The following is a 54,975-nucleotide window of genomic DNA, read 5'->3' as shown; positions in this document are numbered from 1 at the left end:
TTGCCGCTGCCGACATTTCTGGCCGAATGCGCGACGCCCGCCGGAATGAACAACGACTGACCGGTTTGCAGCGTCACGGGTGCTTGTCCGCCCAGCCGGTACTCGATCGTGCCGCTGAGCACATGGGCGATTTCCTCGCCGGGGTGCATGTGTGCGGGGGCGAACGCGTGCTCATCAAAGTCCACGCGGACTTGCAGCGTTTCGTAGCCGTTCGCGGCCAGGCTGTGGTGGACCAGATCAGTCCGGGATACGCCGCCGCTTTGCGCAGATACGTTGTGTGTACCCAGGGCGCCCGCGATTGCGAGCAAGGCTGTGGCCATTCGGTTCGGTTGCATGCGCACTCCTGAGAGCAAGGATGGATGACGAGGAACGGTGTTGCTCGCCTCGTTTCCAGCATTGAGCGCCCGCGATGTATCCCGACGGTTTCACGATGCCGCCGATTTGTATTGCTCTGTAGCAATGGGCCGCTGTGGACGGGGTTTTGTATGCGCATGTATCCGGCCGCCGCCTCGGTACATGCCCAGACAAAACGGGCTGATCGACGCTACGTGCGCGATACGTCAGACGTCTTCAATGCATTCCGTGGCAGCGACGGCGAGTCAATACACGGCTCCGGCCTGCCGCGCCATCCCAACCCAACCCACTGTTCAAAGGAAGACGATCATGACCCGCAATCTTGCCAAGACCCTTGCTGTTGTTGCACTTGCTGTGGCCGCTGCCGCCGCGCAAGCCGCCTCGTCTGTCGGTGCACGTGACCCGTACACCGAAGGTGCCCGCGCCGTGCAAAGCGCCGTCGATGCGTATACGGAAGGCGCTCGCGCCACCGACATCTACACCGACGGCGCCCGCACTGCCGACCCGTACTACGACGGTGCTCACGCCTGAACCCACTTCGCGCAACCCGAATCCTCCACATTAACAAGGCAACAAGGAGCCGACATGGTCCACCGCACCTCCGTTTCCATCGCAGTGCTCGCACTTGGCATGGCTGCCAGTGCGCCCCTCTTTGCCGCCACCGCGGCCAACGCCGAGCCGCCTTCCGTGGTGATCGTGCACGGCGCGTTTGCCGATGGGTCCGACTGGGCCAAAGTCATTCCGCTGCTGCAGGCCAAGGGCGTGAAGGTGCAGGCCGTGCAGAACGGGCTGAACTCGCTGGCCGACGATGTGGTTGCCACACGCCGCGCCATCGGCAATCAGGCCGGCAAGGTGGTGTTGGTGGGGCACTCGTGGGGCGGCACCGTCATCACCGAGGCCGGCGCGGACAGCAAGGTCGCAGGGCTGGTCTACGTGGCCGCGTTTGCGCCGGATGCGGGGCAGTCGACGGAGGAGGTCGGCAAGGGCTATGCACCGGCACCCGGCATCGGCAAGCTGGTGGCCGATGCCAACGGCTATCTGTCACTACCCGCCGCCGCGTTGGCAAGCGATTTTGCGCAAGATGTGCCGGCCGGGCAGGCCCGCGTGATGGCCGCTACGCAAGGGCCCATCAAAGCGACGGCGTTTGGTGAGCGGACGACGGTGGCGGCGTGGCAGAGCAAGCCTTCGTGGTTCATCGTCAGCGAGCACGACCGGATGATCCAGCCGGACCTGGAGCGCGCCATGGCGAAAAAAATCGGCGCCAAGGTGACGAGCCTGCCGACCAGCCATGTCCCACAGCAGTCGCGGCCGCAGGATGTGGCAAAGGTGATTCTCGACGCGGTGCATGCGGTCGAGACACGCAACTAAGGCTGTGTCGATTGCCTGCGCGCTGGTCGGGGCCTTCGCCCATGGCGCGCAGGGCCATCCGCGTTGCCGCCCGCAGCGCTGTGCACGTGAATGTCGCTAGCATGACCGTGCCGCGCAGGTCTTTCATGGATGGCGGCGGCACATGGACCTCCGAACATCGAATAAAAAAAGCACCCGCGAGCGCCTTGTTCCCGCAGGGCTTCAATCCACTACCGCCTCACCACCGCCAAAGAAAGTGCCGCGTTGCCAACGTTGGCGGTCCCAGTCGCCATCCACATGATGGCGTGTAGCGGTTGGCGGCCATAGACTTGTGCCCACCCCGGTCGCTGCTGCAAGGTACAAGGAGCCCGCCCATGGAATCCAACCCCACCCACATCGACACCACCGTCGACACGCCCGTGCTGCGCGATGATCGCGACGGTGTCGTCACACTGCGGCTGAATCGGCCGCTGCAGTTCAACGCGTTGTCTGAGGCGATGCTGGATGCGCTGCATCGTGCACTGAGCGATATTGCCAGCGATGCCGGCGTGCGCTGTGTGGTGCTTGAGGCAGAGGGCAAGGCCTTCTGCGCCGGGCATGACCTGCGTGAGATGCGCGGCACGCCAGCGCTGGCGTACTACCAGGCGTTGTTTGCGCGCTGCAGCGCGGTCATGCAGGCGATTCAGGCGCTGCCCGTGCCGGTCATTGCACGTGTGCACGGGGTGGCGACGGCGGCCGGGTGCCAACTGGTGGGCAGTTGCGATCTGGCCATCGCGTCAGACGCAGCGCGGTTTGCTGTATCGGGTATCAACGTCGGTCTGTTTTGCTCGACGCCGGCAGTAGCGCTGTCGCGCAACGTGTTACCGAAGCGCGTGTTCGACATGCTGGTGACGGGGCGCTTTATCGATGCGGCGACGGCGGCTGACTGGGGGCTCGTCAACGAGGCCGTGCCCGAGGCCGAGCTGGATGATGCCGTGGCCCGCAAGGTGGCGGAGATCGTTTCCAAGAGCCCCACCGCAATCCGTTACGGCAAGGCGATGTTCTATCGGCAGCGGCAGATGCCGCTGGCCGATGCGTACGCCTATGCGGGCGATGTCATGGCCCGCAACATGATGGAAGAAGACGCCGGCGAGGGTATCGACGCCTTCCTGGAAAAGCGGCCCGCCCGCTGGCGGGCGTAAGGGGATCCATCACGCGGGCTGTTGCGGCTTGCGCGCTGCCAGCAGCTTCTGGATGGCGGTTTCCGTCTCGGTATAGCGGCCCTCGCCAAAGTGCTGGTAGACGATGCGACCCTCCGCGTCGATCAAATACAGCGCGGGCCAGAATTGGTTGTGGAAGGCCGACCACGTTGCGTAGCTGTTGTCTTGCGCCACCGGGTAGCGCACGTCCAGGCGCTTGAGCGCGGCCTGCACGTTGGCGGTGGATTTCTCGAACGCGTATTCCGGCGTGTGCACGCCCACGACGACCAGGCCCTGGTCCTTGTACTTGTCGTACCACTGCTTCACGTGCGGCAGCGTGTTGAGGCAGTTGATGCAGGAGTACGTCCAGAAATCGACCAGCACGACCTTGCCGCGCAGGTCTTTCATGGCCAGCGGCGGGGAGTTCAGCCACTGGTTGATGCCGGCAAACTCGGGCGCCGTGGCGCTGGTGGCGGCGGTCTGGCTGAAAGCGGGTACGCCGGTGCCGACAACGTAGACGGCGCCGATGGCGAGGGCCGCAAGGGCGGCGCGGAAGGTCGTGCGCATGATGTGGAATCCCTGAAAGATTGGAAAGGGCGGCCCGCCCGCCGCTGATGGCCTGCATGGCGGGCCGTGCGGTGCGTCAGACCAGGTTCAGCTCGACGTGGATGTTGCCGCGCGTGGCCTTGGAATACGGGCAAAGCTGATGCGCGGCCTCCACCACGGCCCGCGCCACTTCGCGGTCCAGGCCGGGCAGGCTCACGTTCAGGCGGGCTTGCAGGAAGAACGCGTCGTCGGTGGTGCCCAGGTCGACTTCGGTGTGCAGCGACAGGTCAGCCGGCAGCTTGATCTTCATCTGGCTGGCCGCACGGCCCATGGCGCCGATGAAGCACGCCGACCAGCCCGCGGCAAACAGTTGCTCCGGGTTCGTGCCGCGGCCGTTGCTGCCCGGGGGCGACAGCTTCAGATTCAGGCGGTCGTCATCGCTGTGGGCCTGGCCATCGCGGCCGCCGGTGACGTTGACCTTAGCGGTGTACAGCACGTTTTCAATGCGGGTCATGGTGATGCTCCTAGTTGATTGATTGAAGGGGCGTTGGATTTGCGTCCCGGATACCGGGGCCACGAGACGCATTAAAGAAGGCCGACGTATCCCTGACGTAGCGCGGAAGGGCGTTTCTGTCAGGGCATGTATCTCTGTGGCGGCTGGATACAAACGCGTACAAGAAAGCCGCGTTGTCGGCTTATGGCGCAGGCCGATTCACGCCCAGCCCGTTGACCAGCGCTTGCTCAAGCTGCGTCGTGCCCCCGGAGGACAGCCGCGCCAGCAGGCCGGTATCTGCCCCGAACCCGATGACCGCCACGCCGCTCAGCACGCTCGCGCCCATGACGCGACGCGCCCATTCGCCCAGGCCCATGGCGCGCTTCATGGCCGTGAACACCCGGCCGCCCAGCCCCAGCGCGGCCGCGAGCGATGTGGCTGCACCCGCCGCATAGGCCGCCAGTGCCAGCGCACTCGAAATGCTGGTCCCCTTCAGCGCCACACCCGTCAACACCAGGCCGAGGATCGGGCCCGCGCATGGCGCCCACAGCATGCCCGTGGCCACGCCCAGCAGCAGGGAGCCCGTCACCGACGGTTCGGCCGAGGCATTTCCTGTGGAGGTTTGGCCCGCCAGCTGGTTGCCCAGCGCCACCGCCGGCCGCGCCATCAGATCGGCCAGCCTGGGCCATAGCAGCGACAACCCGAACACCGCCAGCAGCGCGAGCGCTGCAAACCGGCCGACTTCATTGGCGCGCACGGCCCATGCGCCGCCAGCCGAGAGCAGCGTGGCAAACGCCGCAAAGGTCAGCGCCATGCCGGCGAGCATCGGCAGCTTGCCGCGCAGGAAGGGCTGTCCCGTGCGGCTCAGCACAAAGGGCAGGACAGGCAGGATGCACGGGCTCAGGATGGTCAGCGCGCCGCCCAGGTAGGCAAGTATCAGCAGGCTCATGATGAACAGTCTCCGTAAGGGATTGGGATGCCGTCCATCAAACGCCGCGCGCGTCGCTGGCATGTATCGCCGTGGGGGCGATTTGTATCGGACTGTACAAAGGTGCTGGCCAGACGCATTCCGATACAAGGTGGGCGCCCTGCGTCACACGCAGCGGTGCAAAATGGCGCTGACTTTCCATCTTCCACGCGCCGAGGACACCCATGGACGCCCACGTCGACCACATCCTGATCGTCGATGATGATCGTGAGATTCGCGAACTGGTTTCGACCTATCTCACCAAGAACGGCCTGCGTGTGACGGCATCGCCCGATGGGCGGCACATGCGCGCGTTCCTGGAGGCCAATACCGTCGACCTGATCGTGCTCGACCTGATGCTGCCCGGCGACGACGGCCTGGTGCTGTGCCGCGAGCTGCGCGCCGGCAAGCACAAGGCCACGCCGGTGCTGATGCTCACCGCGCGCGACGACGAGACCGACCGCATCATCGGCCTGGAAATGGGCGCCGACGATTACCTGGCCAAGCCGTTTGCCGCACGTGAATTGCTCGCGCGCATCAAGGCTGTGCTGCGCCGCACGCGCATGCTGCCGCCGAACCTGCAGATTTCCGAAGCGGGCCGGATGCTGGCCTTTGGCGACTGGCAACTCGATACCACCGCACGTCACCTGATCGATGCCGAGGGCACCATCGTCGCCCTGAGCGGCGCGGAATACCGGTTGCTGCGCGTGTTTGTCGACCATCCGATGCGCGTGTTCAATCGGGACCAACTGCTCAACCTCACCCAGGGCCGCGAGGCCGAGATGTTCGAGCGCTCGGTCGACCTGCTGGTGAGCCGCCTGCGCCAGCGCCTGAACGACGATGCGCGCGATCCGGCCTACATCAAGACCGTGCGCAGCGAAGGCTATGTCTTCTCCAAGCCCGTGGAGATCAAGGAGGCACGCCAATGAGCGCACGTGCCTTGGCGTGGCCGCGCACGCTCGGCTCGCGCCTGTTCGTGATCCTGCTGGCGGGCTTGGTGGTGGCGTATGCACTGTCGTTTGCGGTGTTGTTTTCCGAGCGCTACATGAGCGCGCGCGAGGTCATGCTGGGCACGCTGGAAACCGATGTGTCCACGGCCATCGCCATCCTCGACCGTCTGCCCGCAGCCGAACGCCCGCAATGGCTGCGGCGCCTGAATCGCGGGAACTATCAGTACATCCTGGGGCCGGGTTCGCCCGGCGTGCCGGAGATGACGCAGCGTGGCAGGGACATCGCCGCGCGCATCAGCGAGGCCAGCGGCGGGCGCTTTCCCATCACGGTCGAGTCGATTCCCGGTGACGGCAAGCAACTGCAGGCGCACCTGACGCTCAGCGACGGCAGCACGCTCACCATCGACGTGCATCCGCGCATGACGCCCATCGCGCAGTGGTTGCCGTATGTGCTGCTGGTGCAGTTGCTGCTGTTGATCGTGTGCTGCTGGTTTGCGGTGCGGCTGTCCATCCGTCCGTTGGTGGCGCTGGCGGACGCTGCCGATGCGCTGAACCCCAGCGCGCAGACCCCGCCGCTGGATGAAACCGGCCCCACCGAACTGGCACGCGCGGCGCGCGCATTCAACGCGATGCGCCAGCGCATTGCCCGCTTTGTCGAAGAGCGCGTGCAGATTCTGGCAGCCATCTCGCATGATCTGCAGACGCCCATCACGCGCATGAAGCTGCGCGCCGAGATGGCCGAAGACTCCGAAGAGAAGCGCAAGCTGGTGCGCGATCTGGCCGAGATCGAGACGCTTGTGCGTGAGGGCCTGGCCTATGCGCGCACCGCCCACGGCGATGGTGAAAAGCCATCACGTATCGACGTGGGGTCGTTGGTGGAAAGTCTCGCGTATGACTACCAGGACACCGGCAAGCCCGTCACGCTGGAGCAGGACACCTCGGGCGCCATCGTCACGCGGCCCCATGCGCTGCGCCGCGTGCTGACCAACCTGACCGACAACGCCATCAAATTTGGTGGTGCGGCTGAACTGTGCGTACGCCGCGACGGCGAAGCCGTGGTCATCGAAGTGCGTGATCGCGGGCCCGGCATTCCGGAAGACAAGCTCGACGCGGTGTTGCAGCCGTTTGTGCGGCTGGAGAATTCGCGCAGCCGGGAGACGGGTGGCACCGGGCTTGGGCTGGCGATTGCGCAGCAACTGGCGGTGGCCGCGGGTGGGGTGCTCACCTTGCGCAACCGTGAAGGCGGCGGCCTTGTGGCCGAAGTCAGGCTCGGATGAACGCACGGTGGGCGTCAGTCGACCCAAACCGCAAGCTTTGGCACCCATATAGGGAAGCACCGATCTCAAACTCGAAAAAGGGCCCGTCAGGGCCTTTTTTGTTGTTGCGACTGTTGAGATTGTGTTGAGCCTGATGGGTCCAGGCTCGCCGTTCTCTTATGGTTGCGCTTCGAGCCACACTGAAAACAAGGATATTTCTGATGAACAAGACACTGCTTGCTGCCATCGTTCCATTTGCTCTGACGGTTGCCTCACCGGCTTTTGCCGACAACGTGGATTGCGGCACCAAGATCCGCGCCATCGAAACGCAGATCGGTGATGCCCAGAAGTACGGCAATACCAATCGCATCGCCGGCCTGCAAGATGCGTTGGCCAACACCAAGGCCCACTGCACGAACACCGGCCTGGCCGATCGCGCGGACCGCAAAGTCAGCGATGCGCGACGAGACGTCGAGAAGGCACAGGTGGACGTGCGCGAAGCCGAAGACAAACTGCGTGCGGCCCGCAACGACGGCAAGGACAAAAAGATCCGCAAGGCCGAGCGAAACCTGGCCGACAAGCAACGCAAGCTGCGTGAGAAGACCGCGGACCTGCGCAGTGCAGAAGCCGATCGGGCTGCCGTCAAGGGCTGATCGCTTCGCCAATGGACAAGGGGCTTCGGCCCCTTTTTTGCGCTCTTTTTTTGTCATGCCCGCCGACATATCGCTCAGATACACTGCGCAGCGCAGGTTTTCTGCTCCCAACGGAGGCTGAGGCATGATGGTCGAACGGTTCTTCGCGCAAACCTACGACGAAGCGCGCAGCAAATTTCTTGCAGCAGCGCAGGCGCGCGGGCTCGGCATCGAACGCCACGTCCATCCGAAGGCCCTCGGCCCGATGAGCGAGCCGCTCACGATCGACACCGCGTTGTTTTCCCCGCCGCAGGCGCAGTCTCTGGTGATCGTCACGTCTGGCGTGCACGGCGTGGAAGGCTTCTGCGGTTCCGGCTGCCAGATCGGCTTGTTGTACGACGATGCACTGTTCACGAGGCTGACGGCAGCCAACGTGGCGCTGCTGTTCGTGCACGCCGTCAACCCGCACGGCTTTGCGCACGTGCGGCGTGTGAATGAAGACAACGTCGACCTGAACCGCAACAGCGTCGATTTTGCAGAGGCGGCATCAGCCAACCCGGCGTATCTCGAGGTCGATCCGCTTTTGCTGCCGCCCGATTGGCCGCCCAGTGCCGCCAATCAGCTTGCGCTGCAACACTACATCGCCACGCGTGGCGAGAAAGCCCTGCAGGATGCAGCGACGATGGGCCAGTACCGCGTGGCCGACGGCATGTTCTACGGTGGCGCCGAGCCCTGCTGGAGCACACTGCAGATGCGCGAGATCGTGTCGCGGCACGGCGCCGGCATGTCCCGCCTGGTGTGGATCGACGTGCATACCGGGCTGGGCGCTTACGGCCACGGTGAGAAGCTGTTCGCCAGCCCCGATCCGGCCGAGCTCGAGCGAGCCATTCGGACCTGGGGTGCGGACGTTCGCCCGATTTCTGCGCCGGGCTCCGTATCGTCGGTGGTGAAGGGCGACCTGATCGGGATTGCGTACGCGTTGCCATCCGACATTGAGAAGACGTGCATCACGCTGGAGTTCGGCACGCTCGCGCCCATGGCGGTGCTGCAGGCGCTGCGGGCTGACCATTGGCTGTATCGGCACCCGCAACGCGGTGCCGCGCAGGCGGCCGGCATCCGTCAGGCACTGCGCGATGCGTTTTTTTGCGACGTACCGGAGTGGAAGGGCATGGTCCACGCGCAGACGCGCATGGCCGTACTGCAAGCCGTGGCGCGGTTTTCCGGGTAATCAGTCCCGCATGGGGCGGGGCGCGCGCACCGTCAGCGCACAACCGGCTGACGCGGCGATGATGGCCACGATGGCAATCCACTGCCGCCCTGTCAGTTGCTCGTGCAGCACGATGGCCCCGGCCAGCGCGCCGATGGCGGGCTCTAGGCTTAGCAGCACCGAAAACGTTTTGCCTGGCAGGTGCTTGAGCGCCACCATCTCCAGCGAATAGGGAATCGCACTCGACAGCACGCCGATGCCCAGCCCCGCCAGCATCAGCGATGGCGACAGCAGCGCCGAGCCCGCTTGCGCCACGCCAAACGGCAGGGCGAACAACGCGCCCACCGTCATCCCGAGCGACGTCGCCTGGCCCGCATGCAGGCCGCCCAGGTTTTTGCCGGTCAGGATGTAGAGCGCCCAGCACACGCCGGCCGCCAGCGCGTACGCCGCGCCCAGTTGGTCGACCTGGCCAACAGATTTGTCCGCCACCGTCAGCATCAGCAAGCCCACCACCGCCAGCCCGATCCACACGAAGTCGAGGGCCCGGCGCGACAGCACCACTGCCAGCACCAGCGGCCCCGTGAATTCAATGGCGATGGCAATGCCAATCGGCAGCCGCTGGATCGACAGATAGAACAGCAGGTTCATGCTCGCCAGCGTGACGCCATACAGGGCGATGCGGCCGGCATCCGCGCGGCTCAGGTGCAGGCGCCAGGGCCGCCAGAACGCCAGCAGAATCATCGCGCCGATGGTGACGCGATACGTCACGGTGCCGGCTGCGCCCAGCGCGGGAAACAGCGTTTTCGCAAATGAATTGCCCAGGCATACGGAAGCCATCGAGCCCATCAGTGCAAGAACGGGCATCCAGGGGGATGACGAAGACGAAGCAGGGGAGGAGGAAGCAGCGGAAGACATGGGGGATGGCGAGGGCGCCGGGGCGGCAGGGCAACGCCACAGCATAGCTGAGCACCGCCAAGCGTGCCTTGCGGCCCGATGTTTGGCGGTGCGGGCTATTCCGGAGGAACTACAGGGTGGCGGCGCTGGGGCGGATCACGTCGATCAGCAGCACACGCTGACCTTCGCGTTCACCATCGGGGCGTGGCGTCACACCGCGCTGCGGGCGCGGCGCGGCCAGCGGTGCCGGGTCTTCGGCGCTCATGCCAAACACCGCCAGCTTGGAGGCCGCAATGCGCTGCAGCGTGCCACGCACGCCCGGCACGTCCAGGTCTTCGGGGTCGAAGCCGGTGGTGGCTGTCCAGTCGTCGCGGGCAATGTCCTGCAGGCCGTTGGCCATTTCGAACTGCAGCGAGGCGCCAAAGCCCTTCTGCAGCGAATGCGTGCCGAGCAGGTATTCCGCTGTCAGAAAGCCGCGCAGCCGCGTCCAGAACGCCAGCGAGCTGATGTTGCCGCTCTTGAGCGCATGGCTTGGCGCAACTTCCCAACTGTGGTCGAGCAGCTTGTTGATCAGGCGGCCCCAGGTCGGCACGTCGGTGCCGGCGGAGCAGTCCTCCCCGGGGCCTTCCGGGCGAGCGAGCTGGCGCAGCAAGCCCGTGAACGAGCCCGAACCCGGGCGCACGCCACCGGCCTGCGGGCCCGATGGCCAGCGCCATTGCAGTGGCGAGGGTGGTCGGGCACCGGGCCACTGCGCGTACTGCTGCAGACCCATGCACGGCGTCAGGTAGCGCCATTGGCGCTGGTCCGGGCCGATGCGGCGCAGCGGCTCCAGATCGGTCGACAGTTCAAACTTGCCAAGGAAGGCGGCATTGCGCGACTTGATCGGCGAACGGGCGTACACGTTGAAGTCAGGCCAGCCCTCGTAGAGATTCACCTGCGGCAGTGCGTGGTGCTTGTCCAGCGCATCATCCGGCTGGTCGATGCGGCGAGCGGTGAGGAACAGCGCGCGGCAGTCCAGCGTGGGGACTGCGCCACGCAGGCGCAGCAGCACGAGCAGGTCGCCAAACTCAGCCGGGCGCGCTTCGGTGCGGGCGGGGTAGGCGTGTGGCTGCTCGTCGGGCCAGAAGGTGGTCAAGCGCAGGGCCGAGCCGGGAAATGCGCTGCGCAGTCCTTGCCGGAGCAGACGCAGCCCATCGGAGCGGCGCAGGATGCGCAGGATGGACAGATCGTCATGCAGGGCGGCGTCGGGGTGCGGGGCGCGGCCACCGTGTTCTGCAGCCAGCGCAAAGCGCCACAGCGCGGTGTCGCTCGCCACATCCTGGGCAGCCAGCTGCGCCGCGCTGGGGGCGGTTGCGGAGCGGGCACCGGACATCGGCTCACGGGCGCTGCCGCGGGGGTCTCCGGGGTGGTCTCCCGTCGCGGTCTCGGTGCGGGTGGTCGACCCGGCAATCGCGCCCAAAAGGCCCTCGTATGGCGGCCGGTTGCGCTCGGGCATGGTTATTCCAACGTTTGTTTGTATTGATTCCTCTGGCGCGCAGCATAGCACCATGCCGCATGCCGGAGAATGCGCCGGCGCCCCTACCCTCGTTGGGATGCGGTAGCCCGGCCAAGCCACGCGGAATGCGGTTTCCCCACAAAATCGGGGCCTCCCAAGAAGTAACGGCGGCGAGGCACATGTTCTTGAGTTGCGCGCGCGTGCATTGCACACGGGTATGGGCAAAAAAGAAGGCGCCGGCTTGCACCGGCGCCCTAAGAGACGGCACCCGCTCACAAGGAAAGGGTGCCGCCGCGCGTTGGAAGCTGCGTCATCGGCGGGCGGTCATTGCTCGCGGATCCACGTCTGCGTGCGGCCCAGCAGGCTGATACCCAGGAAGCCGCGTACGTTGAGCTTCTGGCCGTCTTCCGATAGCGACATTTTGGCGCTGTAGACCTTGCCGTTTTCCGGGTCCAGGATCTGGCCGCCATCCCAGTTGTTGTTGCCGTTCGGCTTCAGGCCCGTCAGGATGGTCAGCCCTTTGATGGGCTGGTCCTTGCGATCGTCCGTGCACTTGGTGCAGGTCTTGTTCTCGTCGCCGGGCACCAGGATCTTGCTGACCTTGCCCGTGAACACGCCGCCGTTATCGACGATGGTGACTTCGCCCTTTTGCTTGCCGGTGTTGTCGTCGATCGTCTTCCAGGTGCCGGCCGGGGTGGCCTGCGCGAAGGCGCTGCCCGCGGCCAGTGCAAAGGCCACTGCGCCGGCCAGGCGCGCGAGAGAGAGGTGAGTCGGTTTCATGGTGTGGTCTCCTTGTCAGAGTAGAAATAGAAAGAGGGGTAGGGCAGGCCGGCGCAGGCCTCGCAGGTCAATGGGTGCCGAGCGCGCCGGTCACGGTGGACAGCGGATTGCTGCCCGAGCCGCCCGTGGTGTTTGTGACACCGCCGAGCGCATTCGTAATGGGGGCGAGCGGGTTGCTGCTGCCGCCGGCACCACTCAATGCACCGGTGATGGGGGCAAGCGGATTGCTGCCGCCGCCACCACCCAGTGCACCCGTGATCGGTGCGAGCGGGTTGGTCGAGCCGCCACCGCCACCGTTCGCCAGGCCACCGGCGCTGGCCACCGTGGCGCCCACGGCGCCCACCACGCCGCCCACGTCACGCGTGAGTGGGTTGCCGCCGGCCGCGCCCACCTGCGCACCACCGGATTGCAGGCCGCCGCCCACCGTATTCAACGCACCGGCCAGCGGGCCGCCGAGCATGGTCGCGCCACCCGCCTGTTGCGTACCTTGGGCGACCTGCGATGACAGCGGCACGATCGCGTTGCTCGTCTGCTGCGTGATCTGCTGCACGGGGCCACTCGACGTGCCGATGGTGACGAGCCCGCCTGCACCCTGCATCACCTGGCCGAGCGCCGAGACACCGCTGCCCACCGGCGACGTCACCGGGTTCAGCGGCGCGAGCGGGCTGCCGGCCGCGCCGAGGTCCGACACCGTCTGCCCGGCGCTACCGACCGTCACACCGGCGGAGCGCACCACATCGCCCGAGCTCTGCACCGTGGTGCCGACCGGATCCGGCGTCGAGCCGATCTTGCCGAGCCCGTTGCTGATGCCGTTGCCGAGCACCTGCACGGTGTTACCCGCCGACGTAACGGTCGTGCCCAGATCCTTCTGTGCCGCCGTACCGCCGATGATGGGCACCGATGCCGTGCCGATCGTCGTACCGAGGTCGCTCACTGTCTTGCCGGTCTGCGTGACGACGTTGCCGCCGTTGCTCGCCACGTTGCCGACCGGCACCGCGCCCGGGTCGTTGTTGGCGGTCGACGCTGGTGTGTCACCGTTCGGATTGCCACCCGACGCGCAACCGGCCAGCGTCAGCACGGCAAGCGCCGCCGCGGCCAGCAGCGTGCGCGGCGAAACAGAAAGGGAAGAAGCATGCAGCGGGGTTTGAGTCTTCATGGTGTGTCTCCTTGTTAGCGCGGCCCGTACCGCGTAAAACCGCCGGGTGTCAGAAGAACGCGCATCTGGCGTCCAGCGGGCAGCATCCGCCTGCGTTTGCCGTCGAATGCAAAGAAAGCTCTCGGTTGCCTCGGTTGCGTTAGTGATGCGTCGTCGCTGTCACACCCGACAGCACGCCGCCCACCAACCCACCCACGGTGGAGCCGATGCTGCCCAGCCCACCCGATGACGCGCTCGCACCACCGGTGCTGCCCAGCGCGCCGACGCCGGGAATACCCGCCGTCAACGTGCCCACCGCCGATGTCACGGGCGCCAATGCACCGCCCAGTGCGCCAGTCAACGCGCCGCCCGGTGCGCTCGTTCCTGCCGACGGCGCCGTGGGTGATACCAGCGTCGACAGCCCCGTCGTCAGCGTGCCTACGGTGCTGACCGTGTTGCCCAGCGTCGACACCAGCGCGTTGCCCCCACCAGCCGACGTGATCGTGCGGCCCTCACTGCCGAGTGCGCTGCCCAGCGTCGTCAGTACCGTGCTGACCGGTGCGCCGAGACCCGTCGCTGTTGCCAGCGTCTGCGTCGCAGAAGTCAGCGTGGAAGTGAGCGGCACGATGGCCGTGATGGTGGTGGTCGTCACCTGCTCGACGGGGCCCGTCAACGTGGCAACCGGCGTGCTGCCAGTCGATCCGCCGCTGCCGCTGCTCGACCACGTCGGTGAACTCGACGCCGTGATCGACGGCTTGGATTGCGAATCGCTACCGCCGCCAAGTGATGTCCCCATGTCGCCGCCGCCGGAATTCGCGCACCCTGCCAGCACGGCAAGCGATGCCGCCGACAGTGCGCACTGCAAAAACATCCGTCGCCTCGGCGGGTTTGATTTCAACAAGAACGCCAGATCGCGCATCTTGTGCCTCCACTGCTCAGAACGCTTGTGTTGGACCCCTTCTGTCTTGCGCTCTTTGTTCGTCGGGTAGGTCATCGCAGTGCCGCTGGCGTAGCGAAGACCGCCCTGTCTTGTCACGGACCACGCGCAGGCCCGTGCCACACCGCCCGATCAATGCCGTGCTGATGGGGTGAGCGGATCGTGAAGTGAAACCGAATGACGTGGCAATCAGCGGCAACCTGACACGCCGATATGCGCTTGCAGCATTTCTTCAGCCGGATTTTCTATAAATCACGGTGGAAAGCCATTCTTCAGGGTTTTTGCATGCAGCAAAAATGGCCCGAGAATTGCCGTAGAACAATCCTTCTATCGTCGCAAAACCGCCTCGTTTCAAACGCGGTGGCACGAACTTTTCAGTCGTTGCTGAACAGGGTTTTCCCGCAATGTGCGAGGTGCCATTGCACGTGCGCATCACCATGACGACGCAACTGCGTGCGTGAGATTTTCACCAGCGTCGGCGACGCGCACATCAACACGCATCGCGGTGGTCGCGCGACATATCGCATCGCCATCGGCATGCAGTTACCCGATCGATCCACCTCGACATGCCACTGCATTTCGTTGATCACGCATCCGATGCGCGGCACGCGACTTGCGGCATGTCACGCATGTCGTCGTTGGCCATGTCGCGCATCGCAACGACATCGCGTTCGCACCGTGCGCATCGCACGCGAGTGAGGCACGCGTCGGAAGCGTGTCGCTCGCGTCGATCGACACGCGCGATACGTCGATGCACACGCGTGCAACGCGTCGACTACGCGCGAGCGCGCGAAAAATCCGCGCGTGTTGTCGCATCCACGCATCGTTTTTTTTCGACACGCATCGCGTTGCTCGCGCATCAGCGCGCACGACGATGCGTTGCTCGCACGTTGTTCATGCACGCGTACACGATCTGCATGCACGCGACAATGCGTGTTGCTGTAAACCGGCATGAATATTGGGTTTGCGGGAGGCGTGTGTCAGCGTTGAGCAACGCGTTGACGTGATGTTACGACGCAAGAAAATGCGCGTTCACGAAGGGGATCACCGTGCATGCGCGATCCAAATCGTATCGATGCACAGAGGCAACGCAATCCTTCACCAAAACTCACCGCGCTTTTTGCATAAATCTCTTAACATCACCGCGCAAACGAATTATGATTCGCCTTGACAAGACGTTGACTTCAATGCAAGGGCGCTTCGCGCGATCAACGACGATGAAGTTCCAAGCGACAAGTGAAAGGTAGTCGAGGAGCGTAACCACTTTGATGCACGCCACGCCGACAGGGCTGTTTAAACTCGGTGCCGTCTCTGCGATCCCCCCGTCGGGATGGGCGTACTACCCCCAAAAGAAAACGCGCGCTCTCCAGGTTTCCGCTGTCCGCAAAGTCACGCTGCAAGCGGCTTTGCAACCTACACAGCGATTCGCGCAAGATCAGATTTCGACCGGTGTGGCCACGATGCCCCGGTCCTCTCAATTAATGAAGACTCGCCGGATGCAGTTTGTTCGGCCGGCTGCGGTTGCGCACGTGTGTGCGGCCAAGGCGTGCAACTTGCTGCGTGTGTTTGCCGCGCGCGTTGCAGGTCTTTCTACCGAATTCATTAGCGTGCGACTGCCGTTGGGTGGCGCGCCGATGAATCGCTCGCTCGGTTGGTCTGGCGATGCCAATGCATCGTGGGATCGGGCCGGTCGGGTTGCTCAATCTCGATAGTTCGATACCCAATCTCGAAGGAGTTTCCCATGGCAACTGCTGCTAAGAAGAAACCGGCCGCCAAGGCCCCGGCCAAGAAGGCCGCTGCAAAGAAGGCTCCGGCCGCTAAGAAGGCTGCTGCAAAGAAGGCTGCTCCGGCTGCCAAGAAGGCACCAGCCAAGAAGGTCGCTGCAAAGAAGGTTGCAGCTAAGAAGGTCGTTGCCAAGAAGGCACCGGCAGCCAAGAAGGCCGCAGTGAAGAAGGTTGCCGCCAAGAAGGCACCGGCAGCTAAGAAGGCCGCAGTGAAGAAGGTTGCTGCCAAGAAGGCACCGGCAGCCAAGAAGGCCGCAGTGAAGAAGGTTGCCGCCAAGAAGGCTCCGGCCGCTAAGAAGGCTGCAGTGAAGAAGGTTGCTGCCAAGAAGGCACCGGCCGCCAAGAAGGCTGCTGCTAAGCCTGCTGCGAAGAAGGCCCCCGCTGCGAAGAAGGCACCGGCCGCCAAGAAGGCTGCTGCCAAGCCTGCTGCGAAGAAGGCTCCGGCGAAGAAGGCTGTCGCCAAGCCCGCTGCTGCTCCGGCCGTTGCACCTGCTGCTGCACCCGCTGCCAAGACCGCGCTGAACCCGGCTGCGGCATGGCCGTTCCCGACTGGCAACCGTCCGTAAGTCATTCTTACGACGGTGATCCTCCGGGACCACAGCGGCGCACACGTTGCGCCCACCTGACCGGATACTGCGTATCCGGTCCGCAAGACCAAGTGTCTTGCACCGCCCGCCGATCGGCTCACGCCCCGGCGGGCTTTTTCATGTCTGCGCGATTGCTCGTGCGCTTGTTCGTGCTACTCGTGCGGGCAAAAAAAAACCGCACCGGCGCGATGCCGATGCGGTGTGCTTGTGGCGCTAGACCGGTTGTCTAGTCGCGATCAGTGCGTCACGCGCGTCACGCCGCCGGACGACAGCAGGCGCACACGTTCGCCTGGGCGAAAAGCCTCGTCGGCGTCTTGCGTGATGGCGCGATACTCGCCGTTGTCGAGCCTGACGGTGATTTCGAGGCCGGGGCGCTTGTTCGCCTGACCTTCGATCGCGCTACCGGCGATGCCGCCGACGATGGCGCCCAGCACGCCCGCCGCCACCGAGCCGTTGCCGCGCCCGATGGCCGCTGCCGAACCGATGCCGCCGATGGCGCCACCGGCGATGGTGCCGACGCCGGTCTGTTCACGGTCGATCACGACGTTGCGCACGGAGTCGACCGTGCCAAAGCGCACCGTCTGCTCGCGCTGAGCCTGGCCCGATGTGTAAGCGCTGTTGGAGTTGGTGCCCATGGCGCAGCCTTGCAGGCCGAGCGCGGCGACCAGCAGGGTCGCGGCACCGATGCGATAGATGGGTTTCATGTGCGTTCCTTATTGATACCGGTACCCGAAAGCGGATTCAAAGCGCCGGGCAATCTCGTCGACGGGCAGGCCGTGATTCTGCGGGCCCTGGCAGGCGATTTTAAGCGAGCCCATCAGGCTGGCAAGCCGGCCAGTGGTTTCCCAGTCCAGACCGTTTTCGATGCCGTAGAGCAGACCGCCGCGGAAGGCGTCACCGCAACCGGTCGGGTCGACCACACGCTCGGCAGGCACGACAGGAATCTTATATTGCTTGCCGCCGGCGTGAATCTCCGCCCCTTCTTCCCCGCGCGTGACGATGAAGGCTTCGACGCGCTGCGCAAGCTCTGTCGCACTGTAGCCCGTGCGTGACAGCATGACCTGCGCTTCGTAGTCATTGACCACCACGTAGGTGGCGAGTTCAACGAAGCGGCGCAGATCGGCACCGTCAAACAGCGGCATCGCCTGGCCCAGGTCGAAGATGAATGGCACACCCGATTCGGCAAATTGTGTGGCGTGATGCAGCATGCCGTCGCGGCTGTCCGGACCGACCAGGCCCAGCTTGGCCGGCAGCGCATTCTTAACCGAATTGATGCTCGACTGGCTCATCGCGCCCGGGTGGAACGCGGTGATCTGGTTGTTGTCGCGGTCGGTCGTGATCATGGCTTGCGCCGTGAACGTGTCGGGAATCTCCGTGATGTGCTGCGTGGAGATGCCGAGCCCTTTCAGGTATTCGATGTACGGCCCAGCGTCTTGCCCGACGGTGCCCATGATGATGGGCTCGCCGCCCAGCAGCTTGAGCGAGTACGCAATGTTGCCTGCGCAGCCGCCGAACTCCCGGCGCATGCTCGGCACGAGAAAGGAGACGTTCAGGATATGAATCTTGTCGGGCAGGATGTGTTCGCGGAAGTGTCCGTCGAACGTCATGATGGTGTCGTAGGCAACCGAGCCGCAGATCACGCTGGCCATATTGAGGCGCTCCAGATATGACGCGGCCGCCCCAGTGGACGGCCGTGTGGTGAATGAGAGACCCGAGCTATCTCAACGCGAGTCTCGGTGCAGCTTACTTCAGTGCAGCGAGGGCTGCGTCGTAGTTCGGCTCTTCCTTGATCTCGGGCACGAGCTGGGAATACAGCACGTTGTCGTTGCCGTCGAGCACGACCACGGCACGCGCGGTCACGCCGGCCAGCGGGCCGCTGGTGATGTCGACGCCGTAGGCTTGCTTGAAGCCCTTGTCACGGAAGGTCGACAGCGGCACGACGTTCTCGATGCCTTCGGTGGCGCAGAAGCGGCCGGCAGCGAACGGCAGGTCGGCGGAGATGGAGAACACGACGGTGTTGTCCAGCTTGGCAGCGGCTTCGTTGAACTTGCGTGTGGAGGTGGCGCACACCGGGGTGTCCAGGCTCGGCACGATGTTCAGGACCTTGCGCTTGCCGGCAAAGTCAGCCAGCGAGACGTCTTTCAGGTCCTTGCCGACCAGCGTGAATGCCGGGGCCTTTGCGCCGGCGCTCGGGAATTGGCCGCCGACTTCGATCGGGTTGCCGCCAAGGGTCACGTTTGCCATGGTGTGCTGCTCCTTCGTTTTGATACGTGTTGGGGTGAGTTGGGATACCACTCAGGGGTAGAAAATCAGGACCCGATAGTTGGCCGTCGGGCGCTGGGACTGGAATCGTACCCGAATCGGCAGCTCACCGCGGGCGGGCAGGCCGGACTTGCTGTAAGCACGGTCGCTCGGGTTCAGATAATCGGCCGGTAGCAGGGCTCTGCGCGACAGCAGTTGGTCCTGCAGGTCGGTGGTAATCAGTTCGATGGCGGGCAACGCGACGGAGTTGCCGGCACGGTTGCGCAGCGTGGCGGTCAGCACGTACTGGTCGGACGCGTCCCCCTCCTGGCGTTGCAGTTGTGACGATTCGATCTGCAGCGCATCCAGGTCACGCGGTGGGGCGAGTTGGCAATGCAACGGCTGGCAGAGCGATTCCCACAACGGGCGGGTGGCCGGCACGCGGCGAGCGATTTCCGCGCGGCCGAGAAAGAGCACCTGTGCGATCGCCGTGACGACCAGCAAGCCGATCGCGATGCGCGCCAGCGCGCGGCGTCCGCTGGACTTGCGGACTTGTTCGCGCGCCTGCGCGGCCCGCAGGAAATCCAGCGTGGCAGCAGAGACACCGTGATTCGGCCCGCGCGCCTTGCGTGGACGCGGCGCGCCGGTCAGCGTGCGCTGCGGGGTCGGGCCGGTGGCCCCAGCGTGTTCATCATGCGTGCGGCGGACGTGGTTGCCGTGGCGGCGCGGCACCGGCGCAAACTGCGTGTGCGGATCGGGCTCGTGGCGCATCCACACCGAGTCGTGCTTCTCACTCTCGGGCTTGCGTGTTGTCGCGGGCGCTGGTGCCGGCACGATCACGGGTTCGGCCGGCAAATCCGCCGACAGCTGCTTCGGGACGGCCGCCGCGAACGTCTCTTCGTCGTCTTCGAGTTCGCGGATGGGCGGCAAGCCGTGGAACGGGTCGGCGGGCGGCGCGGGCGGTGCCGCTGCGGCAGGTGTGACCGGCTCCGGCGCAAGCGTGGGCGCCTCGGATTCTTCTGGCGTGGCCTCGGGCAGCGGGCGCGTATCGGGTGCGGTCGGTTGCGTGTCAGGGATGGGTGTCGCACCTTCCACTTCGCCCAGGTGGACCTCGGCGACACCGTCTTCGACGATGTTCTCTTCCCAGATCAGCGTCATGCCGAAGCCGTGGTCGTCTTCAGCGGCGGGCTCTGCTGCGGGCGGTTCCGCTTGTGGGGCGGGGGATTCTGCTTGCTGTGGCTGGGGCGACTCGGGCACGGGTACTGGTGTGCTTGAGGCCGGCGTGTGCGGTGCCGGGACAGCGGGCACGGTATCGGCGGGCGCTGGTGTGGCGCCAAGCTCGATCAGATGTGCGCGGCCGTCGAAGACATGGTTGCAGCGCCCGCAACGGACGAGTCCGCCGCGTAGCCGAAGCTGGTCGGCAACAACGCGAAATGCGGTTTGACAGTTGGGACAGCGGGCGGCCAAACGTGGCGCAGCTTGTGGCGCAGTTGCCATGCGGGACGAGGAGAAAAAAGCCGACCGCGCGAGTATTGCAGACAGTGACGCCAGCGTCGACCTTTGCGGGTGACGCTGGCGCGTAATCTCGCGAAATTACGCGGGCTTCACACCGTGCAGGCAGACCCAGCCGTCACGTGCACGCCACACCGTGAGCGGAATGGCCGACGCATAGGCTGCGGCCACTTCCTCCGCCTGGCGCTCCAGCACGCCCGAGAGGATCAGCCGGCCGCCCGGACGCACGCGTGCGCACAGCATGGCCGCCATCAGCTTCAGCGGGTTCGACAGGATATTGGCGACGACGAGGTCGAACGTGCCTTCCGGCGCATCGTCCGGCAGCGCGAACGCGGCGTCCACATGGTTGCGCTCGGCGTTGTAGCGTGAGGCTTCCACGGCGTTCGGGTCGATGTCGACGCCGACGGTTTCACCGGCACCGAGCTTCTTGGCGACGATGGCCAGGATGCCCGAGCCGCAGCCGTAATCCAGCGTGCGCTCGCCCGGCTGCACGTGTTGCTCCAGCCATTCCATGCACAGGCGCGTGGTCGGGTGGCTGCCGGTGCCGAAGGCGAGGCCGGGGTCCAGCTCCAGCACCACGGCGTCGGGCTCGGGCGCGTCGTGCCATGACGGCACGACCCAGATGTGCTCGCCGATGTGGATCGGCTCGAACTGCGATTGCGTTACGCGCACCCAGTCCTGTTCTTCGACTTCGCGCACGGTGTACGCAGGGATGGGCGAGAGCTTGATCTCGTTGGCTGCGGCTGCCACCAGCAGTGCCGGATCGGCATCGTCAGCCAGCAGCGCGACCACACGCGAACGGTTCCACGCCAGGCGGGTCGGCTCATGGCCGGGCTCGCCGAAGAGCGGTTGTTCTTCGGGCGTGTCGGCATCGGCATCTTCCACCGACACAGACAGTGCGCCGAGATCAAACAGCGCCTCGGACAACGCTTCGGCGTCGTCGCGAGACACTTCAAGTACGCATTCGCGGTACGTCACTTGCCGCCACCCTTGGCCACTTCCTGTTGCGCCAGACGGTGCTCCAGGTAGTGGATGTCGGTGCCGCCTTCGACGAAGTTGGCGTCGAGCATCAGGTCGCGGTGCAGCGGCACGTTGGTCGAGATGCCTTCCACAACCATTTCCGACAGGGCGATGCGCATGCGGGCGATGGCCTGCTCACGCGTGGCGCCGTACGTGATGACCTTGCCGATCATCGAGTCGTAGTTAGGCGGCACAAAGTAGCCGTTGTACGCGTGCGAATCGACGCGAACGCCCGGGCCACCCGGCACGTGCCACGACGTGATGCGGCCCGGCGACGGCGTGAACTTGAACGGATCTTCCGCGTTGATGCGGCACTCGATGGCGTGGCCCTTGAGCGTGATGTCCTTCTGGCGGAAGCGCAGCTTTTCGCCGGCGGCCACGCGGATCTGCTCCTGCACGATATCGACGCCCGTGATCATTTCCGTGACCGGGTGCTCGACCTGCACGCGCGTGTTCATTTCAATGAAATAGAACTCGCCGTTCTCGTACAGGAACTCGAACGTACCGGCGCCACGGTAGCCGATCTTCTTGCATGCCTCGGCGCAGCGGTCACCGATGCGCTCGATCAGGCGGCGCGGGATGTGCGGTGCCGGCGCTTCCTCGATCACCTTCTGGTGGCGGCGCTGCATCGAGCAATCGCGCTCGCCCAGCCAGATGGCGTTGCGGTGCTGGTCGGCCAGAATCTGGATTTCCACGTGGCGCGGATGCTCCAGGAACTTCTCCATATAGACTTCTGGATTGCCGAAGGCGCGGCCCGCTTCTTCGCGCGTCATGTTGACGGCGTTGATCAGCGCAGCCTCGGTGTGCACCACGCGCATGCCGCGGCCACCACCACCACCGGCGGCTTTGATGATCACCGGATAGCCGACCTTCTTGGCCGTTGCCAGGATTTCCTTCGGATCATCGGGCAGGGCGCCGTCCGAGCCCGGCACGCACGGCACGCCGGACTTGATCATGGCCTGCTTGGCCGACACCTTGTCGCCCATCAGGCGGATCGATTCGGGCGTCGGGCCGATGAAGGTGAAGCCCGATTGCTCCACACGCTCGGCAAAGTCGGCGTTTTCCGACAGGAAGCCGTAGCCGGGGTGGATAGCCTGGGCGTCGGTCACTTCCGCGGCCGAGATGATGGCCGGCATGTTCAGGTACGACAGCGGCGACGGTGCTGGGCCGATACACACGGCTTCGTCGGCTAGCTTGACGTATTTGGCTTCCTTGTCCGCCTCGGAATAGACCACCACGGTCTTGATGCCGAGCTCGCGGCAGGCGCGCTGGATGCGAAGAGCGATCTCGCCGCGATTCGCGATCAGGATCTTGTCGAACATCGTGTTCTCGCTACAAAAAGGGGAGGCGAGGGCGCTGTGGCTGGGCCGCATTCATGGGCCCGATGCGCTGGCTCGCGCTCGGATGCGGCACGCTGGGCGCCGCACGATGAGGGTCGGATGCCGGAAGATCAGCCGATGACGAACAGCGGCTGGCCGTATTCCACAGCCTGGCCGTTGTCGATCAGGATTTCCTTGATCACGCCAGCCTTGTCCGCTTCGATCTCGTTGAGCAGCTTCATGGCCTCGATGATGCAGATGGTCTGGCCTTCCTTGACAGTGTCGCCCACCTTGACGAACTCGGCGGCGCCCGGCGACGGCGAGCGGTAGAACGTACCGACCATCGGCGAGGTGACGATGTGGCCAGCCGGCAGGGCCGGAGCGGTCGGTTCCGCGCCGACGGCGGCCGGAGCGGCTGCCGGGGCCACGCCCACGGCCGGCGCGGCCTGCATCGGCATCGGTGCATATTGCATCGGCGCCATCACTTGCGGCGCCGACTTGACGATGCGGACCTTGCCTTCGCCTTCGGTCACTTCGAGTTCCGAAATACCCGATTCGGCCACGAGGTCGATCAGCGTTTTCAGCTTGCGCAAATCCATGAAGGTTCTCCTGCAGCGTCGGCGGTCTGGGGCAAGCGTTGCGCGCGAATGGCTCTTCGGCGGCGCATCGGTCAAAGGTGCTCCAGGCGCTGGCGTCGTTGCGTTGGTTAGGTGGTTGAAATAAAAGGGAAAGAGGCAGCTGACTGGCCGCCATGTAAATTGCTTATTGGTCCAGCAGGTAGTCCAGTGCGGCCAGATAGCCACGCCAGCCGAGCCCGCAGATCACGCCCACAGCCTGGTCGGCCAGATACGAATGGTGGCGGAACGGCTCCCGGCGGTGCACGTTGGACAGATGGACTTCAATGTACGGAATCGCCACCCCGGCCAGCGAATCGCGCAGGGCCACGCTTGTGTGCGTATAGGCCGCCGGGTTGATGATGATGAATTCGACGCCCTCGCCCTTGGCCGCGTGGATGCGATCGACGAGTGCCCCTTCGTGGTTGGACTGGAAATGCGCCAGCGCGACACCACGCGTTTGGGCACGTTCGACCAAGGCGGCATTGATGTCGGCCAGCGTGGTCGCGCCATAGACTTCCGGCTCTCGTGTGCCGAGCAGGTTGAGGTTCGGGCCGTGCAGGACAAGCACGTTGCGAGGCGCTTTGGCGTTTGGTTTGTCAGCCACGATTTGACGGGTTGAGCGAAGTTGGGCGCAATTTACAGCAACTTAGAATGCTTTGTCTAGTTTTTGCTAAAAAACTATCGAAGAATCGGTGTTTTCGCCGATGTTGCCGCCGCCGCTCGGCGTTTTGCGCAAGAAGAAGGGGATTTGCGCGCACATGACCGATATATGACGTTTTTGAACGTTCACGTGCGTTGCAGCGCGTCCCGCAGCTCCTCAGCGTGCACCCGCCCCATCTTTCTGAAGGTGATCTCGCCACGTGCATTAAGGATCACTGTGAATGGCAGGCCGCCCACTTCGTTGCCAAACTGGCGCCCCAGTTCGGTGCCACCAAAACCCGCCACCGCAATCGGATAAGCCACCGGTACCTTGTTCAGGAACGTCTGAATATTGGCGGCCGTATCGATGCCAATGCCAACAAACTTCACCTTGGCCTTTTGCTCCTGGGCCAACGCCGACAGTTCCGGCATCTCTTCCACGCAAGGACCGCACCATGGCGCCCAAAAATTAATCACCACGGCTTGGCCCCGAAAGGCCGCCAGATCCAGTGGCGTACCGTTGGCATCGGGGAGCTTGCTGCCGTAAAACGCGGCGACGGCGTTGTCGGCAGGCGTTTTCGGCTCCGTGGCGCGATGCCCAGCGTAGACGCCCAGCGCCGCGGCAATCAGGCCGGCGATCAGCAGGGCAATCAGGGTGGTGCGGCGGGACATGGTGTGCGGTCTCTCTATATATACAGAGGCGAAGCGTGCGGGATTGTACTCCTGTCGGCTGGCTAACCCGCCGAAAGGAGGGCGCGCACCGCTGTGGCGTCCCCGCGTTGGGTTTTGCCGCTGGCATCGGCACGTCGGGCGCCCCGCACATCGTTCATGTCATATAGGGCGATGTGGACGCCGACCGGTGTGCCGGTTTCCGCGCGCAACTCACGGGCCAATTCCCGCGATTCGGGGCCCCCAGGCCATTGGCCGCGCCATAAAAAGCTGAGGGTTTCCACCTCTTCGTGACCCGTGCGGCCCGCAAAATGGGCGCTTTCGGTGGTGTCGAAATCCACGCCGGCATTGAGCAGGAAGATCGCCACATCCTTCGGGCTGTCGCAGAACACTTGCAGGTGGATGTCGGAGTGCTCGCTGGCGGTCCCATTGAAAACTGCGCCGGCCAGGTACGGGTGATACGTCTCCAGCCCGTCCATCAGCAGCAGGGCGATGCGGCGCAGCAACGCCAGCACGCGCGGCTGGGATTCAGCCTGGAACAGCGCCTGGTATTCGCGGACTTCCGTTTCAACCTGCTCGTTATCTGGCAGCCACTCGCCGGCGGTGCGCGATTCGGTGCCAAGGACCTGGCGCGCCGCCTTGCGCTTGGCGGTGGCGTAGTCGGCACCATCCTCCGCAATCATGCGGGCGGCGACGGCGGCAATTTCTTCCCGCACACGGGCGGGATCGAGGGTGGGGCGTCTGGACATGGCTCTATTTTACTGAAGCGCGTAAGCCGGCCTGAAGCGGCAGGTACAATGCCGCGCAACGAAGTTGAGACGGCTCCCATGCATATCCACATCCTTGGAATCTGCGGCACCTTCATGGGCGGCATTGCCCTGATCGCCCGCCAAGCTGGTCACCGCGTGACCGGCTGCGACGCCAACGTCTACCCTCCGATGAGCACCCAGCTCGAAGCCCAGGGCATCGAGCTGATTGAGGGCTTTGACCCCGAACAGCTGTCCATCGGTGCGGATCTGTACGTGATCGGCAACGTGATCTCGCGCGGCAACCCCCTGATGGAAGCCATTCTGGATCGCAATCTGCCCTATGTTTCGGGCCCGCAATGGCTTGGCGATAACGTCCTGCGTCAGAAATGGGTGCTTGCCGTAGCAGGTACGCACGGCAAGACGACCACCACGTCGATGCTTGCCTGGATTCTGCAGGACGCAGGCTACAACCCCGGCTTCTTGGTCGGCGGCGTGCCGCGCAACTTCGGACTGTCGGCGCGGCTGACGGACTCCGATTTCTTCGTGATCGAGGCCGACGAATACGACACGGCGTTCTTCGACAAGCGCAGCAAGTTTGTCCACTATCGCCCCCGTACCGCCATTCTGAACAACCTGGAATTCGATCACGCCGACATCTTTCCCGATCTTGCCGCGATTGAAACGCAATTCCATCATCTCGTGCGTACGGTGCCCGGCCAGGGCCGCCTGCTCATCAATGGCCGCGAAGACAGTCTGAAGCGCGTACTTGAGCGCGGATGCTGGTCCGAAGTTGAGTCATTCGGTACAGAAGACGGCGCCGGCTGGAAAATCGCTAATCTGGGCGAGGACGACAGCTTCGATATTGTCTTCAACGGCCAAACGCAGGGACGGGTGCGATGGGCGCTCCAGGGCGACCATAATCGTATGAACGCGCTGGCTGCCATCGCCGCCGCCCGCCACGTGGGTGTGCCGCCCGCACAGGCCATTGAAAGCCTGGCCCGTTTCGAAAATGTGAAACGCCGCATGGAAGTGCGCGGCACGGTCAATGGGGTCACCGTCTACGACGACTTTGCCCACCACCCGACGGCCATTCGCACGACTATCGAAGGCCTCCGCCGCCGGGTTGGTCCTGGTCGCATCCTGGCGGTGCTGGAACCGCGCTCCAATACGATGAAGTTGGGCGTGATGAAACAAGCGCTTCCCGACAGCTTGTCGGGCGCCGATCAGGTGTTCGCTTACGGCGCTGCCAACGGGCGTGACGCCATCGGGTGGGATCTGGCCGGTGCGCTCGCACCGTTGGGCGAACGCGCCACGGCGTTTTCGGATCTGGCGGCCTTGGTCGACGCGGTGACCACTGCTGCTCGCCCGGGCGACCACGTTCTAGTGATGAGCAATGGCGGGTTCGGCGGCGTGCATCAGAAGTTGCTCGACGCGCTAGATACGGCAAACTGACTCCGATATGTCGGCTTCCATCGTCTATCTGCACGGATTTCGCTCATCGCCGCACTCCTTCAAGGCGCAGTTGCTGGGTAAGCGTATGGCCTCAATCGGATTGGCGGACCGTTATGTGTGCCCGACGTTGCCAGTCTCGCCACGCCAGGCAATGGTGGAAGTCGAGGCCTTGCTCGCTGACCTGGGTACGCAGGACGGCGCTAAACCGATGCTGATTGGCTCATCACTGGGTGGCTTTTACGCTACCTGGTTGGCGGAGCGCCACGGCTTGCGTGCCGCGATGCTGAACCCGGCCACGCGGCCGGAGCGCGATCTCGCCAAGTACGTGGGCGAACAACCGCTTTGGCATGGCGGGGGCACCATTCGCGTCGAACCACACCATCTGTACGAACTGCGTGCGCTGGCCGTGCCTACCATCTCGCAACCCGAGCGTTACTACCTTCTTGCCGCGACCGGCGACGAGGTGCTCGACTACCGCGAAATGCTGGCGCATTTCCCCGGCGCCACGACCCGGCTGATCGACGGCAGCGACCACGGCATCAGCGATTTCGCCCAGTACATGGACGAAGTGCTCGCCTTCTGCGGCGTTCCTGCCGATTTGCTGGCCGCGCATCCGTTCGATAGCGCGGCATGACGGAATTCCCGTCGTACCCGCGCAGCCTCTGGCGCAGCGCGTTGCCCCCAGCTGTCGTCTACGGCCGGCATTGGGCGCGCTGGGCGGTGGGCGCCGATTCCCTGACCGCGCGCCTGCGTGCCGCGTCGTCGACTTTTCGCGTGCAACTGCTCGGTCAGCAGCGTGCGATGCCGCTGCGCGATGAGTGGCGTTGCCTTGGCATGGTGGGCCCGGCGCAAACGCTGGTCCGCGAAGTTTTGCTGATTTGCGACGACATTCCTGTGGTGTATGCGCACACCATCGTGCACCCGCGTAGCGTGGCGCTGGACTGGCCATTTCTGAAGGCGCTGGGGACGCAGCCGCTCGGGCACTCGCTCTTTGCCGATCCGCGCGTCGAGCGGGGAAAGTTCGAGTTTGCGCTGTTGGATGGGCGCCACCCGCTCGTCCGCCGTGGACAAGCGGCGCTGGGCGATGCGCCGATGACGGGCACAGCGCGGCTGCCTGCGCGCCGCTCGGTGTTCCGGCGTGGGGCGAGCGCGATGCTCGTGACGGAGGTTTTCCTGCCGACGCTGGCGGATTTCCAACCGCCCCGGTAAGCGTATTTCGCGGGCCGGGCGGCCGGCCGGTGCGGTATCATCGCCCCCAACTTTTTGTCGCCGCGCGCTGGGCCTTCGGTGCCCGAACAGGCGGCTTATTCACTTCATTCAAAGCGGCGCGCTGTCGTTTGGGCGCCGCCATCCAGACAAATCCATGCAGTTGCTGTTTGAAGAAGGCGGCGAGATCCGCGCGGGCACCGTGTTGTCCCAGCAGGGCGAGGCCTATCAGGTTGAGTTGCCGAGCGCCAAGCGCACCAAGGTCAAGTCGCGCGATGTGCTGCTGCAGTTCACCCAGCCCTCGGCCGGTGAACTGTCGAAGGCCGCGCAGTCGCTGTCGGCGGATATCGATCTGGATTTCCTGTGGGAATGCGCGCCGGCCGATGAATTCGGCTTTACCGACCTGGCGGGCGAATACTTTGGCGCCGGTGCCGACGCGACCCAACAAGCCGCGCTCGCGATGGCGCTGCACGGTTCGCCCGTTTACTTCCGCCGCAAAGGACGCGGCCGCTACCAGCGCGCGCCGGAAGATCAACTGAAGGCTGCGCTCGCCGGGCTGGAGCGCAAAAAGCAGCAGGCCGCCCTGCAAGCCGAATACGAAGCGGAGCTGAAGGCGATGCGCTTGCCCGAGGCGTTCCGCGGCAAGACCCTGCAGCTGCTGTTCAAACCTGACAAGAACAGCCTCGAGTACAAGGCACTCGACGCGGCCTGCACGGCGCTCGGCCTGTCGCCGATGCGGCTGATGGTGGCGGTGGGTGGCGTCGCCAATGCGCGCGCGCTGCACGAGGCGCGCTTCCTCTCGGAGTGCTTCCCGAAAGGTACCGGCTTCCCCGATGTGACCGTGCCCCAACCCGCGCTGGAGTTGCCGGCGGCGGATGTGCGCGCCTTCTCCATCGACGACGTGACCACCACGGAAATCGACGACGCCATCTCCGTCACGCCCATCGACGATGCCACAGTGCGCATCGGTATCCATATTGCGGCACCCGGCTTTGGCATTCAGCGTGGCGATGCGTTGGACGCCATTGCGCGCCAGCGCCTGTCGACGGTGTATTTCCCCGGCGACAAGATCACGATGCTGCCGGAGTCGGTGGTTGATCGGTACACGCTGCAGGAAGGGCGCGCTTGCCCGGCGCTGTCGCTGTATGCGACGGTCGATCGCGCTACGTGGACGGTCACGGCCAGCGAAACGCGCTGCGAATCCGTGACGGTGGCGGCCAACTTGCGCCACAACTTGCTCGACGATGTGATCACTGCCGAGGCACTGGCCGACGGCTCGGGCGAGTACCCGTTCAAGGCCGAACTGATGGTGCTGTGGCCGTTTGCGTGCGCTCTGTACGACGCCCGCCAGCAGGCGCGTATTGCCAGCGGCCTCAAGCCCGAGGGCGCGCAGAAGGGCGACTACTCCTTCTACATTGACCCGATTGCCGAGGCCGACGGTGGTGGCGAGCGTGTGCGGATTGAACAGCGCAAGCGGGGTTCGCCGCTGGACAAGATCGTCGCCGAGATGATGATCCTGGCCAATAGCACGTGGGGTCGCATGCTGGCCGACGCCGGCGTGCCGGGCATCTACCGCACGCAGAAGGCGTGGGGCATGCACCGCACGCGCATGCAGACGTATCCGGCGCCGCACGAAGGGCTGGGCGTGGCGCAATACGCGTGGAGCACGTCGCCGCTGCGCCGCTATGTCGACTTGGTCAACCAATGGCAGATCGCTGCCGTGGCACAGCATGGCGTGACCGCCAAACTGGTCGCTCCGTTCAAGCCGAAAGACGCCGACCTGCTGGCTGCTGTGGCCGACTTTGAAGCCACCTACGCCGCCTACGCCGAGCACCAGTCGACCATGGAGCGCTACTGGTGCTTGCGCTGGCTCAAGCAGGAAAACCGTACGCGCATGCAGGCCGTGGTGCTCAAGGAAGGCGCTGTGCGCTTCGACGATATTCCGCTGGTGACGAAGGTGCCGGAATTGGCGCAGACGGCGCGTGGTACGCACGTCGTGCTCGATATTCTGGACACGGACGAGATCGGTCTGGAAGTGTCGTGCCGAGTGGTGGAAATTCTCGCGCCCGCAGCCGATGCCCAGGCAGAAGCCGAGGCCATCGAAGAGGAACTGGCTGAAGCGGAAGCCGACGCGTCCGACGCGCCGGCTGAGCCACAACCGGCAGCCGATGAAGAAGAGGCCCGTGCGGAGGCCGCTGGCGGTGCCGATCCTGCTGTGGCGCCGCCGCCGCAGGGCGACGAGAGCGGTGGAACGCCCGCCGCCGCCTAACTACAATCGCAGTCTGACCGTTATCTCGCGCACGCCTTTCTCTCCTCGCCCAGGAACCGACCCTCATGGCCGCCCTCGCAAACCGTCCGGATTGGTCCGGCAGCAGCACGCTCACCAAGGCGCTGGTGGTGTCGCTGGCCGTGCATGTGCTGCTGCTGTTCGTGCGCGTGGTGGCGCCCGAGGCATTCGACATCAAGCGCGATGATCCCGGGCTGGACGTGGTGCTGGTCAACGCCAAGTCCTCCACCGCGCCGTCCAAGGCGACGGCCGTGGCACAGGTCAACCTGAACGGCGGCGGCGAGTACGACCAGCAGCGCGCCACCACACCGCTGCCGGCTGATACGAACGAGCAGACCGGCGATTCCATCAAGCTCACGCAGCGCCGTCTTGAGTATCTCGAACAGGAGCAGCGCCGCCTGCTCACGCAATCGAAAGACCGCGCGCCGCTGGTCAATGATCGTCAGGTCAAGCCGGGCGAGCGCCCGCAACCGTCGCCCACCAACGGCACGGACGACCGCACCACGCAGGATGAAATCGCCCGTCTGCAGGCCGAGATCGACCGCAACCTCGAGAATTACGCCAAGCGTCCGCGCCGCAACGTGCTGACCGCCGCCAGCGCCCGCCAGGTGGACTACGCTCGCTATTACGACGCCGTGCGCCGCAAGATCGAAACGCGCGGCACCGCCAACTTCCCCAGCCAGAACGGCCACCCGCTGTACGGCGAGTTGATCCTCGTCATCAGCATCAACCGCGAGGGCCAGCTTGGCTACAACCAGGACGGCTACAAGATCGAAGGCATTGAAGTGGCCAAGAGTTCCGGCAATCCGGCGCTGGATCGCCAGGCCGTGGCGATCGTGCGGTCTTCCTCGCCGTTCGGCGCCTTCCCGGCAGAGATGCGCAAGCGCGTCGACATTCAGGATGTCGTCGCAACGTTCAAGTTCACCCGCGCAGGCCTGGAAACCCACCTGCAGACCCGCTGAGGTCGTCGTTTATGTCGTCGTTTCAAGAGGCCATCCTCGCCGCCGCGAGCGCGCCCCCCACAGATCGTTATGGCGTGATTGGCAACCCGATCTCGCATAGCAAGTCGCCCACCATCCATGCCGCGTTTGCCCAGCAGACCGAGCAGCTCATCCGCTACGACCGCATCTACGCCGAGCTGATCGCATTTGAAGAAACCGTGCTGACCTTCGTGCGCGAAGGTGGCCGTGGGCTCAATGTGACGGTGCCGTTCAAACTCGATGCGTACGCGATGTCGACGTCGCTGTCGCTGCGAGCCGAATCGGCCGGTGCGGTCAACACGCTCAAGTTCGACGGTGACGAAATCTTTGGCGACAACACCGATGGCGTCGGCCTGATGCGCGACATCACGCACAACATCGGCAATTCGCTGCAAGGCGAGCGCGTGCTCCTGCTGGGTGCCGGCGGTGCAGCCCGCGGCGTGTTGCTGCCGCTGCTGGAACACAAGCCGGCACGCGTGTTCGTTGCCAACCGCACGGCCGATCGCGCGAACAAGCTGGTCGATCGCTTCGAGGTCTCCGCCAAGCTGCACGAGGTTGAACTGGTGGGCGGTGGCTACGACGAGCTTGCCGTGGATGACGTGTTTGACGTCATCATCAACGCCACGGCCGGCAGTTTGCAGGCGGTGGTGCCGCCGATTCCTTCCACGGCGTTCGGCCCAAACGCCTTGGCCTACGACATGATGTACGGCTCGCGGCCGACGGTGTTCATGGAGTTCGCCAAGCGCAATGGCGCACGTGCCTGGGATGGCCTCGGCATGCTGGTGGAGCAGGCGGCGGAATCGTTCTTCGTCTGGCGCGGCGTGCGTCCGAATACGGCGCCCGTGCTGCTCGCCATGCGTGAAGGGCTGCAGGGCGAAGCCGCTGTCGCCGCGCGCGCCCAGCGCTGAACGAGAGCAACCTCCCGCGATGATGCGTTGGCTCGGCTATGTGATCGGCTGCTTTGTGGCAGGCGTGGTCGCGCTCAATCTGTACTTCTTCGCGGCGATCGCCAGCTGGCAGGTGTTCGATCCGTCATCCACGGCATTCATGCGCGCCGAGCGCATGCGCCTGTGCGGCGCCAACGTCTTCACCTGCAAGATCGATCATCGCTGGGTCGGGTACGACCAGATCTCGCGCAACCTCAAACGCGCCGTCATCGCCAGTGAAGATGCAGACTTCGTCTCGCACAGCGGCTGGGAAGTCGACGCCATGCTCGACGCGTGGGAGAAGAATAAGAAGCGCGGCCACGTGGTCGCCGGCGGTTCCACCATCACGCAGCAGTTGGCCAAGAATCTGTTCCTCTCGGGTGAGCGTCATTACCTGCGCAAGGGCGAAGAGCTTGTCATCACGTGGATGCTTGAGTTCTGGCTCGACAAGGAGCGCATTCTCGAGATCTACCTGAATTCGGTGGAGTGGGGCGAGGGCGTGTTCGGTGCAGAAGCCGCCGCGCAGCATTACTTCAAACGCCCGGCTTCGCAATTGACGGTGGGGCAGGCGGCGCGTCTGGCGGCGGCGCTGCCCGCGCCCAAGTGCTTCGACAAGAAGAGCTACTGCGCCAACGTGCACGTGAACTTCACGCGCAAGGCCACCGTCATCGCCAACCGCATGGGCTCCGCCACGCTGCCGGACTGATCCGGCCCCCGCGGCTGCGAGCGCTTACTTGAGCCAGCCCTTGCGCCGGAAATACACCAGCGGAATCGCCGCCGACACGATCATCATCACGATCGCATACGGGTAGCCCTGGGCCCAGTCCAACTCCGGCATCACCTTGAAGTTCATGCCGTAGATCGAGGCGATCAGCGTGGGCGGCATCAGCGCCACCGACACCACCGAGAACAGCTTGATGATCTTGTTCTGGTTGATGTTGATGAAGCCGACCGTGGCATCCATCAAGAAGTTGACCTTGTCCGACAGGAACGCCGTGTGGTTCTCGATCGAGTCGATGTCGCGCAGCACCTGGCGGGCTTCGTCTTGCTGATCGGTCGAGAGCAACTGGCTGCGCAGCAGGAATGAGATCGCGCGGCGCGTGTCCATCACATTGCGGCGGATGCGGCCATTCAAGTCTTCCACCCGCGCGATGATTTCCAGCACGTCTGCGGCGGCGGCATCCGTCACTTCATCGGCCAGCACGCGTTTGCTGGCGTCTTCCAGCCGTTCGTACACTTCTTCGATGGAGTCCGCCGAGTATTCCGCGTCGGTGGCGTACAGGTCCATCAGCACGTCTTTGGCGTTGCGCACCGAGCCCGGGCGCAGCCGAGCACGCATGCGCACCAGGCGGAAGGCGGGGAGGTCTTCGTCGTGGATGGAGAAGAGCACATCCTTGGTCAGCACGAAAGCCACGCGCACGTTGCGTGAGGTGGTTTCTTCGTCGAGCAGAAAGTCGGTACGGATGTGGATATGGCCGTCTTCGCCTTCAAAATAGCGGGCGGAGGCTTCCAAGTCCCCCAGTTGTTCCAGTTCCGGGAGCACGACGCCGTAGGCTTCCTTGATCCACGCCAGCTCCTCGTCGTCGGGGTCGATCACGTCGATCCAGATCGGCTTGTGTTGCAGGAGTTCGCTGCGTTCTTCGACCTGTTCTTGCGCGAGACGGCCTTTTTGCACGACGAACAGGTTGATCATGCGCGGGTTCCTTGAAGCGGGGGCAGTGGATGGGCAGAACGAAAATCGCGGCGAGTGTAGCGTAAAGAAGCGGCAGATTCAGCCAGAAACCGTGACTTCATGCGCACGCGTGGGCTCGATGCCACGCCAGGAAGATGCCGCCACCGGGCGTGCCGGCGGGTAAAATGCAAGCAAGTCATGCGGCAGTCCGGCCGCGTCCTCACATTCCCAACACCATGCGATTCACCGAACAACTGGCTGCCGCCTGGCAGCGCAATAACTCCCTGCTGTGTGTCGGGCTCGATCCCGACCCGGCGCGCCTGCCGGCGTCGTTGACCGGCACGGGCGGGGCGATCTTCTCGTTCTGCCGCGCCATTGTCGATGCGACCGCCGACCTGGTCTGCGCCTTCAAGCCACAGATCGCCTACTTCGCCTCGCAGCGCGCCGAAGACCAGCTCGAGCAACTCATCAGCTACATCCACGAGGCGTATCCGGGCATCCCGGTGATCCTCGATGCCAAGCGTGGCGACATCGGCTCCACCGCCGAGCACTACGCAAAAGAGGCCTTCGAGCGCTATGGGGCCGACGCCATTACCGTCAGCCCGTACATGGGTTTCGACTCGATGCAGCCGTACCTCGCGCATGCCGACAAGGGTGTGATCGTGCTGTGCCGCACGTCCAACGCCGGCGGCAGCGATGTGCAGTTCCTCGAAACGGGTGGCCGCCCGGTCTACCAGGTCGTGGCCGAGCGCGCGCGCGACGTGTGGAACACCAGCGGCCAGATGGGCCTGGTGGTGGGCGCGACCTTCCCGGAAGAGATTGCCAAGGTGCGCGAGATTGTCGGCGACATGCCGCTGCTGATTCCGGGCGTTGGCGCTCAGGGTGGCGACATCGAAGCGACCGTGCGCGCTGGCCGCACCGCCGATGGCACCGGCATGATGATCAACTCGTCGCGCGCCATCCTGTACGCCAGCAGCGACAGCGATTTCGACGATGCTGCCCGCAAGGTCGCCCAAGCCACCCGCGACCAGATCAATCAGTTCCGCAACTGATCGACGCTGTCGGTCCGGTTGCGGCGAGAGCGAGGACGCCATGACCACGCACCCGCATCACCCTGCCGCCGGGACCCACCGCGAGGAAACCGGCAAGGACCCGGACCGCAAGCTCGAGAAAGAGCGCGACGATACTCACGAGCATGAAAGGACGCGTCGCGATCATGACCGCGACCGTCGTCACGAGCACGACCACGAACATCAGCCGGAACACGATCACGAATCGCCCCACCGGCCTGATCACCCGCGCGAGGGTGGGCGCGGTTTCGACGCCTAGGCCTCCGCCGTATCCAGAAAATCGAGCAAGCCACGCAGCGCATGCTCGGCGGCTTGGAGGCGAACCTGCTTGCGATCGCCCTTGAAGTGGCGCGTTTCCACGCGGGTTTGCAGGCGGTTGCTCCAGCCAAAGCACACCATGCCGACGGGCTTGTCGGGCGTGCCGCCCGTGGGGCCCGCCACGCCGGTAATCGCCACCGCCACCTGTGCGCGGCTGTTGAGTACAGCGCCTTCGGCCATCGCATGCGCCACCGGCTCACTCACCGCGCCGTGTTCGCGGATCAGCGCTGCCGGCACGCCCAGCATCTGCGATTTGGCCTCATTCGAATACGTGATGAAGCCGCGTTCGAACCACGCAGAGGATCCCGATACGTCCGTGATGGCGGCAGATACCAGCCCGCCGGTGCACGATTCGGCGGTTGCCGCCATCAGGCTACGCTTGTGTAGCGTGTCGCCAACCAGTTCGGCCAATTGAGCCAGGGCGCGGGTTTCAGCCATTGCAGTACCTTCCGGACTTCAGACTTCGGACTTCAGAACGAGCGCCACAGCGCAAACACGAGCAGCGTGTAGAACGCCGCAAGGATGTCATCAACCATCACGCCATAGCCGCCGCGCAGGCCAAAGCCCTTGAGCTTGCGGTCGTAATAGCGGATGGGTGCGGGTTTGACCATGTCGAAAAAGCGGAACCACAGGAAGGCCGCAAACTGGCCCCCCAGCGTGGTCGGTGTGACAAGCGCCAGCACTAGCCAGAACGCGATGATCTCGTCCCACACCATGGCGCCGTGGTCCGCGACACCGAGATCGCGCGATGTGCGAGCGCATGCCCAAATGCCGATGACAAAGCCGATGGCGGAGATCAGCAGCCAGCCCGGTCCGGAAATCCACCGCGCCAGTACCACGTAGATGAGCCATGCGTACAGCGTGCCCATCGTGCCCGGCATGATGGGCGACAGCCCGGACCCAAACCCCAGCGCCAGAATGCGCGCCGGATGGCCGAACATGAAGCGCGCCGTGGGGCGGCGCACTTGCGCCGTCTGGCCGGCTTCGAGCACGACGGTTTCAGGCTGGCCCGGCGCGTTAGAGGGCGAGGGTGGCGGTGGGAACGGTGCGGAAGACATCATGATGCAGACGAAAAATGATCGAAGCTGCCGTGCGTAAACGTAACGGGCGCGCCTTGCCTATCCACCAGGCGCAAGCCAGGTTCGGCGTCGATATGGCCGATGCGGGTGACGGCAACGCCCGCTTGTTGGCCCGCGACGAGCACAGCGTCGCGCGCCTCGGCGGGAGCGGTGAAGCACAGTTCGTAGTCGTCGCCACCTGCCAGCGTGCATTGCAACTGGCGGGCTGCGGGGTGCGCGGCCAGCGTTGGCGAACGCGGCACGCGGTCCACGTCGACGGTCGCCCCCACATGCGACTGGGTGAGGATGTGTCCAAGGTCGCCCAATAGGCCATCGGAGATGTCGAGCGCCGCCCGTGCAATGCCGCGCAATGCCAAGCCGAGTGCGATGCGTGGCGTCGGCCTATCCATGCGCGGTTGCACGTGGGCGAGCATCTCAGGCGTCAGCGGCCACTCGTTGCGCAGGGCGCCAAGCGCAAGGCGCGCATCGCCGACGGTGCCGGAGACCCACAAGTCGTCACCTGGCTTGGCGGCGTCGCGGCGCAGCGCCACCGTGGCGGGTACGTCGCCGAACACGGTCAGGCTGAGCGTGAGCGGCCCGCGTGTGGTGTCACCGCCGATGAGTTCGCAGTGAAAGGCGTCTGCCAGGACGAGCAGGCCTTCGGAAAACGGTTTGAGCCAAGCCGGGTTGGCCTCGGGCAGCGCCAGCGCCAGCGTAAAGGCCCGCGGCTCCGCACCCATGGCGGCCAAGTCTGACAGGTTGACGGCCAGCGCCTTGTGACCAAGTGCGCGAGGCTCCGCATCGGGGAAGAAATGGCGGCCTGCGACCAGCATGTCGGTGGAGATCGCCAATTCGTGACCGGGGCGCGGTCCAAGCAGGGCGCAGTCGTCACCCACTCCCAGGGTGGCATGACGGGCCGGGCGCGTGAAATAACGCCGGATCAGCCCAAATTCGGACAATTCGACAGGGTGATCAGCGGAGTTGGCAGGCACGGCGGGTTTGGACACGGCAGCGACGATGGAAAAGAAGGGGTGACCCCGATGGTGCCGTGACAGGACGGTGGAATATTGTAGCGAATGCGCATGGCAGTCCCACCCAAATTCCCGTTGTGAGATCAGTTTTCACTATATAAAATGACGGGCCCAAGGAGGCGGACCGTAGTACCGTGACCCTCACGTGGTCTTTCGGTGGCCCGCTAGATGCGACGGTCGGCGCGCGCCGGCCACCCGATACGAGAGACACCTCATGACCACGGTGGATACCCAGCCTCAACAGCCCGCCCGCACGGACGAAGAACTCAAGGCGCAGCAACGCGCCGCCCTGCGTAAAGCCGCGCTGGAGTATCACGAGTTTCCGACCCCGGGCAAGATTTCCGTCACGCCGACCAAGCCGCTGTCGAACCAGCGCGATCTGGCCCTGGCCTACTCGCCCGGCGTGGCCGCAGCCTGCGAAGAGATCGTCGAAGACGTTGCCAACTCGTTCCGCTACACCGCGCGCGGCAACCTTGTCGGCGTGGTGACCAACGGTACCGCCGTGCTGGGCCTGGGCGACATCGGCCCGGAAGCCTCGAAGCCGGTGATGGAAGGCAAGGCCGGTCTGTTCAAGAAATTCGCCGGTATCGATGTGTTTGACATCGAGATCAACGAAAAAGACCCGCAAAAGCTGGTCGATATCATCGCCTCGCTGGAGCCGACCTTTGGCGGCATCAACCTAGAAGACATCAAGGCGCCGGAGTGCTTCTTCGTCGAGCGCGAACTGCGCAAGCGCATGAAGATCCCCGTCTTCCACGATGATCAGCATGGCACCGCCATCGTCGTGGGCGCTGGCATCACCAATGCGCTCAAGGTGGTCGGCAAGGACATCAAGAAGGTCAAGCTGGTGGCTTCGGGCGCGGGCGCTGCGGCGCTGGCCTGCCTGGACCTGCTGGTTGATCTGGGCCTGCCGCGTGAAAACATCTGGGTGACGGACCTGGCTGGCGTGGTCTACGAGGGCCGTACCGAACTGATGGACCCGGACAAGGCGCACTTCGCACAGAAGACCGACCTGCGCACGCTGGCCGAAGTCATCGATGGCGCCGACATTTTCCTGGGGCTGTCCGCCGCCGGCGTGCTCAAGCAGGACATGGTCAAGAAGATGGCCGACAAGCCGATCATCTTCGCGCTGGCCAACCCGAATCCGGAAATCATGCCGGAGCAGGCCAAGGAAGTGCGCCCCGACGTCATCATGGGCACCGGCCGCACCGACTACCCGAACCAAGTCAACAACGTCCTCTGCTTCCCGTTCATCTTCCGCGGCGCGCTGGATGTGGGCGCCACGACCATCACGCGTGAGATGGAAGTCGCCGCCGTGCACGCCGTGGCGGAGCTGGCTCGCCAGGAACAGAGCGACATCGTCGCTTCGGCCTACGGCATCCAGGACCTCTCGTTCGGCCCCGAATACCTGATCCCGAAGCCCTTCGACCCGCGCCTGATCGTCAAGATTGCGCCGGCCGTGGCGCAAGCGGCCATGCTCTCGGGCGTGGCGCAGCGTCCGATCGAAGACATGGACGCTTACCGCCAGCACCTGCAGCAGTTCGTCTACCACTCGGGCACGCTGATGAAGCCGATCTTCTCGGCCGCTCGCAAGGTGCCGATGGAGAACAAGCGCATCATCTTTGCCGAGGGCGAAGAAGAGCGTGTGCTGCGTGCCGTCCAGATCGTCGTGGACGAAAAGCTCGCCAGCCCGCTCCTGATCGGCCGCCCGGCGGTGATTGCCCATCGCATCGAACGCTTCGGCCTGCGCCTGCGTGAGGGCGTGGACTTCACCGTGGTGAACCCCGAGCACGACCAGCGCTTCCGCGACTACTGGGAGACGTATTACATGCTGATGGCCCGCAAGGGCGTGACGCCGCAGTACGCCAAGCTGGAACTGCGCCGCCGTTCGACGCTGATCGGCGCCGTGATGATCCACAAGGGTGAAGCCGACGGCATGATTTGCGGCACGGTCAGCAACACCGCCGCGCACCTGCGCTATATCGACCAGGTCATCGGTGGCACGAACTGCGTGTACGCTGCCATGAACGGTCTGGTCTTGCCGGGCCGCCAGATCTTCCTGACGGATACGCACGTCAACGTCGACCCGACCGCCGAGCAGCTGGCCGAAATCACCATCATGGCCGCCGAAGAGCTGTGCCGTTTCGGTATCAAGCCGAAGGTTGCGCTGATGTCGCACTCGAACTTCGGTTCGTCGGAGGCGCCTTCCGCCGTCAAGATGCGTGAAACGCTGGCCATCCTGCGCGAACGTGCCCCGAATCTGGAAGTGGATGGCGAGATGCACGGCGATGCCGCACTCGACGAGAAGCTGCGTGATTCGCTGGTGCCGGATTCGACGCTCAAGGGTGAGGCCAACCTGTTGGTCATGCCCAACATCGACGCCGCCAACATCGCTTACAACCTGCTGAAGACGGCCGCCGGCAACAACATCGCCATCGGCCCGATCCTGCTGGGCGCCAAGAAGCCGGTGCATATCCTTACGCCGTCTGCCACGGTGCGACGTATCCTCAACATGACGGCGCTGACCGTTGTGGATGCGGCGGCACAAGCGCAGCGCTGATCGCCACTGCACCAAAAAGGGAGCGCACGATGCTGCGCTCCCTTTTTTGGCCTGCTAAGTGTGCGTGTGCTTACATTTGTTCTATCTCAATCGTGGCTTCATAAACCCCTTCGGGTCTGTGTCGCCGGTTGATTGTTGTCATCGATGAGCGTACCCTTACGGGCTGAAGGGGTGCTTCTGAGCACATGAGGTCCGTACCGGCCAGACGCGGTTTAAGGAAGCGGTTTTCCATGCGCACGTCTGACCAAGTCGCCTCGGTTGGTGCGCGCAATTTGCTGGCGGAAGGATTCCCCAAGTCTTCGGCAGTCGCCCGACTTGTCATTTTCCCGCAAGCTTTTACGCATTGAGCCGCTTCGCTTTTCAGCTGCAAACCGGCCGTCTGTTTTCTATTGGATGGCCACCTGCGCTTGTGACCTGCGCCGGGCTGTCCGGCTGGCGCGATTCTCCCGTTAGGGCCTGCTGATGACAAAGCGACTTGGAGCGTGGATCGGCCGCTCCGTATCTCAGGCAGTGGCGCGTGGCGCGCTGGCGGCAACGCTTGCGTTGTCCGTGGGCGCCTTGCCTACCTACGCGGTTGCCCGGGACACCACCGGCATGTCTGCCGTCGTGGGAACCATTCGCTCAGCAGACTTGCCCAACGAGGCGCAGCGCACGCTGGCATTGATCGAACAGGGCGGCCCATTCCCGTATGGGAAAGATGGCACCACGTTCGGCAACTATGAACGACGTTTGCCAGCACAGCGGCGCGGGTACTACCACGAGTACACCGTCAAGACGCGGGGGGCGCGCAACCGGGGTGCCAAGCGCATCATTTGCGGCGGCGATCAGCAGGCGGCCAACGACTGCTACTACACGGAAGATCACTACAACAGTTTTCAACGGATACAGCGATGACGACCAACATGTTTGGGCTGGACGACTCGCTCACCGCACGCGATGAGCGCGTGGCCCGCGAGGTGTGGCACAAGGCGCAGAATCTGTACGATGGCGTGGTCGGGATGCAATCCCTGGGCGCACGCATCGGCGGCGCGGCCAAGTCGCCCCAGAACGCGCCGCAAAATGCACCGCACAACATCATGACGCAGGACATCACCAAGACGGACGACGACGGAGCTCGTGAAGACGCCATGAATCTGTTCAAGACGGTGCGTCCGAATATCGTGCAATCGATCCGCGCGTTTCGGGTGGCGGATCTGGCGGAATCGGCGGCGAGCCTCGGTCAGCATTTCCTGTATGCGAACTGCGCGGCTGCCACCACCAAGAGCGAAGTGCTCGACGTGATCGCGCGCGAATTCCTGTTCCCCAAGCACTTTGGTAAGAACTTTGACGCCCTGGCGGACTGCCTGACCGACATGATCTACAAGGCCGGCCCGCAGCCGGGTTTCGTGATCGTGCTCGAGGGCCTGCCGTGCCAGCCGAAGTTCGACAAGGAAGCGCGCGAAGTGCTGCTGGACGTGTTCCGGGATGCTGCGGAGTTCTGGGCGGAGCGCAAGGTCCAGTTCCGCGTGTTCTACTCGTTCGCGTGAAGTTGAGCGCCGCCGATTGTGCGGCGTTGAAATGAAAAAGCCCGCAATTGCGGGCTTTTTTGCGTCTGGTGAATCGGCTGCGTCTCAGATTGCGCGCTTGTTGCGGCGAATGCGGTCAAACCAGACCGCCAGCAGCAGGATGCCACCGCGGATCAGGTACTGATAGAACGTCGGCACATTCATCAGGCTCATCGCGTTTTGCACGGAGCCCATGATCAACACACCGACGAGGACGCCGGACACCGTTGCCACCCCGCCCGTCAGGGAGACGCCGCCCAGCACGCAGGCGGAAATGACGCCAAGCTCCAAGCCGACCGACGTTTTCGGATCGCCCAGGCTCATGCGCGAGGCCAACATCACGCCGGCAAACCCTGTCACCAAGCCTTGCAGCACGAACACGGCGATCTTGATGCGCGTGACGGGCAAGCCTGCCAGCAGGGCCGCTTCTTCGTTGCCGCCGACGGCGAGCACGTTCTTGCCGAAGACGGTTTTCTTGAGCAGGAAGCCGAACAGCACGAAGCCGATGATGTTGCTCCAGATCGGGTAGGAGATGCCGAGGAAGGCGCCGCCACCCAGGTCGAAGAAGCTTTCTTCCGAGATCATCACCGCGTCGCCGTTGGAGGTGATGTAGGCGAGGCCGCGTACGACTTCCATCATGGCCAGCGTGACGATCAGCGAGTTGATCTGATAACGCGCGACCAACACGCCGTTGACCAAGCCCACCAAGCCGCCTGCCAGCACGCCCGCCGCCACGCCGAGCGTCACGCTGTGTGTGGCGGTGATGAGCGTGGAGGCGACCACGCCCGCAAACGCGACGATGGACGCGACAGACAAGTCGACCTCGCCGAGTGCGAGCACGAACATCATCGTGACGGAGATGGAGCCGATGAGCGTGACGGAGAGCAGCAGGCCTTGGATGTTACGGCTGCTGAGAAAGCCCGGCACCGTGAACGCGAGCGCGGTGAACAGCAAGAGGAACACCAGTACGATGCCTGACCGGTTGACCAGTTCCCAGGTGAGGGCGGCACGGGAGCCAATGCGTGGGGCGGCGATCGGCGGGCCGCTCGGTACGGATTCTGTGGATTGCGTTTGCATGTGATCGGTTTCCATGGGGCGCGCAGCCTGTGAGTGACGCACCTTAGAACCTGTTCAAGATCCGTAGCGAGCGGCCGTCAGCGGGGTGAAGAGCAGCGCAGGAAGCGGAATGGACTCAAGTACATGAGGATTCCGAGCAGCGCATGAGCCCCCGAATGCGCCCCACCCGGGGCCGCACAGTAGGATCGTGAACAGGTTTTTAGCGCGGTAGTGCAAGTTTGATAAGGGTGTCGGGCGAGGCCTGCTCGCGGGGCAGATCCCCGACGATGCGGCCTTCTTTCATGACCACAATGCGATCGGCCACTCCAATGACTTCGGCCAGATCGCTCGACACAACGATGACGGTGCGCCCGGCTTCGGCCAAGCCGTAGAGCAGGCTGTAGATCTCGCTGCGGGCACCGACGTCGATGCCACGTGTGGGTTCGTCCATCAGGAAGACGTCGATGTCTTCGGCTAGCCAGCGCGAGAGGATCACCTTCTGCTGATTGCCGCCCGAAAGCTTGCCGATGGGCGTGTCGCCGTTGCGGGTCTTGATGGCGAGCTTGTCGATGAACGATCGGGTGGTCTGCGCTTCCTGCCGGTTGTTCAGCACGTTGAAGCGGCTGAAGTGGCGGCGGCAACTGATGTTCAGGTTGTCTGATACCGAGGCGATGGCGACGATGCCCTCCTGCTTGCGGTCTTCCGGGCAGAGCGCCACGCCGGCACGCACCGCATCGCGCGGCGTGTTGAACTGCACGCGTTTGCCTTTGAGATGGACTTCGCCGGTGGTCGGTTTGACTGCGCCGTAGAGCAGCTTCATCAATTCCGAGCGCCCGGCGCCGACGAGCCCGAAGAAGCCGACGATCTCGCCCGCGCGCGCGGTGAACGAGGCCGGTTCACGCAGGCCCGGGCCCATCAGGCCGCGCACGTCGACCTGCACGTCGCCGAGCGGGCGTGGCCGGTAGCCATAGACGTCTTGGATGTCGCGACCAACCATGCCGCGGATCAACCGTTCGCGGTCGAGACCCGCGCCGGCGTTGAACGTGTCAATGCACCGGCCGTCGCGGAATACGGTGACACGGTCGCACAGTTCGTACACCTCTTCCATGCGGTGCGTGACGTAGATGACGGCGCGACCCTCAGCCCGCAGCGCGCGGATGATGCGGAACAACTGCTGCGTCTCGCGCGAGGACAGCGAACTCGTCGGCTCGTCAAAGGCGATGACGCGCGCATCGCGCATCAGCGCCTTGCCGATCTCGATCATCTGGCGCTGGCCGATCGACAGGTGCTTGACCGGCTGATTCGGATCGAGCTTCTCGCCCAGCCGTTCCAGTTCACGCAGGGCGCGGGCGATCAGCGCTTTCTCGTCGAGCACGCCAAAGCGGTTGGGCAGCGCGCCAAGCATCAGGTTTTCGGCCACCGTGAGTTCGGGCACGAGGTGTAGTTCCTGATAGATGATCGCAATGCCGGCTGCGATGGCCGCGCGCGTGTTCGTGAATTGCTGCGGCACGCCGTCGAGCGACAGCGTGCCGGCTTCCGGCTGATTCACACCCGACAGCACCTTGAGCAGCGTCGATTTGCCGGCGCCGTTCTCGCCCATCAGGCCATGCACCTCACCACGGCGGATGTCGAGCGAGACATGGTCGAGCGCCAGCACGCCGGGAAAGCGCACGGTGATGCCGTCGAGCTTCAGATAGGCATCGTGCGGGGCACCGTCGGGCGCGCCGGCTTCATCAAGGGATAGGACTGTCATCGATTGCTCTTTGCGGATGCGCGTGGGGCGCAGGACCACCCGCGCCCCGCGCGTTGCATCAAATACCCAGTTCCTTGCGCACGTCCTGCCAATTGCTGCGCGTCATGAGCTTGCCGGTGGTCTGCGTGTCGGCGGGCGGCTGCTTGCCGGTCTTGATCCACTGGACGAGGTTGGCGGCGCTGTCCTTGCCATGGCTCGTCGAGCTCACGGCGATCGTGCCGAAGAAGCCGGTCGGTTCCTTGCGCTGGAATTCGGCAAACGCCTCGCCGGCACCGTTGATGCCGACGCCGATCACATCGGCAGAAGGAATGTGCAGTTGCTCAGTCGCGCGCACGCCGCCCAGCACGGTTTCTTCGTTGAGCGCGAAGATCACCCACTTCTTGATGTTCGGGTGCTGCGCCAGCACCGGCGACGCGGCATTGAAGCCGCCTGCATCATCGGTGGTCTTTTGCGGCGCGTCGAAGATGTTCTCCTTCTTGAAGCCGCCGGCCAGCAGCGTTTGCGTGGCGCCGTCGGTGCGCAGCTTGGCGGTTGGCAACTCGTAGTTGGTGATGCGCAGCGCGCCGACTTCCTCGGGCTTCCAGCCGCGGCGCTTCATTTCCTCAGAGATGGCCTGGCCGACCTGGTTACCGATCTTGAATGCCGACATGCCGAGGTGCGGCACATCGGTCAGCGGCTTGCCGGACGAATCCACGAGTTGGTCGTCCACGGTGACGAACTTCATGTCGTAGCGCTTGGCGCGTGCTTTGATCGCTGGCCCCAGGCGCACGTCAGGCGCGCAGATGACGAAACCCTTGGCGCCTTGCGCGCCGAGGTTGTCGATGGCGGACAGCACTTTTTCGCCATCGGGCGTGCCGATGTTCACGACAGAAAAGCCGTCTTTCTTGCCGAGATCGGTGGCGGCCTTTTGCTCGTTGATGAACCAGGCCTGCTCGGGCATCTTGACCAGGAAGCCGATCTTGAGCGGCTCGTCGGCATGAGCGGGCAGGCTGGCGGCCAGCGGCCCGAGGCACAGGGCGGTGGCCAGGGCAGATAGGGTCAGCCGGCGAAGTTTGCGTTGCATGGTTTGTCTCCTCGTTGGAATGGCTCTAGTGGCACTACGTAAATTGGGGGCGGGTTTCAGGGCTCGAACGGCTCGACCAGATGGCGCCGGCCCAGCAGCATGGCGTCGGCTACGTGCTGCAGGGGGCGGACATCTACGTCGCTCTCGCCCGCGGCGATGAGTTCAAGAAAGCGGGCGTACAGGCTCGGGTATTCGCGCTCAGGGCCGACGTCGACTTCAACGCCATCGATGGTCAAGTGCTTGCCACCTTGTGCAAGCCGAAGCGTGCCATCGCGCGTGGTGACGTCGATCTGCCAAAGCTCACCGGCGTCATGGCGCCAGTCGAATTCGGCCTGGATGCTTGTGCCGTGGACATCGGTAAAGGCAAGGCTGGCCGCGATCGGCGTTTGTTGATTGGAGGGCACCCACAGGTCGGCCGACTTCAGGAAGAACGCCTGCGGCAGCACGCGCGTCAGGATCGACAACGCGTTGATGCCGGGGTCGAACACACCGAGCCCGCCGGGTTCCCAGATCCATGCCTGGTTCGGGTGCCAGCGGCGCACGTCTTCTTTCCACTGCACGTTGACCGAGACGATGGACCGGTTTGCCAGCCACGCGCGCGCCGCTTCAACGCCCGGTGCGTGGCGCGAATGCCAGGACGCAAACAGCGAGCAGCCATGTTGCTGTGCCAGCTCGGCGAGGATCGTGACCTCTGACACGCTTGCACCTGGCGGCTTTTCCAGCATCACGTGTTTACCGGCGGCGAGCGCGGCCCGGGCTTGCGCAAACCGCACCTGCGGCGGCGTGCACAGGGAGACGGCTTGCAACGCTGGCTCGACCGCCAGCATGGCCTCAAGCGTGGTGTAGTGGGTCAGGCCTTCAACGCGCGAATGCGGACTCGCGCAGGCCGCGAGTTTGAACCCCGGCTCCGCAGCGAGCGCGGGCAGGTGCTGATCGCGCGCGATCTTGCCGATGCCGACAATGCCGATGGCGATAGGTGTGGTTTCGCGGCGCATGGTCAGCGGCCCCAATGCAACACCAGCGGGTCGAGGCGGCGGGCAATGTCGATCAGTTGTCGCCGCGTGTCCGGATGCATCGGCGGCAACGGATGGCGAGAGGCCTCGCAGGCAATCACGCCGCCTTCCTTCATCAGCGCCTTGGCCGTGAGGATGCCGCCCTGGCGGTTCTCGTGGTTAATGAGCGGCAACCAACGCTGATAGCGCTCGAACGCCAGATCAGGCTGCCCTTGGGTGTGTGCCTCGATGATCGGCCGGATACCATCCGGAAACGCGCCGCCCGTCATGCTGCCGGTGGCGCCGGCGTCCAGATCGGCCAGCAGCGTGATGGCTTCTTCGCCATCCCACGGGCCTTCGATGGCGTCGCCGCCCAGGCGGATCAACTCACGCAGCTTGGTCGCGGCGCCGGCAGTTTCCATCTTGAAGTACGACACCTGCTCGATCTCGCGGGCCATGCGTGCGAGGAAGGCGGGCGACAGCACCGTGCCGGCAGCCGGCGCGTCCTGAATCATGATCGGAATGTCGATGGCATCCGACACACGCGTGAAGAATTCGTAGATCTGCGGCTCGGGCACGCGGAACGTGGCGCCGTGGTAGGGCGGCATTACCATCACCATGGCGGCACCCATGTCCTGCGCGCGGCGGCTGCGTTGCGCGCAGACCTGCGTGCCGTAGTGCGAGGTGGTGACGATCACGGGCACGCGGCCGGCTACGTGTTCCAGCGCGGTGCGGGTGAGCACTTCGCGCTCGTCGTCGGACAGCGAGAACTGTTCGGAAAAATTGGCCAGGATGCACAGGCCATCCGAGCCGGCATCGATCATGAAATCGATGGCGCGCTTCTGGCTGGCGAGGTCGAGCTCGCCGGTTTCAGTGAACGTGGTGGGCACCACAGGAAAGATGCCTTGATAGCGCGGCTTGCTGTTGCGGGTCATGGAATCTGTGAGGTCGGAAAGTCAGCGGAAGAGGTTGCATTCAGTGCGCGGGCCGCGTCGTCAGCATGGCGCGCACGACAAACGACATCACCACGGCAAACACGAGCGCGGCGGCGAGGAAGTACAGACCGGCTGACAGGCTGCCCGTGGCGTTTTTGATCACGCCAATGCCATAGGGGCCGAAGTAACCGCCCAGGTTGGCCAGCGAGTTGATGGTCGCGATTCCCACCGCGGCGCTCGCGCCGGTCAGGAACTGCCCCGGCAACGCCCACACGACGGCCTGAATCGAATAGGCCGCAAACGCGAACAGGCAGAGGCAGGCCAGCTGCAGCGCGGGCGTTTGCGCCCATGCGCTTGCCGCCATGCCGAGCGCAGCCAGCGCCGACAGGATGGCGATATGCCAGTAGCGCTCGCCGGTGCGGTCCGAATGGCGCGGCACCAGGAACAAGCCCAGCACGGCAAACAGATAAGGCACCGCCGACAGCAAACCCGTGGTGGCATCGCTCACGCCAAACTGCTTGATGATGGTCGGCAGCCACAGCGAGAGGCCGTAGATGCTCAGCGGAAACGGCAGAAACAGCAGCGCCAGCATCAGCACGCGCACATCCTTGAGTGCCTTGAGCGGGTTGCCGTGCGGCTTCAGTGCATAGGCGGCGTGGTCTGCGGCCAACTCCCGCTCGATCCACGCGCGGTCCGCCGCCGGCAGCCAGTGTGCGTGCGCGGGGGATTCCGGCAGCAAGCGCAGTGTGGGCAGGCACAGCAGCACCGCCGGCAGGCCGCTCATCACAAACAGCATCTGCCAGCTCGACATGCCGAACGCGCTCGGCGCCGACAGCAGCCACCCCGCGATGGGCCCCGTAATGATGAGCGCGATAGGCTGCGCGAGCACCAGCAAGCCGACGATGCGCGCACGGTGGCGCATCGGAAACCACTTCGTCAGGAAGTACAGAATGCCGGGATACAAACCGGCTTCCGCCGCACCCAGCAGAAAGCGCAGCACGTAGAAGCTGATGGGGCCCCTCGTCAGCGCCATGGCCATGGTGATGACGCCCCAGGTGAACAGGATGCGCGCAAACCAGCGGCGCGCACCGAAGCGTTCCAGCGCCAGGTTGCTCGGCACCTCGCATAGGAAATAGCCGATGAAGAACAACCCCGCACCCAATCCATAGGCGGCGTCGCCAATACCAACTGCCGCATTCATGTGCAGCTTGGCGAAGCCGACCACGGAGCGGTCGATATACGCGACCACGTAGATCAGCGCGAGGAATGGCATCAGCTTGCGCGTGAGCATGCGGATGATGCGCTGCTCCTGCGATGCGTCTGCCGAGGCCGCCTGCGTGGTGCGGGCGGAAGTGGGTGAGCTGGCGGTGTGCGCGGTCTCCATGTGTCTGCCTCGGCTCAGTGCGAGTGGCGTGGCACGGCAGCGCCGCGGCATCCGACCAGGAAATCGAGGTCGCAGCCTTCGTCGGCCTGCAGCACGTGGTTGACGTACAGGCGCTGGTAGCCACCGGCCTCGCCGTGTGAGCGTGGGGGCTCGTAGGCGGCCAGGCGGCGCGCGAGTTCTTCGGGGGCGATGTCCAGGTGCAGCGTGCCGGCTTCGCAGTCGAGTTCGATCCAGTCGCCGTCCTGCACGGCTGCCAGCGGGCCGCCAGACGCCGCTTCTGGCGCCACGTGCAGCACCACCGTGCCGTAGGCAGTGCCACTCATGCGCGCGTCGGAAATGCGCACCATGTCCTTCACACCCTGACGCAGCAGCTTGGGCGGCAGGCCCATGTTGCCCACCTCGGCCATGCCCGGATACCCCTTCGGCCCGCAGTTCTTCATCACCAGCACGGAGCTCGCATCCACCTCCAGGGTTTCGTCGATGATGCGTTCCTTGTAGTGCTCCAGGTTTTCAAAGACGACGGCGCGGCCGCGATGCTTGAGCAGCTCGGGGCTCGCCGCAGACGGCTTGAGCACCGCACCGCGCGGCGCCAGATTGCCGCGCAACACGCGAATGCCGCCATCGTCGATCAGCGGATTGCTCAGCGGGCGGATGACTTCGTCGTCGGTAATCGGTGCGGCTTTCACGTTTTCCCACAGCGTCTTGCCGTTGACGGTGAGTGCGTCAGGATGCGGCAGCAGATTCGCCTCGCCCAGGCGGCGCAGCACCGCAGGCAGACCACCGGCGTAATAGAACTCCTCCATCAGGAAGCGGCCCGAGGGCATCAGGTCGACGATGGTCGGTGTGTCTTTGCCGATGCGCGACCAGTCTTCCAGCTCCAGCGGCACGCCAATGCGCCCGGCAATCGCCTTCAGGTGGATGACCGCGTTGGTCGACCCGCCAATCGCAGCGTTGGCGCGGATGGCGTTTTCGAATGCGGCGCGCGTGAGGATCTTCGACAGCGTCAGCCCCTGCAGCGCCATCTCGACGATGCGGATGCCCGACATGTGCGCCAGCACGTAGCGCCGCGCATCCACTGCGGGAATCGCCGCGTTGTGCGGCAGCGAAGTGCCGAGCGCCTCAGCCATGCAGGCCATGGTGGACGCCGTGCCCATCGTGTTGCAGGTGCCGGCCGAGCGCGACATCCCCGCTTCCGCCGACAGGAAATGATGCAGATCGATCTCGCCCGCCTTGAGCGATTCGTGCAGTTGCCACACCGCCGTGCCCGAGCCGATGTTCTTGCCATCGAGTTTGCCGTTGAGCATCGGCCCGCCTGTCACCACGATGGCCGGCACGTCGCAACTGGCGGCGCCCATCAGCAGGGCGGGCGTGGTCTTGTCGCAGCCGGTGAGCAGCACCACCGCGTCGATCGGGTTACCGCGAATCGCCTCTTCGACATCCATGGCCGCGAGGTTGCGCGTGAGCATGGCGGTCGGGCGCAGGTTCGACTCGCCGTTGGAGAACACCGGAAACTCCACCGGAAAGCCGCCCGCCTCATAGATGCCGCGCTTGACGTGCTCGGCGAGCTTGCGGAAATGCGCGTTGCACGGCGTGAGCTCCGACCACGTGTTGCAGATGCCGATGATCGGGCGGCCGTCAAATTCATGATCGGGAATGCCCTGGTTCTTCATCCAGCTCCGGTACATGAAGCCGTTCTTGTCGGCAGTGCCGAACCATTGGGCTGAGCGCAGCTTGGGTTTTGTTTCCGACATAGGTGCGTGTGACGGACGTGGGGCGAGCGCAAGGCATGCGCACCGACCGGCTGCGTGGCAGGTCGCCGCGCGGCACGTCCGTGGTCTCCGGTGTGGTTGTGGTTTTGATCGGCCCGAGTGTACGGAGCGGCCTGATATCCTTCCAATGAAATATTGGCCTTCATTGATATCCAATCCGGTATCTCAGGGAAACCCCCATGTCGAACTCCAGCCCCTGGTATGTGCGTGCGCGCTTGAAAACGCGGCAATTGCTGCTGCTGATTGCGCTGGCCGAGGAGGGCAACATCCACCGCGCGGCAGCGGTGCTCAACATGACGCAGCCGGCGGCCTCCAAGCTGCTGCGCGAGCTGGAAGCGATGCTCGATGTGCCGCTGTTCGAGCGCATGCCGCGCGGCATGCGGCCCACGCGCTATGGCGACGCGCTGATCCGCCACGCGCGGGCGGTGGTCGGCAGCCTGAATCAGGCGCAGGAAGAGGTGCTCGGGCTCAAGGCAGGTCATCTTGGCCACGTGGCGGTCGGCACCATCACCTCGCCGGGCGTACGGGTGCTGCCGCCCGTGGTGGCGCAGGTCACGCGCGAGCACCCAGGTTTGCGCGTCTCGCTGGAAATCGAGAACAGCAATGTGCTGTTGGAGCGACTCGCGCAGGACAAGCTCGACCTCGTCATCGGCCGGCTGTTTGCCGAGCACGACAAGCTGCACCTGCGCTACGAGCCCCTGGCCGACGAGCCGGTCGTTGCGGTCGCGCGGCCCGGGCATCCCCTGCTGGCCGAGCCGACGCTGACCCTGCACGACGTGCAGGCGGCCACCTGGGTGGTGCCGCCCATTGGCAGCGTGCTGCGCCACCGGTTCGACCTGATGTTCCAGCGGGCCAGCCTGACAGCGCCGACCAGCGTGGTGGAAACCTCCGCGCTGCTGTTTCTCACACGCATCCTGCAGCAGAGCGACATGCTGGCCGTGATCGGCGTCGATGTCGCGCAGTACTACGCGTCGTATCGCATGGTGGAAATTCTGCCGCTTGCGATGCCGTGCCAGATGGACGACTTCGGCATCATCACGCGCACGGATCGGCTGCTGTCGCCGGCCGCCATGCATGTGGTGGAGGCGCTCCGCACGGCGGGTCGCACGGCCTACGACAGCCAGGGCTGATCCGGCGCCGGATGCCGGAAACGAAAAGAGCCCGCAATAGCGGGCTCTTTACCATGGCAGCGAATGCGCTTATGCAGCCGGCAGCGAACCTTGCGGCGTGAGATGGTTCACCGCTTCCGGCAGACCTTCGGCGAGCTGGTTGGCGAGATCGCCTTCGTTGATGCCGAAGTTGGACGCCAGTTTCGACACTTCCTCCAGCGCGCCCGTGCCGCTTAGCGCTTGCGTGATCTGCTCGCCCGACACCGGCAGGTTCTGACCATTGCCGATCCACGATTTGACCTGCTCGCCCAGACCGGCTTGCTCCAGGATCTGCTGCAGTGGGCCGAGACCGCCTGCCGCGGCCTGATCTGCGTTGCCGCTGCCGCCGCCCAGCAAGCCGCCAAGCAGACCGCCCAGGCCACCTGCACCGCCCGCACCGCCGAGCAGGCTGCCCAGCGCGCCGGCACCGCCTGCCCCGCCCAGCAGGCTACCCAGCGAACCAAACAGGCCGCCGTCTTGCTCTTGCTGCGGTTGGGCACCGTTGCCGGCGTCTTGCGTTTTGCCGTGCTTCATTGCCAGATAGGCCAGCACGCCCACGGCGAGCAGTACTTTCTTGTTGCCCAGCAAGGACGATTGCGCGCCGCTGGCGTCATTGCCGCCGCCGAGGATGGAATCGAGTAGACCCATGATGAAGCTCCTATGGTCAATGGCGGGACAGGGTAGGCGCCCGCCGGGGGGATCAAACGGTCAGTGTTTCGCCGTTACAACTCAAAACTCGCCGAGCACGGCGTGCAGCGCGGACACGGCAACGAGCGCCGCCGATTCCGTTCTCAGAATACGTCGCCCGAGTGTCAACGGTAAGAAACCGGCGGCTTCGGCCAGCGCTTCCTCGTCGGGGGAAAGGCCGCCTTCGGGGCCGATCAGCAGGACGATGCCGCGGTCTTCAATCCGCTCGCGCGATTGCACGGCCCATTGCGTGAGCGATTGCGTGCCGCGCGGTGACAGCAACACGCGCGGCACGTCGGTCGATTTGGCGTCCGCCAGCCACTCGCGCAGCGTGGCAATGGGCGCGACAGCCGGCACGCGCGCGCGGCCACATTGTTCGCAGGCGGCCTGCACCAGCGCCTGCCAGTGCTGCATGCGCTTGGCGGCACGCTCGCCGGAGAGCCGCACTACCGCGCGTTCCGTCTGCAGCGGGGCGATGGCGTGTACGCCCAGCTCCACCGATTTCTCGATCAGCCAATCCATCTTGTCGCCGCCGGCAATGCCCTGGGCGAGCGTGATCGCGTAGCGCGCCTCGGTGTCGGGCTGGGTGGCATCCGTCAGGCTGGCGGTGGCATCGCGCTTGTTGATGGTATCCAGGCGTGCGCGGAACTCATTGCCGGAGCCATCGAACAGGCAGACCTCATCGCCAACCGTCAGGCGCAGGACGTGGATGTGGCGTGTGACGGCTTCCGGCAGCGCGATGGTTGTGTGCGGGCCAAGCGGGGTGTCGACGTAAAAGCGGGGAAGCCCCATGTAACGCAATCCTTTTGGTGAGTCGGGTGGGGCGATCAGGCGGCGGGCGTAGGCCGGCAGGCGAGGCCCCAGCGGTAGCCGTCGGGGTCGCGCACGGCGGCGTAGCGCTCGCCCCAGAAGGCGTCGTGCGGCGCCATGATCGACGTGGCGCCTTGGTCGAGCGCCTGCTGGTAGGCGGCGTCGACGTTTTCGCAATACAGGTGGAAGCTCTGCGGGCATTCAAAGCCCGCGCCGGCCGGGGCCTTGGCCGTGGAGCCGAATACGCCTTCGGGTGCGAACATCAGCATGAGCTGGCCTTGGTAGGACATCTCGACGTGGATCGGGCGGCCGTGGTCGTGCACTTCGTCCTGTACGGCAAAGCCAAATGCGTTGCGATAGAAACCGATGGCGGCGGACGCGTCTCGCACCGTCAGGTAGGGGACGAGCCACGGTGTATTAGCGGGGCGGGGGAAGCTCATGGCGGGCTCCTTCTTCAATCCGGACGAGCCGGGACAGCCAGGGACGATTAGTGTAGAGCGCTTGCCACGCCACAATCAAAAAGAAATCAAAACACCTCGCCCGGCACCTGCAGATTGCGCGCGCGGCCGGCACTGCGCGCCACTTCATCGATGAGCCATTGCCGGAACAGTGCGAAGCCTGCGTGTTCCGCCGCTTCGCGCGGGTGGATGAGGTAGTACGACAGCCGTAGCGAGGCTTCCGTCGCGAGGGGCCGCACGAGGCGCCCCGCGGCGATGTCGTATTCCACGAGGATGCCCTGGCCGAGCGCTACGCCCTGGCCGTCAATGGCGGCTTGCAGCGCCATCAGCGCCTCGGAAAACGCCGGCCCGCGCGTGGCGTCGATCTGGCGTACCCCCACCTCGTCGAGCCATTGCTGCCACGTCGGGTGATGTGCGAGGTGGCGTCCGCCGCGCTCGTGCAGCAAGGTGTGTGCAGCCAAGTCTTGCGGCATGCGAATCGCCTCTTGCAGGGTGGCATTGCACACGGGGAAGAAATCGGTGGAGGTGAACCACTCGACGCGCAGGTTGGGCGCGTTGATCTGCCGATCGTCGATGCAGAGGTCGAACTGGCCGTGGTCTTGCACATCGGCGGTGGAGACCTCGACGCGCACATGCGGGTGCTGGTTGAAGAAGCGGTACAGGCGCGGCACCAGCCACTTGGCGCCGAAGGTTGGTGGCACGGCCACGCGCAATGGCGTGTCGGCGGTATCCATCAGCAGGTCGGTGGCCTGTTCCAGCGCACGCAGGGCATCGCGCACGCGGGGGAGGTAGTTCTCGCCGGCGTCCGTCAGCGTGAGCTGGTTGTTGCGGCGTGCGAAGAGTTTCTTGCCGAGATGATCTTCGAGCAGCTTGATCTGGTGGCTGACGGCAGCGTTGGTCACGCAAAGCTCGTCGGCGGCCCGGCTGAAACTCAGGTGGCGGCCCGCAACTTCAAAGACGCGCAATGCGTTAAGGGGAGGTAGGCGTCTTGCCATGCGTTCTCGTTAAGTTAAATTTAACGTACCGCGAAGAATTTGTAGTTTGCCACGTTCTTCACACTGCAACTACAAATGCGCCTGGGGACGGTTTGCACTCGCCTGGTGTCTGCCTCCAGCGATCTCAATCCACGCGACGCACCGGCCCCGCCTACAAAAACATTCAGGAGACGTCATGAATCGAACCACCGCTGTTCGCGGGATGTCGGCGTGCGCGCTTGGGCTCACGTTCGCGCTCGCTGGCTGGACCGCTCCCGCCCTCGCGCAAACCAACGTCACGCTGTACGGCCGCGTCGTCAGCGGCATCGATTACCAGAACAACGTTGCCGCCACCGCGACGTCGCCGGGCGGTAGCCTCTGGCGCGCCGCTGACAACCAGTGGGGGACCAGCATGTTCGGGTTCATGGGCAAGGAGGACCTGGGCGGCGGTTTGCAGGCCGTCTTCCGCCTGGAGTCCGGCTTTGGCGCCGCCCAAGGCAAAACCAACGGCGATGCGCTCTTCAACCGCCGTTC

Annotated in this window: 57 protein-coding genes and 1 pseudogene (1 of these 58 only partly in view); 21 read left to right on the top strand and 37 right to left on the bottom strand. The window is 64.6% G+C overall.

Features of this window, described 5'->3' with window-relative positions; genetic code table 11:
• On the bottom strand, positions 1–335 hold the 5' portion of the coding sequence (locus AB0305_RS09825; RefSeq protein ID WP_366172689.1) for a cupin domain-containing protein. 64 nt of this gene lie to the left of the window's left edge; the window shows 335 of its 399 coding nt (coding positions 1–335); its start codon is at positions 333–335; its stop codon lies off the left edge, out of view.
• A 328-nt stretch (positions 336–663) separates the two neighbouring features.
• Between AB0305_RS09825 and AB0305_RS09820 the strand changes: the two genes are divergently transcribed.
• From AB0305_RS09820 to AB0305_RS09810, 3 genes are all read left to right on the top strand, one after another.
• Positions 664–885, top strand: a complete 222-nt coding sequence (locus AB0305_RS09820; protein WP_366172687.1) for a hypothetical protein — start codon at positions 664–666, stop codon at positions 883–885.
• 54 nt (positions 886–939) lie between these two features.
• On the top strand, positions 940–1,722 hold the full coding sequence (locus AB0305_RS09815; RefSeq protein WP_366172685.1) for an alpha/beta hydrolase: 783 nt from the start codon (positions 940–942) through the stop codon (positions 1,720–1,722).
• Between the two features lie 353 nt (positions 1,723–2,075).
• Positions 2,076–2,882: an enoyl-CoA hydratase gene (locus AB0305_RS09810; protein ID WP_366172683.1), complete on the top strand. Its 807-nt coding sequence runs from the start codon at positions 2,076–2,078 to the stop codon at positions 2,880–2,882.
• A gap of 9 nt (positions 2,883–2,891) precedes the next feature.
• Here the strand turns inward: AB0305_RS09810 and AB0305_RS09805 are convergent, their stop codons facing one another.
• From AB0305_RS09805 to AB0305_RS09795, 3 genes are all read right to left on the bottom strand, one after another.
• A complete protein-coding gene (locus AB0305_RS09805; protein ID WP_366172681.1) occupies positions 2,892–3,446 on the bottom strand; it encodes a thioredoxin family protein in 555 nt (184 codons plus the stop codon).
• A gap of 76 nt (positions 3,447–3,522) precedes the next feature.
• Positions 3,523–3,939, bottom strand: a complete 417-nt coding sequence (locus AB0305_RS09800; RefSeq protein ID WP_366172679.1) for an organic hydroperoxide resistance protein — start codon at positions 3,937–3,939, stop codon at positions 3,523–3,525.
• Positions 3,940–4,120: 181 nt separating this feature from the next.
• Positions 4,121–4,867 carry a cytochrome c biogenesis protein CcdA gene (locus AB0305_RS09795; protein ID WP_366172677.1) on the bottom strand — a complete coding sequence of 249 codons (747 nt, stop codon included), beginning with the start codon at positions 4,865–4,867 and terminating at the stop codon, positions 4,121–4,123.
• A 203-nt stretch (positions 4,868–5,070) separates the two neighbouring features.
• Here AB0305_RS09795 and AB0305_RS09790 point away from each other — a divergent pair, with 203 nt between their 5' ends.
• From AB0305_RS09790 to AB0305_RS09775, 4 genes are all read left to right on the top strand, one after another.
• On the top strand, positions 5,071–5,814 hold the full coding sequence (locus AB0305_RS09790) for a response regulator (RefSeq protein ID WP_366172675.1): 744 nt from the start codon (positions 5,071–5,073) through the stop codon (positions 5,812–5,814).
• Complete coding sequence (locus AB0305_RS09785) at positions 5,811–7,112, top strand: ATP-binding protein (protein WP_366172673.1); 1,302 nt, start codon at positions 5,811–5,813, stop codon at positions 7,110–7,112. The genes AB0305_RS09790 and AB0305_RS09785 overlap by 4 nt, the downstream gene beginning before the upstream one ends.
• A gap of 200 nt (positions 7,113–7,312) precedes the next feature.
• Positions 7,313–7,744 carry a DUF1090 domain-containing protein gene (locus AB0305_RS09780; RefSeq protein ID WP_366172671.1) on the top strand — a complete coding sequence of 144 codons (432 nt, stop codon included), beginning with the start codon at positions 7,313–7,315 and terminating at the stop codon, positions 7,742–7,744.
• Positions 7,745–7,868: 124 nt separating this feature from the next.
• Positions 7,869–8,951, top strand: coding sequence for a M14 family metallopeptidase (locus AB0305_RS09775; protein WP_366172669.1), 1,083 nt, complete (start codon positions 7,869–7,871; stop codon positions 8,949–8,951).
• Here AB0305_RS09775 and AB0305_RS09770 read toward each other — a convergent pair whose 3' ends face one another.
• The 6 genes from AB0305_RS09770 to AB0305_RS09745 form a co-directional block, all read right to left on the bottom strand.
• Entirely contained in the window at positions 8,952–9,794 is an 843-nt protein-coding gene (locus AB0305_RS09770; protein ID WP_366172667.1) for a DMT family transporter, read from the bottom strand.
• Between the two features lie 160 nt (positions 9,795–9,954).
• Positions 9,955–11,319 carry a hypothetical protein gene (locus AB0305_RS09765; RefSeq protein ID WP_366172665.1) on the bottom strand — a complete coding sequence of 455 codons (1,365 nt, stop codon included), beginning with the start codon at positions 11,317–11,319 and terminating at the stop codon, positions 9,955–9,957.
• A 324-nt stretch (positions 11,320–11,643) separates the two neighbouring features.
• Entirely contained in the window at positions 11,644–12,099 is a 456-nt protein-coding gene (locus AB0305_RS09760; RefSeq protein WP_366172663.1) for a DUF2147 domain-containing protein, read from the bottom strand.
• Positions 12,100–12,166: 67 nt separating this feature from the next.
• The gene (locus AB0305_RS09755; RefSeq protein WP_366172661.1) at positions 12,167–13,255 is read right to left on the bottom strand and encodes a collagen-like triple helix repeat-containing protein; all 1,089 of its coding nucleotides are present in this window, start codon (positions 13,253–13,255) and stop codon (positions 12,167–12,169) included.
• A gap of 139 nt (positions 13,256–13,394) precedes the next feature.
• Entirely contained in the window at positions 13,395–14,228 is an 834-nt protein-coding gene (locus AB0305_RS09750; protein WP_366172659.1) for a collagen-like triple helix repeat-containing protein, read from the bottom strand.
• A gap of 317 nt (positions 14,229–14,545) precedes the next feature.
• A complete protein-coding gene (locus tag AB0305_RS09745; RefSeq protein WP_366172657.1) occupies positions 14,546–14,761 on the bottom strand; it encodes a hypothetical protein in 216 nt (71 codons plus the stop codon).
• A 1,151-nt stretch (positions 14,762–15,912) separates the two neighbouring features.
• Between AB0305_RS09745 and AB0305_RS09740 the strand changes: the two genes are divergently transcribed.
• A complete protein-coding gene (locus AB0305_RS09740) occupies positions 15,913–16,521 on the top strand; it encodes a histone H1-like DNA-binding protein (protein WP_366172655.1) in 609 nt (202 codons plus the stop codon).
• Positions 16,522–16,778: 257 nt separating this feature from the next.
• Here the strand turns inward: AB0305_RS09740 and AB0305_RS09735 are convergent, their stop codons facing one another.
• The 11 genes and pseudogenes from AB0305_RS09735 to AB0305_RS09685 all read right to left on the bottom strand — a co-directional run bounded on the left by AB0305_RS09735 (position 16,779) and on the right by AB0305_RS09685 (position 25,308).
• A complete protein-coding gene (locus AB0305_RS09735; protein WP_366172653.1) occupies positions 16,779–17,246 on the bottom strand; it encodes a hypothetical protein in 468 nt (155 codons plus the stop codon).
• A 9-nt stretch (positions 17,247–17,255) separates the two neighbouring features.
• On the bottom strand, positions 17,256–18,191 hold the full coding sequence (locus tag AB0305_RS09730) for a carbohydrate kinase family protein (protein WP_366172651.1): 936 nt from the start codon (positions 18,189–18,191) through the stop codon (positions 17,256–17,258).
• A 94-nt stretch (positions 18,192–18,285) separates the two neighbouring features.
• Positions 18,286–18,786, bottom strand: a complete 501-nt coding sequence (tpx, locus tag AB0305_RS09725) for a thiol peroxidase (protein ID WP_366172649.1) — start codon at positions 18,784–18,786, stop codon at positions 18,286–18,288.
• 51 nt (positions 18,787–18,837) lie between these two features.
• Positions 18,838–19,941: a DUF3426 domain-containing protein gene (locus tag AB0305_RS09720; protein ID WP_366172697.1), complete on the bottom strand. Its 1,104-nt coding sequence runs from the start codon at positions 19,939–19,941 to the stop codon at positions 18,838–18,840.
• A 210-nt stretch (positions 19,942–20,151) separates the two neighbouring features.
• A pseudogene (locus tag AB0305_RS09715) lies at positions 20,152–20,280 on the bottom strand (MJ0042-type zinc finger domain-containing protein); the annotation flags it as partial.
• A gap of 96 nt (positions 20,281–20,376) precedes the next feature.
• A complete protein-coding gene (gene prmA, locus AB0305_RS09710; RefSeq protein ID WP_366172647.1) occupies positions 20,377–21,273 on the bottom strand; it encodes a 50S ribosomal protein L11 methyltransferase in 897 nt (298 codons plus the stop codon).
• Positions 21,270–22,637, bottom strand: a complete 1,368-nt coding sequence (gene accC, locus AB0305_RS09705) for an acetyl-CoA carboxylase biotin carboxylase subunit (protein ID WP_366172645.1) — start codon at positions 22,635–22,637, stop codon at positions 21,270–21,272. The genes prmA and accC overlap by 4 nt, the downstream gene beginning before the upstream one ends.
• A 128-nt stretch (positions 22,638–22,765) precedes the next feature.
• A complete protein-coding gene (gene accB, locus AB0305_RS09700) occupies positions 22,766–23,233 on the bottom strand; it encodes an acetyl-CoA carboxylase biotin carboxyl carrier protein (RefSeq protein ID WP_366172643.1) in 468 nt (155 codons plus the stop codon).
• Positions 23,234–23,396: 163 nt separating this feature from the next.
• The gene (aroQ, locus tag AB0305_RS09695; protein WP_366172641.1) at positions 23,397–23,855 is read right to left on the bottom strand and encodes a type II 3-dehydroquinate dehydratase; all 459 of its coding nucleotides are present in this window, start codon (positions 23,853–23,855) and stop codon (positions 23,397–23,399) included.
• Between the two features lie 182 nt (positions 23,856–24,037).
• Positions 24,038–24,562, bottom strand: coding sequence for a TlpA disulfide reductase family protein (locus AB0305_RS09690; protein WP_366172639.1), 525 nt, complete (start codon positions 24,560–24,562; stop codon positions 24,038–24,040).
• Between the two features lie 62 nt (positions 24,563–24,624).
• Positions 24,625–25,308 carry a hypothetical protein gene (locus AB0305_RS09685; protein WP_366172637.1) on the bottom strand — a complete coding sequence of 228 codons (684 nt, stop codon included), beginning with the start codon at positions 25,306–25,308 and terminating at the stop codon, positions 24,625–24,627.
• Positions 25,309–25,386: 78 nt separating this feature from the next.
• Here AB0305_RS09685 and mpl point away from each other — a divergent pair, with 78 nt between their 5' ends.
• From mpl to mtgA, 7 genes are all read left to right on the top strand, one after another.
• Positions 25,387–26,760: a UDP-N-acetylmuramate:L-alanyl-gamma-D-glutamyl-meso-diaminopimelate ligase gene (mpl, locus tag AB0305_RS09680; RefSeq protein ID WP_366172635.1), complete on the top strand. Its 1,374-nt coding sequence runs from the start codon at positions 25,387–25,389 to the stop codon at positions 26,758–26,760.
• Between the two features lie 7 nt (positions 26,761–26,767).
• Positions 26,768–27,394 (top strand): YqiA/YcfP family alpha/beta fold hydrolase, encoded by a 627-nt coding sequence (locus tag AB0305_RS09675; RefSeq protein ID WP_366172633.1) that lies wholly within the window; start codon positions 26,768–26,770, stop codon positions 27,392–27,394.
• Positions 27,391–27,969, top strand: a complete 579-nt coding sequence (locus tag AB0305_RS09670) for a chorismate lyase (RefSeq protein WP_366172631.1) — start codon at positions 27,391–27,393, stop codon at positions 27,967–27,969. The genes AB0305_RS09675 and AB0305_RS09670 overlap by 4 nt, the downstream gene beginning before the upstream one ends.
• A 154-nt stretch (positions 27,970–28,123) precedes the next feature.
• Positions 28,124–30,235, top strand: a complete 2,112-nt coding sequence (locus AB0305_RS09665) for an RNB domain-containing ribonuclease (RefSeq protein ID WP_366172629.1) — start codon at positions 28,124–28,126, stop codon at positions 30,233–30,235.
• A gap of 65 nt (positions 30,236–30,300) precedes the next feature.
• Positions 30,301–31,215 carry an energy transducer TonB gene (locus AB0305_RS09660; protein WP_366172627.1) on the top strand — a complete coding sequence of 305 codons (915 nt, stop codon included), beginning with the start codon at positions 30,301–30,303 and terminating at the stop codon, positions 31,213–31,215.
• Positions 31,216–31,226: 11 nt separating this feature from the next.
• Complete coding sequence (aroE, locus tag AB0305_RS09655) at positions 31,227–32,141, top strand: shikimate dehydrogenase (RefSeq protein ID WP_366172625.1); 915 nt, start codon at positions 31,227–31,229, stop codon at positions 32,139–32,141.
• Positions 32,142–32,160: 19 nt separating this feature from the next.
• Positions 32,161–32,865 carry a monofunctional biosynthetic peptidoglycan transglycosylase gene (gene mtgA / locus AB0305_RS09650; protein WP_366172623.1) on the top strand — a complete coding sequence of 235 codons (705 nt, stop codon included), beginning with the start codon at positions 32,161–32,163 and terminating at the stop codon, positions 32,863–32,865.
• A 24-nt stretch (positions 32,866–32,889) separates the two neighbouring features.
• Here the strand turns inward: mtgA and corA are convergent, their stop codons facing one another.
• On the bottom strand, positions 32,890–33,852 hold the full coding sequence (gene corA / locus AB0305_RS09645) for a magnesium/cobalt transporter CorA (protein WP_366172621.1): 963 nt from the start codon (positions 33,850–33,852) through the stop codon (positions 32,890–32,892).
• Positions 33,853–34,067: 215 nt separating this feature from the next.
• On the opposite strand from corA, the gene pyrF reads away from it, so the two are divergent.
• On the top strand, positions 34,068–34,883 hold the full coding sequence (pyrF, locus tag AB0305_RS09640) for an orotidine-5'-phosphate decarboxylase (protein ID WP_366172619.1): 816 nt from the start codon (positions 34,068–34,070) through the stop codon (positions 34,881–34,883).
• Here pyrF and AB0305_RS09635 read toward each other — a convergent pair.
• Genes AB0305_RS09635 through thiL form a run of 4 tightly spaced genes read right to left on the bottom strand, consistent with a single transcriptional unit; the run spans position 34,864 to position 37,269 of the window.
• On the bottom strand, positions 34,864–35,103 hold the full coding sequence (locus AB0305_RS09635; protein WP_366172617.1) for a hypothetical protein: 240 nt from the start codon (positions 35,101–35,103) through the stop codon (positions 34,864–34,866). The genes pyrF and AB0305_RS09635 overlap by 20 nt on opposite strands.
• A gap of 53 nt (positions 35,104–35,156) precedes the next feature.
• Complete coding sequence (locus tag AB0305_RS09630; protein WP_366172615.1) at positions 35,157–35,657, bottom strand: CinA family protein; 501 nt, start codon at positions 35,655–35,657, stop codon at positions 35,157–35,159.
• A gap of 32 nt (positions 35,658–35,689) precedes the next feature.
• Positions 35,690–36,280 carry a phosphatidylglycerophosphatase A gene (locus tag AB0305_RS09625; protein ID WP_366172613.1) on the bottom strand — a complete coding sequence of 197 codons (591 nt, stop codon included), beginning with the start codon at positions 36,278–36,280 and terminating at the stop codon, positions 35,690–35,692.
• A complete protein-coding gene (thiL, locus tag AB0305_RS09620) occupies positions 36,277–37,269 on the bottom strand; it encodes a thiamine-phosphate kinase (protein ID WP_366172611.1) in 993 nt (330 codons plus the stop codon). Before thiL ends, AB0305_RS09625 begins: the two co-directional genes overlap by 4 nt.
• Positions 37,270–37,522: 253 nt before the next feature.
• On the opposite strand from thiL, the gene AB0305_RS09615 reads away from it, so the two are divergent.
• The 3 genes from AB0305_RS09615 to AB0305_RS09605 all read left to right on the top strand — a co-directional run bounded on the left by AB0305_RS09615 (position 37,523) and on the right by AB0305_RS09605 (position 41,394).
• Positions 37,523–39,868: an NADP-dependent malic enzyme gene (locus AB0305_RS09615; protein WP_366172609.1), complete on the top strand. Its 2,346-nt coding sequence runs from the start codon at positions 37,523–37,525 to the stop codon at positions 39,866–39,868.
• Between the two features lie 462 nt (positions 39,869–40,330).
• Complete coding sequence (locus tag AB0305_RS09610) at positions 40,331–40,762, top strand: ribonuclease domain-containing protein (protein WP_366172607.1); 432 nt, start codon at positions 40,331–40,333, stop codon at positions 40,760–40,762.
• Complete coding sequence (locus AB0305_RS09605; protein WP_366172605.1) at positions 40,759–41,394, top strand: barstar family protein; 636 nt, start codon at positions 40,759–40,761, stop codon at positions 41,392–41,394. The genes AB0305_RS09610 and AB0305_RS09605 overlap by 4 nt, the downstream gene beginning before the upstream one ends.
• 84 nt (positions 41,395–41,478) lie before the next feature.
• Here the strand turns inward: AB0305_RS09605 and araH are convergent, their stop codons facing one another.
• The 7 genes from araH to AB0305_RS09570 form a co-directional block, all read right to left on the bottom strand.
• Positions 41,479–42,504: an L-arabinose ABC transporter permease AraH gene (gene araH / locus AB0305_RS09600; protein ID WP_366172603.1), complete on the bottom strand. Its 1,026-nt coding sequence runs from the start codon at positions 42,502–42,504 to the stop codon at positions 41,479–41,481.
• A gap of 184 nt (positions 42,505–42,688) precedes the next feature.
• Positions 42,689–44,221 carry an L-arabinose ABC transporter ATP-binding protein AraG gene (gene araG, locus AB0305_RS09595; protein ID WP_366172601.1) on the bottom strand — a complete coding sequence of 511 codons (1,533 nt, stop codon included), beginning with the start codon at positions 44,219–44,221 and terminating at the stop codon, positions 42,689–42,691.
• Positions 44,222–44,279: 58 nt separating this feature from the next.
• Positions 44,280–45,284 (bottom strand): arabinose ABC transporter substrate-binding protein, encoded by a 1,005-nt coding sequence (locus tag AB0305_RS09590; protein WP_366172599.1) that lies wholly within the window; start codon positions 45,282–45,284, stop codon positions 44,280–44,282.
• 56 nt (positions 45,285–45,340) lie between these two features.
• A complete protein-coding gene (locus AB0305_RS09585) occupies positions 45,341–46,279 on the bottom strand; it encodes a Gfo/Idh/MocA family oxidoreductase (protein ID WP_366172597.1) in 939 nt (312 codons plus the stop codon).
• 2 nt (positions 46,280–46,281) lie between these two features.
• Positions 46,282–47,211 (bottom strand): dihydrodipicolinate synthase family protein, encoded by a 930-nt coding sequence (locus tag AB0305_RS09580; protein WP_366172595.1) that lies wholly within the window; start codon positions 47,209–47,211, stop codon positions 46,282–46,284.
• A gap of 40 nt (positions 47,212–47,251) precedes the next feature.
• A complete protein-coding gene (locus AB0305_RS09575; protein ID WP_366172593.1) occupies positions 47,252–48,595 on the bottom strand; it encodes an MFS transporter in 1,344 nt (447 codons plus the stop codon).
• Positions 48,596–48,609: 14 nt separating this feature from the next.
• Positions 48,610–50,346: an IlvD/Edd family dehydratase gene (locus AB0305_RS09570; protein ID WP_366172591.1), complete on the bottom strand. Its 1,737-nt coding sequence runs from the start codon at positions 50,344–50,346 to the stop codon at positions 48,610–48,612.
• Between the two features lie 197 nt (positions 50,347–50,543).
• On the opposite strand from AB0305_RS09570, the gene AB0305_RS09565 reads away from it, so the two are divergent.
• Entirely contained in the window at positions 50,544–51,494 is a 951-nt protein-coding gene (locus AB0305_RS09565; protein WP_366172589.1) for a LysR family transcriptional regulator, read from the top strand.
• A 69-nt stretch (positions 51,495–51,563) separates the two neighbouring features.
• On the opposite strand, the gene AB0305_RS09560 is transcribed toward AB0305_RS09565, so the two are convergent.
• The 4 genes from AB0305_RS09560 to gcvA all read right to left on the bottom strand — a co-directional run bounded on the left by AB0305_RS09560 (position 51,564) and on the right by gcvA (position 54,462).
• Positions 51,564–52,160: a YidB family protein gene (locus AB0305_RS09560; protein ID WP_366172587.1), complete on the bottom strand. Its 597-nt coding sequence runs from the start codon at positions 52,158–52,160 to the stop codon at positions 51,564–51,566.
• A gap of 81 nt (positions 52,161–52,241) precedes the next feature.
• Positions 52,242–52,991 (bottom strand): 16S rRNA (uracil(1498)-N(3))-methyltransferase, encoded by a 750-nt coding sequence (locus AB0305_RS09555; protein WP_366172585.1) that lies wholly within the window; start codon positions 52,989–52,991, stop codon positions 52,242–52,244.
• Positions 52,992–53,026: 35 nt separating this feature from the next.
• Positions 53,027–53,449, bottom strand: coding sequence for a glyoxalase/bleomycin resistance/extradiol dioxygenase family protein (locus AB0305_RS09550; RefSeq protein WP_366172583.1), 423 nt, complete (start codon positions 53,447–53,449; stop codon positions 53,027–53,029).
• An 86-nt stretch (positions 53,450–53,535) separates the two neighbouring features.
• Positions 53,536–54,462, bottom strand: coding sequence for a transcriptional regulator GcvA (gcvA, locus tag AB0305_RS09545; protein WP_366172581.1), 927 nt, complete (start codon positions 54,460–54,462; stop codon positions 53,536–53,538).
• 175 nt (positions 54,463–54,637) lie between these two features.
• On the opposite strand from gcvA, the gene AB0305_RS09540 reads away from it, so the two are divergent.
• On the top strand, positions 54,638–54,975 hold a 338-nt coding region (locus tag AB0305_RS09540), incomplete at its 3' end, for a porin (protein ID WP_366172579.1).

The sequence above is a fragment of the Arthrobacter sp. NPDC080086 genome (assembly GCF_040702285.1).
The sequence above is the reverse complement of the archived record's forward strand: the minus strand, read 5'-3'. Positions and strand labels throughout refer to the sequence as shown.

Excerpts from the sequence above, each read along its gene's own strand:
- accC (WP_366172645.1), bottom strand. The coding sequence starts at position 22,637 with ATGTTCGACAAGATCCTGATCGCGAATCGCGGCGAGATCGCTCTTCGC.
- AB0305_RS09770 (WP_366172667.1), bottom strand. The coding sequence starts at position 9,794 with ATGCCCGTTCTTGCACTGATGGGCTCGATGGCTTCCGTATGCCTGGGC.
- tpx (WP_366172649.1), bottom strand. The coding sequence starts at position 18,786 with ATGGCAAACGTGACCCTTGGCGGCAACCCGATCGAAGTCGGCGGCCAA.
- AB0305_RS09760 (WP_366172663.1), bottom strand. The coding sequence starts at position 12,099 with ATGAAACCGACTCACCTCTCTCTCGCGCGCCTGGCCGGCGCAGTGGCC.
- corA (WP_366172621.1), bottom strand. The coding sequence starts at position 33,852 with ATGATCAACCTGTTCGTCGTGCAAAAAGGCCGTCTCGCGCAAGAACAG.
- AB0305_RS09785 (WP_366172673.1), top strand. The coding sequence starts at position 5,811 with ATGAGCGCACGTGCCTTGGCGTGGCCGCGCACGCTCGGCTCGCGCCTG.
- AB0305_RS09795 (WP_366172677.1), bottom strand. The coding sequence starts at position 4,867 with ATGAGCCTGCTGATACTTGCCTACCTGGGCGGCGCGCTGACCATCCTG.
- AB0305_RS09735 (WP_366172653.1), bottom strand. The coding sequence starts at position 17,246 with ATGAAACCCATCTATCGCATCGGTGCCGCGACCCTGCTGGTCGCCGCG.
- AB0305_RS09610 (WP_366172607.1), top strand. The coding sequence starts at position 40,331 with ATGACAAAGCGACTTGGAGCGTGGATCGGCCGCTCCGTATCTCAGGCA.
- AB0305_RS09790 (WP_366172675.1), top strand. The coding sequence starts at position 5,071 with ATGGACGCCCACGTCGACCACATCCTGATCGTCGATGATGATCGTGAG.
- AB0305_RS09665 (WP_366172629.1), top strand. The coding sequence starts at position 28,124 with ATGCAGTTGCTGTTTGAAGAAGGCGGCGAGATCCGCGCGGGCACCGTG.
- AB0305_RS09765 (WP_366172665.1), bottom strand. The coding sequence starts at position 11,319 with ATGCCCGAGCGCAACCGGCCGCCATACGAGGGCCTTTTGGGCGCGATT.
- AB0305_RS09615 (WP_366172609.1), top strand. The coding sequence starts at position 37,523 with ATGACCACGGTGGATACCCAGCCTCAACAGCCCGCCCGCACGGACGAA.
- AB0305_RS09630 (WP_366172615.1), bottom strand. The coding sequence starts at position 35,657 with ATGGCTGAAACCCGCGCCCTGGCTCAATTGGCCGAACTGGTTGGCGAC.
- AB0305_RS09555 (WP_366172585.1), bottom strand. The coding sequence starts at position 52,991 with ATGGGGCTTCCCCGCTTTTACGTCGACACCCCGCTTGGCCCGCACACA.
- AB0305_RS09560 (WP_366172587.1), bottom strand. The coding sequence starts at position 52,160 with ATGGGTCTACTCGATTCCATCCTCGGCGGCGGCAATGACGCCAGCGGC.
- AB0305_RS09780 (WP_366172671.1), top strand. The coding sequence starts at position 7,313 with ATGAACAAGACACTGCTTGCTGCCATCGTTCCATTTGCTCTGACGGTT.
- AB0305_RS09820 (WP_366172687.1), top strand. The coding sequence starts at position 664 with ATGACCCGCAATCTTGCCAAGACCCTTGCTGTTGTTGCACTTGCTGTG.
- AB0305_RS09565 (WP_366172589.1), top strand. The coding sequence starts at position 50,544 with ATGTCGAACTCCAGCCCCTGGTATGTGCGTGCGCGCTTGAAAACGCGG.
- AB0305_RS09690 (WP_366172639.1), bottom strand. The coding sequence starts at position 24,562 with ATGTCCCGCCGCACCACCCTGATTGCCCTGCTGATCGCCGGCCTGATT.
- aroE (WP_366172625.1), top strand. The coding sequence starts at position 31,227 with ATGTCGTCGTTTCAAGAGGCCATCCTCGCCGCCGCGAGCGCGCCCCCC.
- accB (WP_366172643.1), bottom strand. The coding sequence starts at position 23,233 with ATGGATTTGCGCAAGCTGAAAACGCTGATCGACCTCGTGGCCGAATCG.
- AB0305_RS09580 (WP_366172595.1), bottom strand. The coding sequence starts at position 47,211 with ATGACCCGCAACAGCAAGCCGCGCTATCAAGGCATCTTTCCTGTGGTG.
- AB0305_RS09720 (WP_366172697.1), bottom strand. The coding sequence starts at position 19,941 with ATGACGCTGATCTGGGAAGAGAACATCGTCGAAGACGGTGTCGCCGAG.
- AB0305_RS09750 (WP_366172659.1), bottom strand. The coding sequence starts at position 14,228 with ATGACCTACCCGACGAACAAAGAGCGCAAGACAGAAGGGGTCCAACAC.
- AB0305_RS09670 (WP_366172631.1), top strand. The coding sequence starts at position 27,391 with ATGACGGAATTCCCGTCGTACCCGCGCAGCCTCTGGCGCAGCGCGTTG.
- AB0305_RS09625 (WP_366172613.1), bottom strand. The coding sequence starts at position 36,280 with ATGATGTCTTCCGCACCGTTCCCACCGCCACCCTCGCCCTCTAACGCG.
- AB0305_RS09755 (WP_366172661.1), bottom strand. The coding sequence starts at position 13,255 with ATGAAGACTCAAACCCCGCTGCATGCTTCTTCCCTTTCTGTTTCGCCG.
- AB0305_RS09590 (WP_366172599.1), bottom strand. The coding sequence starts at position 45,284 with ATGCAACGCAAACTTCGCCGGCTGACCCTATCTGCCCTGGCCACCGCC.
- mpl (WP_366172635.1), top strand. The coding sequence starts at position 25,387 with ATGCATATCCACATCCTTGGAATCTGCGGCACCTTCATGGGCGGCATT.
- araG (WP_366172601.1), bottom strand. The coding sequence starts at position 44,221 with ATGACAGTCCTATCCCTTGATGAAGCCGGCGCGCCCGACGGTGCCCCG.
- pyrF (WP_366172619.1), top strand. The coding sequence starts at position 34,068 with ATGCGATTCACCGAACAACTGGCTGCCGCCTGGCAGCGCAATAACTCC.
- AB0305_RS09800 (WP_366172679.1), bottom strand. The coding sequence starts at position 3,939 with ATGACCCGCATTGAAAACGTGCTGTACACCGCTAAGGTCAACGTCACC.
- araH (WP_366172603.1), bottom strand. The coding sequence starts at position 42,504 with ATGGAAACCGATCACATGCAAACGCAATCCACAGAATCCGTACCGAGC.
- AB0305_RS09605 (WP_366172605.1), top strand. The coding sequence starts at position 40,759 with ATGACGACCAACATGTTTGGGCTGGACGACTCGCTCACCGCACGCGAT.
- AB0305_RS09740 (WP_366172655.1), top strand. The coding sequence starts at position 15,913 with ATGGCAACTGCTGCTAAGAAGAAACCGGCCGCCAAGGCCCCGGCCAAG.
- AB0305_RS09730 (WP_366172651.1), bottom strand. The coding sequence starts at position 18,191 with ATGGCCAGCGTGATCTGCGGCTCGGTTGCCTACGACACCATCATGACG.
- AB0305_RS09815 (WP_366172685.1), top strand. The coding sequence starts at position 940 with ATGGTCCACCGCACCTCCGTTTCCATCGCAGTGCTCGCACTTGGCATG.
- AB0305_RS09550 (WP_366172583.1), bottom strand. The coding sequence starts at position 53,449 with ATGAGCTTCCCCCGCCCCGCTAATACACCGTGGCTCGTCCCCTACCTG.
- AB0305_RS09810 (WP_366172683.1), top strand. The coding sequence starts at position 2,076 with ATGGAATCCAACCCCACCCACATCGACACCACCGTCGACACGCCCGTG.
- AB0305_RS09675 (WP_366172633.1), top strand. The coding sequence starts at position 26,768 with ATGTCGGCTTCCATCGTCTATCTGCACGGATTTCGCTCATCGCCGCAC.
- AB0305_RS09575 (WP_366172593.1), bottom strand. The coding sequence starts at position 48,595 with ATGGAGACCGCGCACACCGCCAGCTCACCCACTTCCGCCCGCACCACG.
- AB0305_RS09660 (WP_366172627.1), top strand. The coding sequence starts at position 30,301 with ATGGCCGCCCTCGCAAACCGTCCGGATTGGTCCGGCAGCAGCACGCTC.
- gcvA (WP_366172581.1), bottom strand. The coding sequence starts at position 54,462 with ATGGCAAGACGCCTACCTCCCCTTAACGCATTGCGCGTCTTTGAAGTT.
- mtgA (WP_366172623.1), top strand. The coding sequence starts at position 32,161 with ATGATGCGTTGGCTCGGCTATGTGATCGGCTGCTTTGTGGCAGGCGTG.
- AB0305_RS09685 (WP_366172637.1), bottom strand. The coding sequence starts at position 25,308 with ATGTCCAGACGCCCCACCCTCGATCCCGCCCGTGTGCGGGAAGAAATT.
- AB0305_RS09570 (WP_366172591.1), bottom strand. The coding sequence starts at position 50,346 with ATGTCGGAAACAAAACCCAAGCTGCGCTCAGCCCAATGGTTCGGCACT.
- AB0305_RS09805 (WP_366172681.1), bottom strand. The coding sequence starts at position 3,446 with ATGCGCACGACCTTCCGCGCCGCCCTTGCGGCCCTCGCCATCGGCGCC.
- AB0305_RS09585 (WP_366172597.1), bottom strand. The coding sequence starts at position 46,279 with ATGCGCCGCGAAACCACACCTATCGCCATCGGCATTGTCGGCATCGGC.
- AB0305_RS09775 (WP_366172669.1), top strand. The coding sequence starts at position 7,869 with ATGATGGTCGAACGGTTCTTCGCGCAAACCTACGACGAAGCGCGCAGC.